Source organism: Ilyobacter polytropus DSM 2926 (assembly GCF_000165505.1).
GTDB lineage: Bacteria > Fusobacteriota > Fusobacteriia > Fusobacteriales > Fusobacteriaceae > Ilyobacter > Ilyobacter polytropus.
On record NC_014633.1, the window covers coordinates 804,925 to 862,595 of the forward strand.

Genomic DNA, 57,671 nt, shown 5'->3' on the forward strand with positions numbered 1-57,671 from the left:
GCATTGTTTCCTATTGAAACCTTGTCCCTGATTACTGATCCTGGTTCAATTCTCGCATTGATATCCTTTAGATCTAACATTGGTATTGCTGAGTTTCTTCTATCATTTTCAAGGTAATAGTCCTCTATTTTGTCTTTGTTCTCGTCTAGGATTTTCTTTACTTCATCCCAGTCTCCCATTATTATTCTTGTATTCCCTTCGCAGAATACCTTACAAGAATAAAAGTTTATACCTTCCATCTCACCTTTAAGATATGCCTTTACAGGTGTTGATTTTTTAGAATCCTTGATAAATTTGATTATTTCTTGTGCTGTGTTTAAACTCACTATTTATTCCTCCTTATTTTATGTCTAAAACTTCTTTCATTGTATAAAATCCTGGTGCTTTACCTGCCAAGAATTTTGCCGCCTTAACAGAACCTTGAGAGAAAATTCTTTTAGAAAGAGCCTCATGTTTCAGCTCAATAATTTCATCTTGCCCTGCAAAAATAATGCTGTGCTCTCCGACTATACTTCCACCTCTGATAGCGTGAATTCCAACTTCCTTTTTAGTTCTTTTACCCACAATTCCTTCTCTGCCATAAACAGCTTCTTTTTCACCGTTTAATGACTCATTTATTGAATCATAAAACAATTTTGCTGTTCCAGATGGTGAGTCCACCTTTTGATTGTGATGTTTTTCGATAATCTCAATGTCAAAGGCATCGGCCAAAATTGGAGTGATCTGTTTTAATACTTCTGATATAACATTAACTCCCAAGGACATATTTCTCGAGAAAAGTATCGCTGTCTTTTCACTGGCCTGCTTGATCTTAGTTAGCTGTTCAGCAGTAAATCCAGTTGAACAAATTACCGCCCCGATTTGATTTTCAATTGCATATTCCAAAATCTCATCAAGATTGGCAGGATTTGAAAAATCAATTATTACATCGACTTTTTCCTTTATATCATTTAAAGATTTATAAAGAATATCCTCTGTCACAGGTGACATTGCCTGAGCACCATCTCTTTTTTCGATAACTCCGGCTATTTGAAGACCTGCAGAAGCCACATCTTCACAGACAAATTTACCCATCATACCGTATCCGAAAACTGCTATATTCATAATCACCTACCCCTTTAGTAAATTAATTTTTTCCATCTCTTTTGTTAATTTTGCAGTGGCATCTTCACTCATCTCATATAGAGGAAGTCTTAGTCCTCCTACCTCATGTCCTGTTAAATTCATGGCTTTTTTTATTGGAATAGGGTTTGTCTCAATAAATAAAGAATCTATAAACGGCTTTAAATAAAGCTGAAGTTCTCTTGATTTTTCAACTTCTCCATTTAAAAACAGATCTACCATGTCATGAGTTTCTTTTGGTAAGATATTTGCCACAACAGATATTACACCCTTACCACCTATAGAAAGTATCGGAACTATTATATCATCATTTCCTGAGTACATTGCAAAATTATCATTACAAAGTCTTGCAACCTCAACAGCATAAGAGATATTTCCACTTGCCTCTTTTATTCCCACTATTTTATCATTTTTACTAAGGTGTTCCACTACATCTACAGGAATATTCATTCCTGTTCTTCCTGGAACATTATAAAGAATAATCGGAATATTTACTGATTCAGCTATCTTTTCAAAATGTTTGATAAGGCCCTCTTTATTAGTTTTATTATAATAAGGAGTCACCTGAAGAAGTCCGTCTACACTTAGCTTCTCCGACTCTACGCTAAGCTCTATACCGTGTCTCGTATCGTTACTTCCTGTCCCTGCAATTACAGGTATTCTACCATTTACCGTATCCACTGCACATTTTATTACAGCAAGGTGCTCATCGTCAGAAAGTGTCGAAGCCTCTCCTGTAGTTCCTGTTATTATTATAGAATCTGTTTTATTCTCAATGTGAAACTCTATTAATTCCGCAAGTTTTTCAAAGTTAACTTCACCAGTTTTTTTAAACGGGGTAATTATAGCTACTCCTGATCCTGTAAACATTATATTTCCTCCTTCATTGAGTTTAGATTAGACCCTTTTTAATTAAGAGTTCTGCAATCTGGACTGTATTTGTTGCAGCCCCTTTTCTGATATTGTCAGCCACACACCATATATTTACACTGTTTTCCCTGCTGAAGTCCCTTCTTATTCTTCCTACAAAGACTTCATCCTTTCCAGTAGCATGTATTGGCATAGGATAGACATTCTTTGATGTGTCATCCTCCACTATTATACCATCAAATCCCGTTAGTGCCTCAAATATTTCTGTCATCTCAAAGGATTTTTCAAGTTCAATATTTATAGATATACTGTGGCTGTTTTCCACAGGTACCCTGACACATGTAGCAGTTATTGCCATGTCTGGAGTTCCTAGTATTTTTCTTGTCTCATCTATCATCTTACGTTCTTCTTTTGTATATCCGTCCTCTAGAAACACATCTATATGAGGAAGGCAGTTGTTTGCTATAGGGTGAGGATAATTTTTAGGTTCTTTTCCCTCTAGACCTCTTTTTAAGTCCTCTATACCGTCAACTCCAGACCCTGAAACTGCCTGGTATGTAGAGTAAACTACTCTTTTTATTCCAAATTTTTCAGCCAAAGCCTTTAGTGGAAGCACCGACTGTATTGTAGAGCAGTTGGGATTTGCTATGATTCCATTGTGTTTTTCTACATCTTCAGGGTTTACCTCTGGTACCACAAGTGGTATCTCAGGATACATTCTAAAAGCACTGCTGTTGTCTACCACTATTACTCCCTTATCTCTTGCAACTGGTGAAAATCTTTCACTTGTTGCCCCACCTGCTGAGAATAATGCAATATCAATATCTCTGTCAAAAACTTCATCAGTTAGTTCTTCTACTGTGTAACTTTTTCCCTTGTATTCCATCTTTTTTCCTGCAGATCTTTTAGATGCAAAAAGATATAGGTTTTCAATTGGAAAATCTCTTTCTGCAAGGACTTCTAAGAATTTTCTTCCTACCATTCCAGTTGCACCGGCAACTGCTATATTATATTTTTTCATATTTATCATATCTCCCAGTCAATTAATATTTTTAACACCTTTTGGAAAATCAAAATTTATTATTTGAAATAATGTCCTTCTGCTATCTTCTGACTTTCCCCTGTCATAAATACTCCATCATCAGTTAGTTCTATAAAAAGTTTTCCCCCAGGAACTGCTACTTCTACATTTTTGTCTAGCCGTCCTGTTAGATTTCCTATTACAACCACTGCACAGGCTCCTGTACCACAGGCAAATGTGTAACCAGCTCCTCTTTCCCAGGTTTTTACGTCTACTCTGTCCTTTGAGATTGCCTTGGCAAAATTAACATTGGTTTTATTCGGGAATATTGGATTTATTTCTAGATTTCTTCCATACTTATATATATCCAATGTTTCTAGATCATCTACAAAAGTTACACTGTGAGTAGTTCCCATAAAAAGAGCCGAAATGCTAAACTCCCTGTCATAAGACTCTATTTTTCTTTCAATATAATCTTTTTCTGAGACACTCATAGGTATACTGTCAGTCTCAAAAATAGGCATACCCATATTTACCCTGGCCAGATATCTGCCGTCTTTTTCCTCTGTTTTTATCAGCATGTTTCCTGCCAGAGTTTCTACAGCAATGAGATCTTTTTCTACGAGTTTATTATTTCTCACAAAGTGTGAAAAGCAACGAACTCCATTACCGCACATAGGAGCCTCACTACCATCGGCATTGTAAAATATCATTCTTATGTCTGCTTTTTCTGATTTTGCGGCAACCATCATTCCGTCTGCCCCTATACCGAAGTTTCTGTGGCAGACTTTCATAGCCAGCTCAGAATAATCTAGTCCCGCTACTTCTTCTTCCCTGAATATTATAAAATCATTTCCAATACCATGATACTTTTCAAATTTTAACATTGCCCCTCCTAGATATTAAATGCTTCTGAGATGGCCTCTACAGCGGCTGCCTTTCTGTCTTTATCCATTGTAAAAGAGATACTTATCTCAGATGTTGTCACCTGATAGAATTTTATATTCTTCTCTCCGAATATTTCAAAAAGTTTTCCTGCTACTCCAGAATGACTTATCATCCCCACTCCCACTACAGAAACCTTTATAAGATCCTGGTTCTTACTTATCTTCAGAGCCGGATTCTGAGTTGCAATGATCTCTACAGCTTTATCTAGAAGATCTTCCTCAGTGGCCGGGCAGGTAAAGCTTATGTCTACCATATCCTCTACAGACTGACTCTGACTAATCATATCCACATTTACATCCTGTTTTCCAAGGGCAGAAAATATATTTGCTATCTTCTGAGGTTTATTATATAAATTTTGTAAATTTACCATCAAAACATTTTCATTTATGCTAAGTCCTGTTATAAGTTTCTCTTCCATTATCTGCTCCTTTTCTAATATATAAGTTCCGTTCTTTTCTCCAAGACTTCTTCCCACGTATATTGGGACGCCAAATTTTTTCCCGAGCTCTACGGCCCTTACTTCCATGACCCCTGCTCCTAGATTTGACATCTCCATCATCTCTTCATAGGAGATCTTATCTATTTTCTTGGCTCCTTTGTGTACCCTAGGGTCACATGTGTATATACCATCTACATCAGTATATATCTCACACTGACAGCCTAAAGCTCCTGCTAAGGCCACTGCACTTGTATCAGATCCTCCACGTCCTAGGGTTGTTATATCCCCGGCCTCATTCATTCCCTGGAATCCTGCCACAATGACTATTTTCCCATCTGCAAGATGTTTTTCCATTCTTTCATTATTTATGCTTTTAATCTTACTTTTTGTATGAGTTCCTGTTGTCTGTATCCCTGCTTGGCTTCCTGTAAGAGATACAGCTTCATGACCCATATTCTTTAGAGCCATAGACAGCAAGGCGATTGTCTGCTGTTCTCCTGTGGACATGAGCATATCTAGCTCACGCCTGTCAGGTCTGTTTGTGATCTCATTGGCCTTTTTTATCAGCTCATCTGTCATTTTACCCATTGCTGATACTACTACTACTACCTCATTTCCCTCTTTCCTTACCTTTATGAGGTGCTCTGCTATGGCCTTTATCTTTTCGATTGTCCCTACTGATGTTCCCCCGTATTTTTGTACTATTCTCAATTTTTATTCCCCCCTAATAAAGCTTGAGATCGTTTCTTATAAGATCCTCATAGCTCTCCCTTTTTACAGCTACCTTACTTTCTCCGTCTTTTACAAAAACCACAGCAGGTTTTCTTATTCTGTTGTAGTTACTTGCCATGCTATAATTATAGGCCCCTGTGGTACTGATTGCAAGTATATCTCCCTCTTTTGCTTCCTGAAGATATACATCTCTTAGAAGAAGGTCTCCTGATTCACAGCATTTCCCAGCTACTGTTACCAGATCCTCTGTTTTTTCATTTATTCTGTTGGCAATGACACCCTCATACTCAGCCTGATAAAGAGCAGGTCTTATGTTGTCTGTCATTCCCCCATCTACAAAGACATATTTTTTACCGCTGTAAGTTACCTTGGTTCCACCTACTGTATAGAGAGTGGTTCCTGCATTTGCCACTATACTTCTTCCCGGTTCTATTATTACCTTATCTAAATCTATCTCATATTCGTCTAGTTTTGATTCTAGGTCTTTTATCATCTCTTTGCAGAATTTTTCAAAGTCCACTGCGTCATCTCCGTCAAAATAATACACTCCGAAACCTCCCCCGAGGTTTAATACTGTTGTATCAAGACCGGCCTCATCCTTCATCTGCTTTATGAATTTTAACATAGTGTCCATAGCTGCAAAGAAAGGCTTCTCGTCAAATATCTGAGACCCTATATGACAGTGAAATCCTTTTAGTTCCACATGCTCAGCCGCAATAAATTTTTTGATTATATCCTTTATATTTTCATCAAATATAGATTCTCCAAACTTTGAAGAATAAGTAGAAGTCTGTATATATTCATGAGTGTGAGCCTCTATACCTGGGTTCACTCTCAAAAGAACGTTTATTTTCTTTCCCTTTTCTCTGCATACTCTTTCTAACTTATCGAGCTCATCTCTGTTGTCTACGATTATCTCTCCGATACCGTAGTCTAGGCACATCTCAAGCTCTTCCCAAGTCTTGTTGTTTCCATGCATGTGTACTTTTTCCATAGGAAAACCTGCACTTTTTACTGTAAAAAGCTCTCCCCCTGAAACAACATCCATGCTAAGTCCGTGCCTGTCTACGATCTGACACATCCCAGTAGTGAGAAAAGCCTTAGATGCGTAGACAACCTCAGTCTGAAACCTGTCTGATTTAAAAGCCGCCTTGAATGTCTCCATATTTTTGCTGATAAGAGCCTCGTCCATCACATACAAAGGTGACCCGTGCTTTTCCACAAGCTCTTTAGAGCTTATCCCGCCTATATAAAGCTGGTTGTCTTTGATCTCCATAGAACCAAAAAGTCTCATACATTTCCCCCTTAAAAAATCTCCATTTTTATATTAAAATTTTATAAACAAAAAAAGTTGGCAGGGCACAATCCTACCAACTAAATAATAATAAAAAATTATAGTTACGGTAAGATAGCACTCCATTGTCTTGGTATAGACAACGACAGTACAACGGATATTTTCCGATGCCCCAACCCACTCTCCCGGCACAGAGAATGAATTTCGGCAGATCTCCCTTTTAGAAAACTTCACTGAGCTGGCCGGCCCTCTATTTTCCTACTAATGATCATCTGCAACCTCTATCTTTATTCTAATTTAATTCTCAGTTTCTTTTTTAAACAAACTACTTTATAGACCTCCAATAAAACATCATTATAATCAAGTAATGATCAATCTATAAGTTGATTTGTTTTATTTTACAACACTTATACTTTTTTTAAAAATTCACAGGATATATTATAGAGATATACAAAACAAATGAAATATCTTTAGGTACTGTAATCACTGGGATATAGTTACACGCAGTTATGTTCGAAAAAATAACTTTTTCATAAAAAACTATAGTTTTTTTCCCTTACTATCTTTCCTTTTTCTGGAAAATCTGTTAATATTTAAGAATTATAAGAGTCTTTCATTTTTTTAAAAAAATTACATAAAAATTTCTATTGAAATTTAAGAGGTGATAGGCCAAATAAACAGAATTTAAAATTATATACGTCCGTTTTTTATTGAAATAAGGGGGAAACCATGGATTTAAAAGATTTGGGAAACCAGATAAAGACCTATAGACGAGAGCTTCACCAGATACCTGAGCTTGGGTTAGAGGAGTATAAAACCTGTGCTTATATAGGGGAAAAATTAAAAGAGTTTGGGCTGCATCCTTTCACCATCGCCAAAACTGGTGTCTATGTCTACATCGATGCCGGTTCAGATGAAACATACGCCTTCAGGGCAGATATGGATGCCCTAGAAGCAGAAGAGGAGAACGATGTAGAGTATTCATCAAAACATCCTGGTAAAATGCATGCCTGCGGTCATGACGGTCATATGGCCATGCTTTTAGGACTGGCCAAAGTCTTGTCAAAAACTGAAAATATCAAGAAAAACATTCTTTTGATCTTCCAGCCTGCTGAAGAGGGGCCCGGAGGAGCCAAGATAATAACTGAAAGTGGAATATTTGAAAAATATAACGTAAAGGGAATATTTGGTATCCACCTCTTCCCTACATTAGACGAAGGAATCATCGCTTCTAAGGCAGGTCCTTTTATGGCTCAGTCTGGGGAAATAGATGTAATAATTAAAGGAGAAGGCGGTCACGGTGGTATGCCTCATAACGCCATCGACTCAATCCTTGTGGCTTCTAAATTTTTATCATCTTGTCAGTCAATTATCTCAAGGAGTATATCTCCTCTTGAGACTGCCGTTATCTCCTTTGGTAAGATAAGGGGGGGAAGTGCTAGAAATATCGTGGCTGAAAAAACACATATAGAGGGTACAGTGAGAACCTTTTCAAAGGAGACCTTTGGAATAATCAAGAAAAGAATCCTTCAGATTTCAAAGGGATTAGAGGAATCTTTTGACGTGGAGATTGATGTCAATCTAGAACCTTACTATCCGCCGGTAATAAACGACAAGGCTCTCTACAAAAAGGTAGCAGAAAAGGTTCACATAGAAGAAACCGATCCTGTTATGCTTGCAGAGGACTTCTCCTACTATCAGGAAAAAATACCAGGGGTATTTTATTTCCTAGGAAGTAGAAACAGAGAGCTTGGATTTGACTATCCTCTCCACAGCTGCAGCTTCAACTTTGATGAAAAGATTCTTTTAAAGGGTATTGAGCATTATATAAATATACTCACAGCTTTAGAGGCTATATAATTATTTATGAGAGACTGTTCTTCATGACAGTCTCTTTTTTTATTAATTTAAGTTACTACTCTGAAGGAATTCTTATAAATTACTGACTTTACAAGAATATTAAAGTCAAAATTATTTTGTCACGAATGAAAACCGATAAAAGGCAGAAAAATTAACACGAATAAGAAGAAAACCTTTTGACCACAGAGGGCACAGAGAAAAAGAGAAAGTTTCACAGAGTTAAGACGAAAACTAGATACGAGTTCTTTTGCGAGAGGTTTTCGATCTTTTTTCTTCTGCCATTGACAAAATCAGCGTTAAGAATAACCGCAGTGAAATCCTTAGAAAAAATCGACTGTCTGAGCGTAGCGAGTTTCGAGTTTTTCTTGGATTTTCAAGGTTATTTAGCTGATTTTTCACAGGCTTGAACTTTTGGTTACTTTTCTTTCAAGAGAAAAGTAACGACTTCTTGTAAATTCAATATTTTAATTTAAAATAAAGGTCTAAGGTTAATCAATCTATTTGAAAATTTTAAAGGAGCTTCTCAACTCTTGCAGAAAATTATTATATAGGATGTAGTATAAGTAATCTGGAAAAAGTCACAGTTTAAATAAAAAGAGACTGTAACTTATTGTGAGGTGATCTTTTATGAAAAATACAGCCCTTGTCTTAGAAGGCGGAGGGATGAGAGGAATATTCACCAGTGGGGTTTTGGATGCTTTCATAGAAAAAGGAATTGATATTCCCTATATTATAGGGGTTTCCATGGGAGCATACAACGGTGTTTCATATATTACCGGACAAAAAGAAAGAACCTTTAAGATGTTCATGGACTATATCTACGACCCAAGACTCCTTGACTATAAGAGAATTTTCAAGGGTGATTCCCTTTTAAACTCTGACTTCCTTATAAACTTCATGGGAAAAAACAAGTACCCAGTGGATTATGACAAATTTTTTGAAAGTACAAAAAAATTTATCTGTGTCAGCACAAATTGCAACACTGGTAAACCTGCATATTTTGAAAAGAATGGATATCCTCAAAAATACTTTAACCGAATATTAAAGTCATCATGCTCTTATCCCTTCCTCACAGACACTGTGAAAATAGGAGGTGAAGAGTATCTAGACGGAGGTATAGCCGATGCAATTCCTATAAAAAAAGCCTTAGACGACGGCAACAAAAAACTTATTGTCATACTCTGTCACCCAAAAGGATACGAAGATGAACCCAGCTGGTATCTCAACATATCCAAGCTCTGGTACCATTCCCATCCAAAGGTGGCCGAGGCCCTGAAAAAAAGATATATAGCCTATAACGGCACCCTTTACTTTCTCGATCTTTTGGAAAAAGAAAATATAGCTTTTGTTATAAGGCCGGAAAGCATGCCCTTATCTGTAATTGAGCAGGACAAGGTAAAATTGAGACTTTTTTATAAAGCAGGTTATAATAAGGGTATAGAGGAATGTGAAAGATTAGAAAAATTTTTAAAAACCCCCTCATTGATCTGAAATCAAAAGGGGGTTTTTATTATTTGTCTCTGTAAAAATCTGATATCTCTTTTACAGCTGTTATTGCCTCTGTTATTTCTTTTGACGTGTTGAAATATCCAAAAGAAAACCTCACGGCCCCAGTTTCATATGTTCCTATAGATTTGTGTGCAAGGGGGGCACAGTGCATTCCAGGCCTCACAGCTATGTCATATTCTTCGTCTAATATGGCACTTAATTCTGCCGGATCTATATCCCCTATATTGAGAGCAACCACAGGTGTCCTTTTTCCTGTTTCCGGTCCGTATACCCTGACTCCCTCTATACCTTTCACTCCTTTTATAAAGACCTCAGTGATCTCATCCTCATGTTTTCTTATATTTTCCATCCCTGTTTTCAGTATAAAGTCCACTCCTGCTCCGAGGGCTGCAATTCCAGGAGCATTTAATGTCCCGCATTCCAAAAGGTCAGGCATCTCTTGAGGCTGTCTCTTGAGTTTCGAATGACTCCCAGAGCCCCCTTCCATAAGTGGCTTTATCTCTACGCCTTTTCTAAGGTATATACCCCCTGTTCCCTGAGGTCCAAAAAGTGACTTATGCCCTGTGAAACACAGAATATCTATATTCATCTTATTTACATCTATTTCTAAGATCCCAGCACTCTGGGAGGCATCCACTATAAGGAGAATTCCGTGTTTTTTTGCTATTTCTCCTATTTTTTCTATGGGAATTATGGTTCCTGTCAAGTTTGAAGCATGGGTTATAACTATGGCCTTTGTATTTTCCTGGATGGATTTTTCTATATCATCAAGGGATATTAGTCCCTGGTAATCTGCCTCTACTATTGTTAGATCTATTTTTTTCTGTTCTTCCATTGAGAATAGAGGTCTTAGTACAGAATTGTGCTCTAAGGAAGTGGTTATCACGTGATCACCCTTTTCAAGGACTCCCTTTATTGCAAAATTCAGACTCATAGTTGCGTTTTGTGTAAAGGCTATTCTAAGTGGATCATCTATATTAAAGAGTTTTGCCAGCTTTACCCTTGTTTCATAGACTGCCCTAAAGGCCTCTATAGCCATCCTGTGGCTTCCCCTTCCTGGATTCCCGCCTTTATTTCTCATAGTTTCTATTAAGACACTGTACACCTCATCAGGTTTGGGGTAACTAGTGGCTGCATTATCAAAATAAGACATTTTTTTCACCTCATTATTTTTTGTTTTGGTGATATAATAAATATATCATACAAAGTTTAAAGGAACTTTTCAGAAAAAGTAGAATATTTTTTATGTTTCTACTTTAATTAAATTAACTATTTTTATGGATTCGTCTATTTTCGTCAAGGAAAAGTAACTATAATTAATCAATTAACTTATTATAACATCAAAACATATAAAAATTTGGAGGTTTTTTTCATGAAAATTATAATTATAGGAGGAGTGGCTGCAGGTATGAGTGCCGCTTCCAAAGCCAAAAGAACACTTAAAGATGCTGAAATTACCGTATATGAAAAAACTGACGTTATTTCATGGGGTGCCTGCGGACTTCCCTATTATATAGGGGGATTTTTCCAAAGCACCAACAATATGATGGCTAGATCCATAGAAAAATTCAGAGAATCAGGAATTGATGTGCAAATAAAACACGAGGTCTTATCAGTAGACCACATCAATAAAAAAATTAAAATTAAAAAGCTGGTAAATGGTGAAATTTTTGAAGATTCTTATGATAAGCTTATGATCGCTACAGGGGCCAGTGCTATAATACCACCTATCAAAAATGTAAAACTTGAAAATGTATTCACACTGAAAGAGTTTCAGGACGGGGTGGACCTAAAGGATGCTGTCTCTAGGGAGGAAAATAAGAATATTGTGATAATAGGTGCTGGTTATATAGGTATAGAGGCTATAGAGGCTATGCACCATCTCGGCAAAAATGTCAGAGTTATTCAGCTGGATAACAGGGTGCTTCCTGAGAGTTTTGATAAAGAGATCACCGATATTATGGAGAATGAGATTCTTTCTTATCAAAATATCAGCCTTCACCTTGGTGAAACTGTAAAAGAGTTAAAGGGAGAAAAACAAGTAAAAGCTGTCATAACCGATAAAGGAATCTATGAGGCAGACATAATAATCATCGCAACTGGTATAAGACCGAATACAGCTTTTATAAAAGAAACCGGGATAGAAATGCTAAAAAACGGTGCCATTATCATCGACAAACAGGGAAGATCAAGCATTGAAGATATCTATTCTGCCGGAGACTGTGCCACAGTACCCCACAGGGTAAAAAATGAAAATGTCTACATCCCCCTTGCAACTACTGCAAATAAAATCGGAAGAGTGGTAGGAGAAAATCTTGCTGGAAAAAACAGTAGTTTCTTTGGAACTCTAGGATCTGCAGCTGTAAAAGTCCTGAACTTAGAGGCAGGAAGAACTGGAATATCCGAAACTGATGCCAAGAATATGAATATAAACTACGGTGTTGTATTTATAAAGGATAAAAATCAGACTAATTATTATCCAGGACAGGAAAATATATATATTAAGTTGATATATGAAAAAGATTCTAAAGTAATCCTGGGAGGACAGATAGTTGGAAAAAAAGGAGCGGTCCTTCGTATAGATGTCATTGCTGCCGCTATACATAATAAAATGACCACAGAGGATCTAGGTATGCTTGATCTATGCTATGCACCACCTTTCGCAAGAACCTGGGATGCCCTTAATATTGCAGGGAATGCAGCCAAGTAAGAATAAATTTTATAGTTTAAGACACCCTTTAAGGGTGTCTTTTTTTTATAGAAAAAGCTCACTTAGATCAAAATCTAAGTGAGCTTTTAGGGAGGGTTCAGAACGGGGGAGTTCTGATTATGAAAATACTTATTGTTTATAAATCAAGTATACCTTATCTCTTTTGTAAAGAATAGGACAAGTGGCATAAATCTCAATTATTTTTCTTGTTTTTCAATAAAATTAGAAATAAAAAAAGACCCACTGAATGTATTCTTCAGAGAGTCTTAAATTATAAAATTTGATTTTCCAAACACAAGAGATGTCCACTTCCCTTCCCAGTACTTTCTATTTCTTAAATTTTAAGAATTAGAAATTAAAAACTATGTCTTCGTAGGAATCTTCCTTTTCATATAATTTATCCCAATCAACATTGGTTTTTAAAACTTCATATTTATTCTTTTCAACATAAGACATATACTCACAAAACTTTTCATAATCCATGTTCTTTTTCATAAATTTTCCTCCCTTTTCACAATCAGAGCGTTATACTAAAAGTTAAAAACTATATCCTCGTATGAATCTTCACTTTCATAAAGTTTATCCCAGTCTATATTGTTTTCCATAACTTTGTACTTCTCTTTCTCTAGAAGAGACAGATATTCATGAATTCTTTTCAAGTCGTCATTATTTTTCATGGCGGCTACCTCCTTAAAATTTTTTTATTTCTTCTTATGTAAAGAGTATAGCACGCCAATTTAAATTTACAAAATATATATTATTTTAAAAAACTATATATAAAATAAATGGTTTGACCGTAAACATCTAATTTATTGACTTCTCAGCTATTACAATTGCCGATGCGGCTTCAATAAATACGTCCATTACCGCTGCAATACATGGATATTTCAGCTCTTTATTGGGAGAAAAAGTAACCTGAACACGGTTTGGATATGATTGTGCAGTCAGAGCTGTCACCTTGGTAGATTTTATTCCCATGCCAAATTGAATAGCCTCTATTTCTAAAACAGTTGAAAAAAGGAGTTTGGAAAGATCTGCCTTTATGAGGTTCATATCCACTTCTGCAGGAAGAGAACATTCTACAGTTCCTCCAAAAGAATCTTTGGTCATTATCATTTTTTGAATTCCTATTTTTATATACTCACTGTTCTTTTCATTGGTGCTTATACCGCCTATATCAATGGTTTTTCCTTCTATACTCCCCTTAACTAACTTCTTTGCAAGTACTCCGGCTAAAATTACTGCAGAGAATATATCACCCTTTTTGTATTCAAACTTGATATCCTCACCTGTGGTTTTTTCATCTATTATCCCTGAAACCACATCTATCTCTTCCTCAGGGTCTAGTGTGACTCCTTCCATCTCTCTTCTGGCTAGGTCTTTGCCAAAGTCCACGGCAGTGATATCTATCCCACCAGGAACTCCAGAAACGACTAGATCTACCCCATCGAAATTTTCCGTTATGTTTATTCTGAATCTCTCTCCAAACAACATCTTTGCCCTCCTGTAATTTTAAATAGTTTTTTCAAGGCATTATACAACAAAACCAAAGCTTTTGAAAGGATAATGAAGCCCACAAATTTAAAGCTCTAAGAACTTTTACTAAAAAATAAAACAGAAGCCAGAACCTTATCTTCTGACTTCTGTTTCTAAAGTATTTTAACTAGATGTATTCTATTATATTACATTTATCTTTTTCGTAGTGAAAGGACGGATTTACATACTTTTTTATAAACATTTCTGATTTTTTTGTAAATCTACCTCTAAATAGAACATAACATTTTTTTTCTAAAGAAAAAAATATGTGCATTATAAAAGCATCAAAACCAACGTAATATTTTACATTGCTAAGTTGGGATATAAAAAATATATCCTCTACACTTGTTCTCCCTCTAAGATCGATGTCTATATAATCATATGCCTTTCTATCATTTTTTTTATCACTCATACTCCCCGTATGAATTATCTTCAAATTCTTTTCCAAGCTCAGATTTTTTACATAATTTTCAAGTTTGATATAATGTTTTTTTTTAATTCTAAACTTTCCAGAATCCAAATAATTATTAAATAAAACATATTGGTGATCTTTTAATATATTAAACCTGTTCCTAATTTCATTTTCAGACACCAAATTAATTAATCTAGGAATATATGTTGTTGTTTTTAGTTTTATCCCTAATAAATCAGATGTTTTACTTACTAAATCCAGTGACAATGGCTTATCAATCCCAGGCCATGAAGTATCAATATATAAAATATTATTTTTTATTTTTTTTAGCTTTGATATAAATTCAATCCTTGTAATTATTAAATCAAACTCTTCCAAATCTGACTCTTTTCCCAAATTATAGCTGAGCTTTTCAAAGTAAAATTTCATATTATTTATAGGAAATATTTTTACTTCAAATCCATTTTCAGTTAGAAAATGTCCTAATGGTTCAAAAAAAATATGATCTCCAAAATGCATAAATTCATAAAACGGAAAGTATATCAAAATCTTTTTTATCTCTTTATCATTTATTTTTTTATAATAAAAATTATCAAAAATCTTGTATCTTTTTAATTTCTTTTTATCATAAATATTATATATTTTTTTTATTAATGATTTTACTTTCATTTTTTCCCCTAATTAATCATTTTTTAATTCATTTTAATAACTTCCTATGAAATAATTCGTTTCAAGAGATGCATGTTTAGGCCACTCAAGGAATTCTCCTTTATATTGATGTTTTTTTCTTATCACATAAAATGAACTAACCGCTAAGTTTGGAAAAATATTAGCAAGTAATCTAGCAATAGATTTAGGAAACGGATAGAATTGTGCCCCATATATTTTTTCAACAGTACAGAATTCATTTCCAATATTTTTATAAAAAGATTTCACATCTCTTTTTGAAAAAACTCTTATATGTGCAGAAGTAGACTTATTACATGTTGGATGAAAACCAAATAACATTAGTATCCGATTGTGTAATGATAAAACATTTGGTACTCCAAGAAACAAGAAACCATCCCGCTTTAAGCATCTAAATATTTCATGATTTATCCAAAAGATTTCTTTTGTATGCTCAAATACTTGATTAGCAATGACTATATCAATTGAATCATCTTCAAATGGTAATTTATCTTTCTCAATATCCAATGCTATTGGTTCAACTCCTAGTGATTGTAACTTGGTATTATTCCAAAGCCCAAAGTCAATCCCATAAAGTTTGGCACTATTGTGATATTTTTTAACAATAGAAAGGTCTGCTCCGCCTCCACATCCAATATCGATACACTTATCAACGTTAATATATTGCATAAATTTATCAAGGTGATGTCTCCCATATGTTTCAGTATGGTCAACCATGGTCAATCGACTTGTTGAACCTGTAATAACTTTTTTATAAATCACGCATCTTAACCTCCCATATTTTTGACAGCATTTCATTGTGCATAAATAGTACTTTACTCACATAAAAATTTCATTTTTATACAATATATTAGTGTTTACCTAAATCATTTATTATTATTTGAGCTATTTTTTCATATGAAAATTTTCTTAGTATAAACTCCCTCATCTCATATAGATCTCTTGATTCCCGTTTTAATTTGATAAGCACTTCAGCTAAATTTTTAGAATCTTCTGTTTTAAAATACCTTACAGGTAAATCTGAATAAACTTCCTTAAAAACTTCAATATCTGATACAATGGCTTCTGTCCCTAAAAACAAGGCTTCCAATGGCGGAATTCCAAACCCCTCATAGAGAGAAGGTTGTACTAAAGCAAAAGCATTTGAAATCATCTCTCTTAATTTTTCATCATTAACATACCCTGTAAATATGACATCACCTCTACTAAATTTTTTAATATAATTTAATATGACATCATCTTTGGTTCTAAAATTTTCTAAACTTCCAACTATAATTAACTTTTTATTGTATCCATTTTTTTTGGCTATTTCAAAAGCATCTAATAAAATTTTTAAGCCTTTATTTTTTTTGAAGTTTCCAACAAAAATTATGTAATCTTCGTTATAATTCTTATCATAGATTTGATGCTTATGTTCTATAATATGATTTGATATACCATTTCCAGTCACATTTTTTTTCTTTTCTATACCAAAATATTTTTCTATACGACTTTTAGAAAAATTTGACACTGTAAAAATTACTTCAGATATTTTAACAGCTCTTTTCAAAAATAATTTTCTGATTTTAAAACCTATATAACTATTTATTATCTCAGGCATATCTAAAAAAACTACGTCATGAATTGTTGAAAATATAGGGATTTTTATACCCCAGGGAATATTGTAGTTAGGAGTATAGAATTTATCACACTCATTTATTTTTTTAACTGGAAATCCGATAGCTTCTTTAACAGAAAAAATCGGTATTTTGCAGTGGAGTATCTCTATATTTTCATATTCTAAATGACCAATTTTATACATGTCACCTATTAATAAAAATTCATATTTTTCTTTTAAAATATAAGGCAGTATTTCTCTTAAATAAGTTCCTATCCCCGATTGACTATACATCCTACAATCTATTGCTATCTTCATTTAATTAAACTCCTGAATGTTAAATATTCTTAAAATTTCAATAGTTTTTACTAACATTATTTTAATTAAACCCCAAAATAAACTTAATTGTATCTTTAAATAAATGAGAATAATTATACTTAACATTATATTTTTTAGAAATTTTAAAGCCTTCTTTATGAAAATTAAAATAATTATTACTCGATATCCCATCAATCCCATAAAAAGAGACTTTTTTTTCAATAAATTTAATCTTTAAATTTGTTTTATTTCTTAAAACATTTAAAAAATAATCGTAATCCATTCTTATTTTATAAGTTAAATCATATTTTATTTTTTTATATATGCCTTTTGAAATAAATGTTGCCTGGTGAGCAGGCATACCTTTCATCATTGATGTCTTTACATTTTTAGGCATCTGCTTATTTTTACCTATTATTTTAACTTTCCCTGTAACAATATCAAAGTCCTCTTTGCAATTCTGAAATAAATCTTTTAATATATTTTTCTCATAAAAATAATCTCCAGAATTTAAAAAAATAACATAGTCTCCGTTGGCTAATTTAGCACCTTTATTAAAAGCATCTGATATCCCTTTATCATCTTCACTTATCCAATTATAAGTGATATTTTGTTCTTTAAATTTATTTTCATATAATTTTATTGTATCTACTGTATTATCTATTGAGTTTCCATCAATCAAAATATACTCGATATTGCTATAAGTCTGATTAAGCACTGACTCTATTGTATCTCTTATTGTTTTTTCACTATTGTAACAAACGGTTATAACACTAATTAATAGCTTATTTCCCATTTCTATTCTCCTTTTTATAAGCCCTTAAAAACTTGATTTCTTCTTATATTTTCTTTCTTTCCAATCCCCATTTAATCCCTTCTATTAAATCTTTTACATCCTTATATTTAGCCAAATATCCATTTTCTTTATGACTTATCATATCTGGTAACCCTCCTACATTAAAAGATATCGTTGGGATTCCACAATGTATACTTTCATTCACTGTATTTGGGAAATTATCTTCTAATGATGGAGCGACAAATATACGAGCGGAATTATAAATCAAAGCTAAAGTACTTTCATCATAAACTCTACCTAAAAATTTTGTTTTAAATGGTAATTTTTCAATATCATTTCCATGACTTGCTCCAAAAACTAATAGTTCAACTTTTTCTTTTAATTTTGGATTTTCTTTATCTAATAAAATTAAGGCTTCATTTAAATACTTCCATCCTTTTCTCAGATCTCCTGTTGAATTAATAGCGCCAAAACAAATATATTGTTTTTCATTATCTAAATTTAAAACTTTTTTACAAAATTCTTTATCTAAAGATTTAAAAATGTTTGTATCTAATACATTAGCTTGAACTATTATTTTTTTATTTTTCAATAAACTACTATTTTTAGCACATTCTCCTAACCAATTACTACAAGTTATAATCTCTATATCTAACTCTTTAAATATTTTTTCCTTTTTCTTCCATATTTTTCTAGTTATATCTTTTTCTTTATTTGTTTTTAAAATTGAGCAATTTCCACATTTTTTTTCATAATTTTTACAATCATTTGCATAGTGACAACCACCTGTAAAAGCCCACATATCATGTAAAGTCCATCTTGTTTTTTTCCCTAATTTCCCAAGTTTTGCTATACTTTCTAAAGAAAGATATCCACCATTTATCCAATGTAAAAGAATTATATCAGCTTCTTTAATATATGGATGTTGTGATATATCAATCCCATACTTTCCACTTGAAAACATTATTGGATTTTCTCTATTTTTATATTTATTAAATATTAATTTCTCTCGGATTATTCTTATTTTAGAAAAAATATGTTTTTCAAAATCTCCATCAATTGCAGGTTTAATATTTAATTCATCACTACTTTTAGTTAAAACAAGCATTTTTGAGTCTATTCCTTGTTTTAACATCGACAGGTGTAATCTATGAGCAGCAATAGCTGCTCCTCCATTCATATCTGATGTATTTATATGCACTATTTTCATTTTGCTCCTTTTATTTTTCTATACAAATAACGTATTATATTATAAATTTCTATTCTTTTTAATATATTTAAAATTAAAGATTTTGTGTTATTTTTTATTTTTATTTTGTAATATCTTAATTTTTGTTTTTTATTTAATAAAAGTATTTTAATTTTTTTATTTTCTACCAATGATTTCATTATTTCACAATCTATTTGGTCTTTTTTTCCATTTCTATTTTTTTTCATCGAATATAATTGATTAAACGAAATAAATTTTAATCCATTATATTCAAAAAAATATTTTCCATCATATATAATATCTTGTTTGTTTATTTTATGATACTTTAATTCACTATCATGATTTTCAAAATTTGAATCACTAAATTTTATTTTTTTATGTTCAGATAGTAAATAATCAATATCCTTATTTTCTCTCAGACCGTATAACGAAAGCGTCATGCTTCCATCTAAAACTATATCTTCTGAATTAATTTGATTTTCATTCAAAAAAATTTTAAATTTATCTAGTTCTTTATATTGATTTAAATATTTATACGGATAAGCATTATTTAAGAAATGTAATCCATTTCCATTCAAAATTAATTTAGAAATTCTTATAGCTTCTTCTTTGGTATCTGTAATATGTATTGAGCTATATTCGAGGTCATACAAATCACGAACTTCTTGTTTTATCTTTCTAACATCTTCTAAGTTATTCGCTTGAAAAATAATGACTTTAAAATCTTCAAAATTAGGAAAACATTCTATTAATTTTTGCTCTATCCCTTTAAAATTATTTTTTTCTGTTCCACTCCAGTCCATATGTTTATATAATTCTGTTAATAAATTAAATGCTCCATTCGGATTTAAATTTATTTTTTTTTCATATACTATTTTTGAAAATTTTGATAATGCTTCTTGTTTTCTTTCTTTTCCTGAAGGCCATAAAAATGCTATATATGTGTTTAAATTAGAATATTCTATAAATGTTTTCATCGCAATCTCTAAAGCTTCATTAGATACCCCTCTTTCTTTAAACATTTTATAGTCACATTTCATTTCTTCTATTTCAGTCTCTATAGTAAAAACTTTTTTTTTTAAGTATATAGCACTTGCAACTCTATGAGCTCCATTTATAATGGTGCTATTATTTGATAATGGTATTATAGAATCTGTTTTATCAAATCCTTTTTTTTTTATATTATTATATGTCTGATCAAAAGTCTTTATAAATTTATCAAAATCATTTTTTTCATTTTCATATTCAATAAATTTTCCAAAAGTTTGAGTTTTAATATCTTCTTTATATATTTTTTCACCTTCTTTTTTATTTTTATCTTTATTTTTTAGATAAAACAATTTAAATCCTAAATCTATTCTATTCCATGTTAATAATTCTTGTGCTTCTATTTCATTAGTTTTATATTCTTTTTCCATCATTTTTTTATAAATAAATGGTTCTATTTTATTTTTAATATTAGACTTTATTTCCACCATAATTTGCTTTTCACCTTTCTTAAAACTTTTTTTATAAAAGTAATATTATTTTTTTCGTATATTATTTTTTCTATCCTTCTCTCTAATTTAATTTCTTTATTTAATTTTACAAATTTATAATTTAATTCACTTTCTTTATCAAACTCTTTATTTATCCCACAATGAACTCCAGAACCGTCCATTCCAATATTTCTTACCATTGTTTTTACAGGAAATAGCGTCATTTTACCTTGCTCTAATTGTGAATAAAGTTTTTTTATAGCCCAAGAATCCACTTTATTTTTTAGTTGTGCTTTTAATATTGATGTTCTAGAATTTCCAATTAACTTTTCATACTTCTTAATTTTTGCTTTGTTCTCTAATATTTCACGATAAAAATTTTGTTCCCAAACTATACTAAACCATCGATCTTTCCATATTGCCCATCCCCACGATGTACTAATATGTGCTAAATATACTTCATTTTTATATTCTTTTGGAACGCTTATATTTGAATAACCAGAAATCACGAATATATCATCTTGATTTTTATAAATTTTTAATGCATTATTCATATATTCTAAAAAATAGGGACTTGTGATCAAATCATCTTCTAAAACAATTACTTTTTCATACTTATTTACTATTTCACTTACACCTGCAACTACTGAATTTGCTAAACCTTTATTTTTCGATGCTTTTTTTATTACAATATTTTTAAAGCCATTTATTGTTTTTATATATTCTCTAACTTCCTTTACTGCTTCCATTGATTTTTCATTTTTAGGAGCATCTGAAAATATAAACAATTCACTTTCTTCTGCTAATCTATTTTTTTTTAATGCTTCTATTGTTTGCTTTGTATGATCTACTCGGTTATAAACAAATAATACTATAGGTGCTAGTAATTTATTGTTTTTCATTTTTATACCCCACATAAATTTTAATTATTTTTCTTATAAAGATAATCATGATTTGTTAACTTTTCTATTAAAAAATATTCTTCTCCCAAATACCTTTCTATTTCATCTTTATATTTTTTCTGTTGAACTTCTATTAATATATAATTAATTTTTATTTTATCAAAATTTACACCTTTTAACACTTCTAATTCAAAACCTTCTACATCTAAGGAAAAGAAATCAATTTCTTTTATTTTATTTTCATCTAAAAGTTTCTGTAAAGTTATTGTAGGTACTTTTGTAGTATAGCTTTCTTTTATGTTTTGACATTCAAGTCCTTTTTTAATATGTTCTTTTTTATTTAATCTTGTTTTAGAAACTACAGACATTAAGTTTGCAAACTCCATTTCTATATAATCGTTATCAAAATCTTTTCCTACTAATGCATAATTATACACAGATGATTTCTTTCTTTCTTTTTTACACTTTTCATATAGCTCTGGAATCCCTTCAACTAATATCCCATTCCAATTTTTAATTTTTTCTAAAAAATACGTATTACTTTGCGTTTTTCCGTCGTTTCCTCCAACTTCAATAAAAGTACCTTCACTAAAATCTAAATATTTTTTTAATTTATTATCTAAATCATTTAACCCCATTTTGTGAAATCTTGTTTCTATCTTCATTTTTTCTAAAAAAAAACATAATATTTTCTTTATTTTGTTTTTCATTTTACTCTCCTCTTTATTGTTAATAATCAACTTTATTTTTTTCATAAAAATAGCCTTAGTTCTCATTTTAATATGCTCTTTATCCTTAACAAATATATAAAATAAATAAGCTGATATGCTCATTGAAATTACAGTAGTCCAAGCCGCTCCTACAATTCCAAATTTTCTGATAAAATATAAATTTAAAATAAAATTTACAATTCCACCTGTTAATGTTGAATATAGTTGTAAATCATTTCTATTTTCTAACAATAAATATTTAGAAGTCGAAACTCCTAATGCAACAAAAACTCCTGCCCAGCTATATATTCTAAATACATCTCCTGCTGAACTGTATTCCATTCCATATGCTAATTCTATAAACCATTTTCCTAGTATAGTTGCTCCTATCGCAAACAATGTACAAATAAACACATTTATATTTCCTAATTTTACAAATTCATTAACATATTCATCTTTAGATTTATTTTTTTTCCCATCAAGTATTCTAGGGAAATATGCTGTTGCTATTGTTACTGGTATAAAATAAACTAATTCTGATAATTTAACTCCTACTGAATATATTCCAACTTCTTTTACACTTAACATTTTCCCTACCATTAATTGATCCACCTTCATATAAATAAATATAGATACACTTGCAACTAATAATGGTGATGATTCTTTAATTAATTTCTTTAAATATTTAAAATCTACTTGAAACTTAAAGGTATTTTTTTTCTTATATCTTAATAAAAGTATTATTGAATAAATAACCTTTTCTCCTAAAAATAATATTGCATACCAATATAAGCTCCCCTTCATAATTACAAAATTGACCTTTAAAATAACTCCTATAAAATAAGCAATTTGAGAGGCTATTACCTCATTTTTATTTAATCCTTTAGCTTGAAAAAATAATTTAAACACTATAAATGCATTTAATAATTGATTAACAGAAAAAATTAAAAATAAATCTAATAATTCTTGATTTCCATTAGTAAAACTACTAAACATATAATACCAAATGGGCAACGTTAGTATATAAATTACTACTCTAAAAAACATTACTGATGATAATATTTTATTTATATCTTTATCTTCAGACATTCCTATTTCTTTTAAAATTATTGCATTCATTCCAAATATACTTAAAACTTCAAAAAAACCTAAAAATGCTAAAACATAACTTATTTTACCAAGATTTTCACTACCTAAATATCTTGCAATCATTATCGAAATCCCAAATCCAACAAGTATTTTTATTATTTTATCCACTAACATTATAATTGTATTTTTTTTTATTGAGATTTTTTTCATTATTTATTATTCTCCAAATACCATCTATATACTCTTTCTATTCCATCTTTTAACTCTACTCTATGAGTATATCCAGTATATTTTAATCTCGTTACATCGAGTAGCTTTCTTGGTGTCCCGTCTGGTTTAGACAGGTCATTTACTATCACTCCTTCATATCCTACTACCTCTTTTATAATTTGAGCTAGTTCTCCAATCTCTATATCTTCACCTGTACCCATATTTACATGCATATCTTCTGAATAGTTTAGCATTAAATGAGTAAGGCCATCAGCAAGGTCATCCACGTACATAAACTCTCTTTTAGGTTTACCAGTTCCCCACATTAATACCTCTTTATGGTCGTTTATCTTTGCGTCATGAAACTTCCTTATAAGAGCAGGCATTACGTGAGAAGATTCGAGGTCAAAATTATCATTTATACCGTATAAATTTGTTGGCATAGCTGATATGAAGTCGCAGCCATATTGCTGTCTGTAAAATTTGCATAGCTGTATCCCTGATATTTTTGCTGTTGCATATGCTTCATTGGTCGGTTCTAGATGCCCCCCCAGTAAGTGTTCCTCTTTTATAGGTTGCTCTGTATATTTTGGATAAATACAAGAACTTCCCAAGAAAAGAAGTTTTGTTACATTATATTTGTAGGCATTATGAATAATATTTGACTGAATCATGAGATTATCATAGATAAATTCTGCAGGATAAGTATTATTTGCATGTATTCCCCCAACTTTAGCTGCTGCAAGAAATACATATTCAGGTTTTTCATCTTTAAAGAATTTTTCCACCTCTGTTTGTCTTCTGAGGTCAAGTTCTTTTGAATTTTTATATATTATATTTGAATATCCTAGCTCTTCTAGTCTTCTAACTATTGCAGATCCCACCATACCACGGTGTCCTGCTACGTATATTTTTGAATTTTTTTCCAAGATTTCCACCTCTTTTTTTGTTTTGATACAAGACTATCACGAGATTGTGTAAAAGACATTTTTCTTTTAATCAGATTTTAGTCTGTAGCAATCTCTGTCTGAGATCCAAATAATCTATTCTTCTAAGACAATTTTCACTTATAGAGATTGCCCTACCTTGTTTTTTTAATTCATTAATTATATGGGTGTCTTCCAATACTCCATCTCTTTCCATTAGAACCATTGGGGTTTCTCCACAGATAGCTTCAGCTACTGTCCCCCAGCCCGCCTTAGAAATAATGAGTTCACTTGCTGCTATATAATTCTGGGTATCTCTTATATCTAATGGTAGTTGACAAATATTAGCGCCAGCACTCTCTACCTGGATTCCCGATGTACAAAATATCGTGCCGTTAAAATTTTCAACTCTTATTTTTTCTAAGCTGGCTGATTTCCCGCAGCTTAGAAAGATACTTTTTCCATGAATTTCCCTTATATCTTGTACTTTGGTATCATCAATTTTTCTTGAAATATAATCTATATATTTTTTTTTACATTTCATATGGCCTATATCTAGGTGTAATGGGTAAGCATGAAATTCATCGTATATCTGATCTATTTCATGATATTTTTCTACTATATCTTCAGCTAGGTTCAAGTTCTTATACTGCAAATACCAAGTGAAATTAGAACTGCCTATTATCTTTTTCTTAAGGGTTTTTCCAACAAGTACACCTATCGGTGATATATCCGTGTATATATCCACTATGTCTAATCCACCTAGATTTGAAACTTCACTTTTTATAGTCTCATCCCATGAAGATATAAACTCTTTAAGAATCTTTTCTAGTCTAATCTTGTCAATTGTCAGGCTTTTTTCTATGTTTATAAGGCCTATGTCAGTTACGATATCTGAGAATCTCAGTCTTTTTTTATAATCTTGCAAGTATAGTTTTGAAAACTCATTTTGTTTTTCTCCACAGGCAATATAGATGTTGTAATTAGTTTCCTCTAATATCTTTTCTATATGTGCAAGACATCTAGTGAGATGTCCAAACCCATGACTTGATATGTAAAATACTTTATATTTCATAATTAGACACCTTCTTTGTTTTCGACAAATGACTTTTTAGTCATATCTTAATTTGTAGCAGTCTGTGTCTGATTTCTTTAGTCAAAAGCCTTTTTTATTCTATCTTCTTTTTCAACGAGTGCCATATCAGACTTCATCATTATATTGACCAGTTCTTCAAATGAAGTTTTAGTAGGATTCCATCCAAGTACTGTCCTTGCTTTTGTAGGGTCTCCCAATAACTGTTCTACTTCTGCAGGTCTAAAATATTTAGGGTCTACTTCTACAAGCACTTTCCCTGTTCTTTTGCATATCCCTTTTTCATCCATACCTGTTCCCTGCCATTCTAATTCTATTCCAGCTTCTCTGAATGCGTATGTAGTAAATTTTCTTACTGTATGCATTTCTCCAGTTGCTATAACAAAATCTTCAGGTTTATCGTGCTGCAGCATAAGCCACATACATTCCACATAGTCTTTTGCGTAACCCCAGTCCCTTTTAGCATCTAGATTACCTAAATAAATTTTTTTTTGTTTCCCCTGGGCTATTCTGGCAGCAGCAAGAGTAATTTTTCTAGTTACAAAGGTCTCCCCACGTCTTTCTGATTCGTGATTAAATAATATTCCATTTACAGCAAACATATCATAGGATTCCCTATAATTTTTGGTGATCCAAAACCCGTACAATTTTGCCACACCATAAGGAGATCTAGGATAAAACGGTGTGGTTTCTTTTTGAGGTACCTCTTGTACCTTACCGTAAAGCTCTGATGTAGATGCCTGATAAATTCTTGTCTTCTTCTCCATCCCAAGAAGCCTTACTGCCTCGAGTATTCTGAGAGTCCCAATTCCGTCAGTATCCGCAGTATATTCAGGCATGTCAAATGATACCTTTACATGAGACTGTGCCGCTAGGTTGTATATCTCATCAGGCTGTATCTTTTGTATAAGCCTTATCAGGTTTGACGAATCTGTCATGTCCCCATAGTGAAGGTTTATCTTTCTAGGTAACTTCATATCTTCTATCAAATCATCCATATATAAATGTTCTATCCTACCTGTGTTAAAAGATGATGATCTTCTGATAATGCCATGTACTTCATATCCTTTTTCTAGTAAGAATTCTGCCAAAAAAGAACCATCCTGTCCCGTTATACCTGTAATAAGTGCCACTTTATTTGACATTGATGCCCTCCATTTATTATGTTAAAAATCCTATCTTCCCTTTCCAAATAAAACAATCTTTATCGTCTTAAAAAAAATCAATATATCTAATATGATTTTCTGGTGTTTAATATAATAAAGGTCATATTCTAGCTTCCTAAGAGAATCCTCTATACTCGACCCATAGGGGTACATCACCTGGGCCCACCCTGTGAGTCCAGGCCTCACAAGATGTCTCATATTATAATAAGGCAGTTCCCTTTCCAGCTGATCTATAAAAATTCTCCTTTCTGGTCTCGGACCGATGAAACTCATCTCTCCTTTCAATATATTCCAAAGCTGCGGGAGCTCGTCTATCCTGGCCTTCCTCATAAAATTTCCAAACTTAGTTATTCTCGGATCATTCTCACTGGACCACTGAGGTCCATTTTTTTCTGCATCAGCCCTCATAGACCTGAACTTAATGAGTTCAAACTCTTTTCCTCCAAGTCCAACCCTCTTCTGTCGGTAAAAAACAGGCCCCTCGCTCTCAAGCTTTATAATAACAGAAGACAAAATCATTATCGGAAGGGTCAAAATCCCAAAAATTATAGCTAACCCAATATCTGCAATAGTTTTTACCTTTTTTTCAAAACCATCACTTAATATTTCAAACCCACTGCTTAAGAGAAACCATTTATCAGATATATTTTTAACATCTATTTTTTTTTCTATCTCTTCTTGATATTGCCAGGTAAGCAGTACGCGAATTCCTCTCAATTTCATTTTTAGAAATTCATTCTGGTGAACATTTGATATCTCCTCTTTTACAACCACTGCCTCTATACCCTCATCTTCTAAACAAGAAAAAATATTCATCTCATTTAAATCTTTAATCCTTCTGACAAAATTGAAAAAATTGATTCTACTACCCAAAATACATTTTTCAAAATCTTCTTGAGAACCAACAAAAATAGCCTTTGTATCCTGTTTCACAAATTTAACTATAATCTCTCTCAATATATTACTAAAAAACCAAAGTATCAGGAATTTGAAAAACAAAATGTTGCTCTTAGAAAAAGACCATAATAGAATTGACAAAGCTATATTAATAACAGATGATGTTATCCAAGGGCTGTACTTACCCTTTTTATCATCAAAATTTAAAAAATCTGTCAGATAATAGTAAAAATATAACATGAAAAATATAGTATAAACATAGATTTTCATTGGAGTTCCATAATAAAAGTTCCCAAAATAAAATAAAAAGTAAAATAAAATTATGTAAACTGTACGAAAATACCCTAGATGTCTTGTTTTCATAAAAACTCCCTTTTATCACCGGTGAATAATACTAGATATGTCGACTTAACTTTTTTTGAATTTGAATAAAATTTCAATAATCTTCTAAAAAATTTTGTAATAATTTTAACTGATAAGCTACTCTGAAGAGTTTTAACACTTATATTTTTAATTAACTGTTAATCTTATTCATATCTACTGTCAATATAGTTTACTATAGAAATCATCGGTTGCATAATAAAAAACCTGTAAAAAAACTTTTTCAAGTCTTGGCCACAGGTTCTATTTTATCTTTTTATTCAGCTGACATTAAAATTTTTTTTCAGCTTTTCTATCATATAGATGGCCTTATCGGCATCTTTTTCAGCCATTATAAAAAGTTTCCCAAGAGGGCTCTTTAACGCACTGTGATCCATACATGGATTTGAGCACCCAGATACCAGAAGCCATATATCTGCATTCTCAGAGTCTTCCTGAGATATAAAGACATCCTTACTAAAGTAATCTTTTATCTTTTCAAAAGCCACATCAGAATCATACTCGATATGACTGCATCCTTTGCATTTCATAACCCCTATTTTCATGAGAACCACCCCCTATACCCTCTAAATTAATAAAGTTTAAATTACGTATAATATAATTACCGAAAACAATCTTCTTTCCTTTTAAATAAACTGGAAAATTATGTTTCTTTTATCCTTTATCTCACCTGTAAACTTTTATATAATCCAGGTAAGATACTGCACTTTCCTTTGTATTATCTGTGTCATTCATTATTATTATGCTAGCTAGAGCAGGAGGCTCTTTTCCGAAGGCCCTTATATAGTCTTTTACAATATCTACTTTTTCAGTCTTCCACATCCCCACATGGGCATCTCCCTTTTGAAGGAGTATCATCTGAGCCTGGTTGGTATATGCGTTGGCTATAATATCCTCTTCATGATTTTTATTTGCCCATATGTAATTGAGAGAACTGTCAGGAGGATAGTCGCCGTAAAGAAGTTTGGCAGTATTATATTTAATACGTTTCCCGAAGCTAGCTTTTTCAGAGTCATATTTAAAGGCAATATATATTCTGATAGAATAATCGTCGCCCTCCTTTGATTTTGCATCTCCGTTTTTTATTATGTTCTCCACCTTCCACTTCCACTCTATAATTGGATACTGATATACATCAAAGTCACCCTTATAAATAATGGCAGAAGCCGAGGTCTTACTTTCAGTTTTCAAGATATCTCCCTCTATTATAGTGTATACAGAATGTTCTTTTATTTTGGGGAATTCATAGGCCTCCCAGTTGTCTAGATTTTTAAACTCCTCATTTATCCTAACCTCTTCTACAGGTTCAGAAAAAGTCACTAAGACTGTCGTGGCAAAAATAAGAATGATTACGATAATACGTTTTATGTTCACTTAAACCTCCCTAAAGAATAATTTTTCGATTTAAAATGGTTAAATATATTTGACCTGAATTAACTTAAATTTCTATTTAGAATAAATTACTGACTTTATCGGAACCTGTTACTTTTCTCTTGAAAGAAAAGTAACCAAAAGTTCAAGAATTTTCAAATGTCTAGGAAGTAGATATTTCTTTTATCGCCTTTGTGAGCTACAGTCCTCGGTTCCCTGCGGAACTTATTCTGTAGGACGGCTGAGTGCAGGTTCTTTTCTGTATAAGCCCTGTGACTTGAAAATTCAAAAAATATAAAAGCATATGGTCTCGCTTAAGAAGCAGGCGCAAAGGTATACCAAAGTTTACGCACACAAAAGGTTTTTTTTAGTTTTTGGCAATTGATAAAATAAGCGTTAAGAATGACTGAGAGAAATCTCTAGAAAAAATCAACTGTCTGAGCGCAGCGAGTTTTGATTTTTACTTAGATTTCCGAAGGAATTTAGCTTATTTTTCACAGGCCTTGATTTTTGGTTACTTTTCATCAAGGAAAAGTAACGGAACTTTGGAGAAATTCAATAATTTAATTTAAAATAAAGTTAATCCTTAATTTACCTCGGTTCTATTATTATAGTCACAGGAAGTTGGAGAAGCTCCCATATTTCGTCCATCTCTTCATTTGTGACCCCTATACACCCCTCAGTCCACTCTTCTTTAGACAGACTGCCCTTTTTCTGCCCGTGTATGGTGATATCTCCCCCTGGATCCCACCCCTTTTGTGCTGCAGCGGCCTTGTCCTTTTCATTGGGGTAGGATATATGGATACTCTTATAATAAATACTCTGACTGTTTTTATAGTCGAGAGTATAAATCCCCTCGGGAGTTTTATTGTCTCCAGATTTTCCCTTGTGCCCTATAGGATCTATCCCCAAAGATATATCATAGATTTTTATCACCTGGTTTCCTGACATAAGAAACATCTTTTTCGAAGATTTATCTACTTTTACAAGATCTATTTTTTTATCTGCATAAACTGCAGAACAGATAATAAAAAATATAAGTAAAAACTTATTAGTTAATTTAGTTGATATTCTCTTCATATTCATTTTTATCACTCTATTATTAATAAAACAATATAGGGAGCCAAATTAAACAAAAAAATACCCAGTTTGTAAAAGGCCATTCCCTTATAATGAATAGCGTGAAACTCCTCTAAAGAAATTTTAAACCATCTGCTGTGAAATTGATAGATCCAGTTGCTTCCCCCAATAAACATGAGCATCCAAAAGAAAAGAGCTATACTATTTATGATTGTACACCAAAGAAAAAAATCCTGAAAAAATTTTATATTCATAAATCCTCCTTTTTTTAACTTTTTGATAACTTTACTCGTCAAAAAATTGCTAGATCAGTTTAAAATAATAAACTGTTTTTGGATATTATTAAAAACCTTTACTTGACTTGTAATTGTATATCGACTATAAATGAATTATTGAACTTTTTTAAAAAAATTATAGTTTGAAAAATTTAAAAAAATATAAGAATTATAATACCAACTTATATTATAATTCTTGAATAAGTTATCAACTCCTTTTTTAATGTGTAAAATATAAGAAAAAATCTGAAACCAAAATTTTATTGAACTAAATATACTGGGAGGAATATCCGTTATGAGTTGGAACATGATAATTCTACCTGTGGTCGCATCTGCATTCTTGGCAGTTGGTGGTTACAGCGCCGTCTCTTCTCTAAAAAAGCAAAATTTAATAAAAGAATTGGCAAAAAATAATAAGCTGATTTTTAAAAATAAAGAGACCAAAATTTTGGAGAAAAAACTTAATAAAAAACTCGCCATCGAAGGAAAGGGAAAAATGAGGTCTTTTATCAAGGTGAGGGATCTTATTAAGGACGATGAGGTCTCAGTTTTCAGATATATTGAGCTTTTGGATCTAGGAAAAGAAGATCCCGATGAAAAACCCCAGCAGGCCCGTGTCGGAGCTTCCTTTGAGGTCCCTTTAGATGTTGATCTTTTTTTTACCACAGACGAAGAAAAAGAATTTTTCAGTTTATATCCAGCAGGGAAGCTTCTTTCTAAAGACGGATATTTCCAGAAAATAAAACCCATATTAGAGGAAAACCCCCATGAAAACCCCGTGACAGTAAGCTTCAGAAGAGGAAGGGCTTTGCTCTATGTCAACACAAACACAAAATCCAAAGAGAATATAAAAGACCTTCAGTATTTGGTAGATATAAGCAGAAAAATAAAAGAGGCAGTTTGAGTTAATCTTAAACTGCCTCTTTTTTCTTTACATAAATTATAACAAAATAAAAAATATCTATAATAATCTCAACTTTTCCAAAAACATGGAAAAAATCAAAATCTTCTCCTTTAAAAATTAAAAAAGCCATACAACTTATAAAAACATTAAGAGGAAATTTTCAAAATAGCTTATAAAATACTTGTAGAAAGTATTATATAAAGATAGATAGCTCAGGTTAATTTATTAAATGCTGATTTTCTAAGAGAAAAGTAGCAGAAGAATATTTATAAACAGGAGGATACATATGAAAAAAATAAGATGTTTTATAATGATGATTTTTTTTATTACAATAACTGCAACCTCTATAGGAGCCTCTCTTAAATCTATATCATACAAGATAGATGATAAAGTTTATGAAGGATACTACTCTATAAGCAAGTCCCCTGAAGCTCCACTAGTCCTTCTGGTTCACGACTGGGATGGACTCACAGACTATGAAATCAAACGTTCGGAGATGCTAGCAGATTTAGGATACTCTGTTTTCACAGTGGACCTCTTTGGAAAAGGGATACGTCCTACCGAGATAAAAGACAGACGTCAACATACAGGAGAACTCTACGCTGACCGACAGAAAATGCGTTCACTTATGCTAGGAGCTCTTGAAGTGGCCAGATTAAAGGGTGGAAATATCCATAATGCTGTGGCTATGGGATATTGCTTTGGAGGTGCTGCAGTGCTTGAGTTTGCCAGATCTGGTATAAATCTAAAAGGTTTTGCCACTTTTCACGGTGGACTAACTACTCCTGAGAATCAGGATTATTCCAGAACCAAGGGAAAAATCTTAATTCTCCACGGTACTGCCGATGCAAATATCACAATGGATGACTTTGCAAAACTTGCAGTAGAGCTAGAAAATAACGGTGTTTCTCATGAAATGATAACTTACAGTCAAGCTCCCCACGCCTTTACTGTCTTTGGGTCTAAAAGCTACAGAAAAGATGCCGATGAAAAATCATGGAAAAGATTCACTGAATTTTTAGAGGAAACTCTCAAAAGATAAACTAAAATAAAACACCAGACTTTTCTGGTGTTTTATTTTACACAATTGCCAGCCAAATTAAATCCAATAATAAAATATCTATTTTTTAATGATCCCTTTCAATCCACCTGAAACAAGTATATAAACGTCCTTTAAAACACTTAAAAGAGAAAGATCTCCTGAAAAAACTATATATTTTGAGCGCCACTGTGGAGAAAATTTATCCTTATAATTTCTTAGGCCCTTAAAGTTATAAAATTGTCCACCGAGATTAAAGACAAAATTTCCAAAACGATTCCAGAATACAGAGAGTTCTCTTCCCTCTATTCCAGACAAAGGAGCCATACCAAGGTTAAACCATTTATAATTATTTTCCTTACCCCAAAGCATGAGATTTATAAATAAAAATTCCATAACAGAATCAGGGGAATCTGGTCTGTATCTCATTAAATCTATAGAAAGTTCATTTTTACCTGAAGTTTCCCAAAGGTTGCAAAAGGCAGTTATTTTTCCATTTTTTTCGATAACTCCTATTCTAAAGTTTTTTATATACCCTTCCTCAAAACTTCCAAGAGAGAATCTTTTTTCAGAACCTTTTTTCAAGTCAAGCCACCCATCGGAAATCTCCTTAAGTTCATCTATTACACTCTCTATCTCCAATGGCTCAATTATTCTAAAGGAACACCCCTCTTTCTGTAGTTTGTTATAAGTGTATCTAAGCCCCTTCCGAGAACCTCCAGTAAGGGAAAACTCATATAAATCCACGACTGCTTCTTCACCTATTTTCAATACGTTTAATCCTATATCCAAATAATAGTTTAAGTATTCTGTGCCAACCTCATAAAAGACAACTCTCTTACCATTTTTCATTGCTATTTCATAAAAAAGCCATATGAGCTCAGAAATACCTTCGCTGTTCCCTACAGGGTCTCCCATAGCGATCATGCTCTTACCACTGACTCCGTACATTATAAAAGAATCTCTATCTTTATCAAACACTATGGATTTATCTCCTATAAGAACTAAGTTGGAATATGTTTTTATAGATGTTGTAAGTATTTTTCTAGCATCTTCCATTCCCTTACCCTTGTTTTCCATTGTATAGTCAGTTACAGGTTTCAGAAGCTTAGCAATTGTATAGAGAATTGTTGCTAAGGCTATTCCAAGAGTCGAACGTAAAAATCTAGGAGCATTTTTTTTAAACTCAAACTGCCACCAAAGTTCCTTGGAATATTCTACGTGTTTATAAGAAAAAAATCCTATCCAAAGAGCTGATGCAGTGGCTAAAAATATTAACAACATTCCGTTTACACTCAAATAACTCGTAAGAGCTGAAGCTTTTCTGTAAAAATGTTTTTTCGAAGGAATCAGTAAAAGAAGTATAACAAAAAGTATAAAAGCTTCTTCATAATCCCATCCTTTAAGAAGGGAAGACAAAATACCTATTACCAAGAGAAGTATCGATATAAAATAAGCACTGTTTAACCTTCGCTTTATACCTGTGGCTAGCATCAAAAGTAAAAACCCTGTTATACTTCCGATAAAATGAGAAACCTCTAAAGTGGCAACTGGAAAAAATCTTTCCAGCCATTCTATCCTCCATAATTCCGAGGGAGTAGATCCAGATAACAGCATTATAAATCCTCCTGCAAACATCCCAGTAGCCAATACTAGAGGAACAAATGGAGCTATGAAACTATCAAAAAAATCTGCAAGTCGTGAAAAAGCTTCCCTCTTAACAGAAATTTCATAAGCCCCCAAGAGAGCAACGGCAAAAAATAAAGGGAGAAGATAATATATCATTCTATAAAGAATCAAACCACTCAATATTTCATGGACAGAAATAAACTGAGATAAAAATGAGATCATGATAAATTCAAAGGCCCCTATACCCCCAGGCAGATTGCTTATAACACCGATTAGCTGCGCAGTTATAAATATAGACATAAATGTAAAAAAATTTATTTTAGCTGCATTTACTAAAAGTACATATAGTACACATCCAGCAATACTCCATTCGACTAATGATAAAGATATCTGAATAAAGGTGATAGATAATGTTGGAAACTCAAAATGCCAATTTATATGCTTTCTTCCAATTGAAAAAACTACATAGCAAATAGACAGTAATATAAAAATAATCCCTATGCTTTTGTTGTCCTTTATGAAAAAATTGAATTTTGAAGGTATTGTCACAGGCCAGAATGTAAAAATAAAACCTCCTGCAGCGATGAGTCCTATCCAAGAGGTTGAATAACAAAAGGTAATGATTTTTATTATTTTATTATATGGTACACCCCAAAGAGAAAAAAATCTGAATCTTATGGCAGAAGAACTAAGGGCCGAAATTCCTAGATTATTTCCAAAAGCCCGACTGACAAAAGATACAAAAATTATTTTATAATATTCAAATTTTAATCCTGTGTATCTAAAGGCAAGAGAGTCTAAAAAAATTAAAAGAATATAGCTTAAAATAGACAAAGAAACAGATATCAAAATCATTTCCCTATTTATTTCTGAAACAGCATTTTTAATATCGGTGTAACTATAATTTGCAAGCTCTTTTTCGATTAAAATTATCGTAGCTATAAACAATATTATGCTTAATAAAAATCTAAATATTTTAGATCTTTTCCTCATAAAATCCTCCCTAAGATGTTATTACTTGTTTATTATTTTTCTATAACTTTTATCTCAAATCATAAAAAGTTATCTCATTTTTAGACCCTAGCCTCATTGGTGGACCCCATGTTCCTGTTCCTGGAGACACATATATATAGTTATTGTCTACTTTATACAAACCTTTTATATATTTGGTTGTAAGTCTCACCAAAAGGTTGAATGGAACTATCTGACCGTAATGAGTATGCCCACTCACAGTTAATTTTATCCTTTTATCACCATGGTCAAGAGGGATATGGTTCATAAGAATAACAGGTTTGTCATGGGAAAATTCTAAGTCTGATAATACTTCTATAGCCCTATTCTTATCACGTCTATATTTCAACCCTACAATCTGAACCCCATGAAAAATATCCACCTCATCTCTCAGTACCTTCACTCTGGAATTTTCAATAATTTCTGAAATTTTATCAGCATCAATATAGTATTCGTGATTTCCAGTTACAAAGTATGATTTTGCATTTAGTTCCTTCAGTGGCTCAAATTTTCTGTTATAGGTGTATCCTGTGAGACCATATCGCCGGTTATCAAGACTATATCAGGGTTCATAAGGTTTATCTTCTCTGTTATTGCAGGAAGTCCCTTGGAAGATTCTGACGAAAGGTGGAGGTCACTTATCTGGACAATCTTTATCTCCTTCCCAAAGTCATCTATTTTTACAGTTTCTACAGATATATTTCTTGCATTGTGAAGAGAATAAATAATCAGTATAAAGGCCATTCCAAAAGCTGCTAATTCCATATTTTTAAGAGGAATTTTAAAAATTATGCTTAATATTCTAAAGGATATAAGAGATACAAAAGAAAGAAAAAAGACACCCATCAAAATTCCAGATGCCCTATATAACCACTGGGTTAAAAGATTGTTATTTTTACCTATCAAAATAGTTGCTGGTATGATCATAATAGATGTAAAAAAAGCGAGTATAAAAAGAAAACTTTTGTTTTTGACATGGAAAAATAAAGCTATCTTTAAAATCACATAAAAATACATGAAAAAATTAACTGTTAATAAAGAGATCAATCCAAATATAAACTTTGGCATTTTGTCACCTCACTTTTTTATATAAATCACTGATTCGAATATTTACAAAGAACTATGTAACCTACTTATACAAGCTTAAATCCTCCATCCTCCAAAGAAAAGCATATTAAAAAACAGGTATGAATTAAGTTTTCTGTCAAAAAATTGGTTTACAATATCATTCAAGGGTGCTATAATACACAAAACTTATTAATAATATCTTAGGAGGAAAAGAAATGCTGAGAAAGACTTTTATAGCTTTCCATCACCATCATCACTGCTGACAAGGTTTGTAATCTTTTATGATACAGACCTGTTTCGTGCAACAAAAAACTAGGTTCTGTATCTGGGATGATGATGAAACATTTCTTGAAACTAAGAATTTTTTTAAGAGTACCCGGATGCCATAGTGTATCCGGGTATTTTTTTTAGGGGGGGAATATGAAAAACTACAGAAAAGAAGAAGAATTCGTAATGGACCTTGAAAAGGTCTTTGAATCATATGGATATGATAAAATAAGGCTTAATGCCTTTGAAAGGTACGAGACATATTTTGAAAACAAGGATATTATCCGAGAAGGGAATTTATTAAAAATAATCAATCCCAAGGGTGATCTCTATGTATTAAGACCTGATATGACGCTGCCGGTGGTAAAGTATTTCTCTGATACTCAGGCAAACAGAGGAAAATTTTACTATAATGACAGCGTATTCCGTACAGATAAAAAAGGTCTTGGCTTTGGTGAAAGAAAACAGGTGGGGATAGAATATCTAGGAGGAGAAAACATCCTTTCAGATGTAGAGGTTTTAGACCTTGCTGTACAGACCTTAGAAAAACTTGATGAAAACTATCTCTTGTGTATCTCACACACTGAGTTCATCAAAGAGATGGTCAACTCCATATCAGAAGACCAAGAAATAAGAAACCAGATATTAGATTATTTATATAGAAGGAGCAGCGATCTGGAAAGCTACCTGAATAAATTAGGCGTTGACCAGAAGAAAATATCTCAGGTAACCAAGCTAAATCTTTTCTTCGGAAATTTTGAAAAGGAAAAAGATACTCTCTATGAGATGGCAGTAACTGAGAAACAAAAGAAAATATTAGAGGACCTTGAAATGATTTTAAAGGCACTCAACAAAAAATATCCTCAAGACAGGATAAAGGTTGATTTTTCAATAAGTGTAGCTCTTGATTATTACAACGGACTGATCTTCAAAGGTTATATATCTGAAATCAGAAAGCCTATATTAAGTGGCGGAAGATACGATACCCTTGTGAAAAGATTTGGAAAAGACGCCTCTGCCTTAGGATTTTGTGTGGAGATAGACAATTATTTTGATTCTATAAAAAGAGAAGGTACAAAGATCGATTATCTGTTTCTTTACTCAGATATCGAAAGCGGATTCGAAGCCATGGAAAAGGCCAGAGAGATGAGAAAACACGGTAAAACAGTAAGAGTGCTGTCAGAAGATAAGAGTGAGTCTCCTGAAGAGCTAAAAGAAAAATATTCAATTATTCAGTATTTCTAGGGGGGAATTTATGTATATCAATATAGCTCTGCCTAAGGGCAGATTGGGAAAAAAGTCATATGAACTTTTAAAAAAAATAGGTTATTCATGTAAAGAACTAGAAGAGGAAAACAGGAAACTTGTATTCACAAGTGAGGAAAACAAGGTAAGATATTTCTGGGTAAAACCAAGTGATGTGCCTGTATACGTTGAAAAAGGTATAGCAGACATAGGTGTTGCCGGGGTAGATGTTCTCCTAGAAAGTGAAGCAGATGTTTATGACATGCTCGATCTAGGTTTTGGAAAATGTTATTTTGCCATAGCGGCTCCAAAGGGATGGAAGAGTACTAACAGAACTCTAAAAATAGCCACAAAATATATCAACTATTCAAGAAAACATTTTGAAAAAATAGAAAGAAAAGTTGAGCTTATAAAATTAAACGGGTCAGTAGAACTAGCTCCGATTGTAGGACTTTCTGACGCAATTGTAGATATCGTAGAAACCGGTGCCACATTAAAAGAAAATAATCTAGAGATAGTAGAAAAATTAGAAGATATAAGTGCAAGGGTAATAGTAAATAAGGTAAATTATAAATTTAAAAATGAAACTATAGAAAAAGTACTAGGGGATATGAAGGGGGAGCTTTAATGAAAATACTCAGAAGTTCAGAGTATGATGCCATAAAGGCTGAAATACTCTCAAGGGGTGATCTCGACTACAAAGATATCAATGTCACTGTAGAAAAGATCGTCAAAAATGTAAAGGAAAACGGAGACAAAGCGGTACTTGGGTATACTGCAAAGTTTGACGGGGCAGAATTAGAAAATATGGAAGTCACAAAAGAAGAGATAGACATAGCATGGGAAAGAACTCCTGAATCTCTTAAAAACGCCCTCACAGAAGCTGGAAACAGCATAAGGACATTCCATGAAAAACAAAAGAGAAATTCATTTATGGATAACTCATTAAAGGGAAAAATCACCGGTCAGCTTATAAACCCTATAGAGAAGGTGGGAATCTATGTCCCTGGAGGAAAGTCTCCATATCCTTCAACTGTACTTATGAATGCCATCCCGGCAAAGGTGGCAGGAGTAAAAGAACTCACAATGATAACTCCCCCTGGAAAGTCGGGAGAGATAATGGATAATATCCTTGTGGCTGCAAAAATAGCTGGAGTTGACAGGATCTTCAAAATAGGGGGAGCCCAGGGAGTTGCTGCTCTAGCTTATGGAACTGAAACAGTACCAAAGGTATACAAGATCACAGGTCCGGGAAATATCTACGTTGCCCTTGCTAAAAAACAGGTCTATGGAATGGTAGATATCGACATGATAGCAGGACCTAGTGAGATACTAATAATAGCAGACGATACAGCTAATCCAAGATATATCGCTGCTGATCTACTCTCTCAAGCAGAACACGACGAGCTTGCTTCATCTATACTTGTGACTCCTAGTGAAAAACTGGCAGAGGCAGTATCTAAAGAGGTGGACGTACAGTTAGCTAAACTTGCTAAAAAAGAGATAGCAGAAAAATCTTTAGAAAATTATGGAAGAATCATAATAACAAAGGATCTAGATGAGGCTATCGATATGGCAAACGACATCGCCACAGAACATTTAGAACTAATGGTTGCTGAGCCTTTTTTATACATAAATTCCATTAAAAATGCAGGGGCTATATTTGTGGGTGAAAACAGTCCTGAACCTTTAGGAGACTACTATGCAGGTCCAAATCACACCCTTCCTACAAACGGTACTTCAAAATTTTCATCTCCTTTATCGGTGGATGATTTCATAAAAAAGACCTCGGTAATTTACTATTCTAAGGAAGCCTTGAGAGGGGTAAAAGATACTGTACTTGAAATATCAGACAGTGAGGGACTCACAGCTCACAGCAATTCTATCAGAATAAGATTTGAGGAGGAGTAATCATGAAGTTTTGGAGTAATATTACCAAGAGTCTGACTCCCTATGTACCTGGAGAACAGCTCAATGAAACTGATATAGTAAAATTAAATACAAACGAAAATCCATTTCCGCCCTCTCCTAAGGTTTTAGAGAGTATACAAGATGCCATCGGATCTCAGCTGAAAAAATATCCCGATCCTGAAAGCACTAAATTAAAAGATGCCATCGGAGATTTCTATAAGATAGAGTCTGAAAATGTCTTTGTGGGAAATGGATCTGATGAGGTTTTAGCCCATGTATTCATGGCCTTTTTCAAAGATAAAAAACTTTATTTTCCAAATATCACATACAGCTTTTATCCTGTATACTGCGGTCTTTATGAGATAGACTATCAGCCTATCTCTTTAAACTATAAATTCCAAATGGAAACAGAAGACTACTTAGGACTAGACGGAAACATTATATTCCCAAATCCAAATGCTCCTACAGGTATAGAGGTTGAATTATCTACTATAGAAGAGATACTTATAAAGAATCCAGACAACCTTGTAGTTGTAGATGAAGCCTATGTTGATTTCGGCGGAAAGTCGGCAGTAGAACTTATAGGCAAATACAAAAATCTTCTTATTGTCCAGACTTTTTCAAAATCAAGATCTCTTGCCGGTATGAGAGTAGGATTTGCCATAGGAGATACAGAACTTATAGAGGGCCTTGTTAGGGTAAAAGATTCCTTTAACTCTTATCCCCTAGACAGACTTGCTCAGGCTGCAGGAGAAGCAGCTATAAAGGACAGAGAATATTTTGAATATACATGCAGTGAGATAATAAAAAACAGAGAATGGACAGTGGCAGAACTTGAAAAGAGAGGTATAGAGGTACTTCCATCTACAGCAAACTTTATATTTGCAAAGGTAGAAAATGCTGAAAATATATATGCGGAACTAAAATCTAGAAAGGTTCTTGTAAGATACTTTAAAAAACCTCTTATAAATAGCTATCTCAGAATTTCCATAGGAACAAAGGAAGAGATGGAAAAGCTGATAAAAAACATAGATCAGATTATGGGGGTGTAAGTGTGAGAACAGGTCAGGTAATGAGAAACACAAAAGAAACCAATATAGAGCTCGAGTTAAATCTTGACGGAACTGGAAAATACGACATCTCAACAGGTGTGGGTTTTTTTGATCATATGATGGAGCTTTTTACAAGACACGGTTTATTTGATATAAAGCTAAAAGTAAAGGGAGACACCTATATCGACTGCCATCACTCGGTAGAAGATGCAGGAATCGCACTAGGTAAGGCTTTTAAAGATGCTCTCGGGGATATGAAGGGAATAAAAAGATATGGAAGTTTTTATCTTCCTATGGATGAAACCCTGACTCTAAGTGCAGTGGACATAAGTGGAAGGTCCTATCTTTATATGGATCCTATCCCTGATAAAAGAGTGGGAGATATGGAGAGTGAGATGGTAAAGGAATTTTTTTGGGGTTTTGTAAGAAATGCCGGGATAACACTTCATATAAAGCTTATTCACGGGGAGAATACTCATCATATAATAGAGAGTATATTTAAAGGTGTAGCCCGAGCTTTGGATCAGGCTGTGACTATAGATAGCAGAACTATAGGGGAGATCCCTTCTACAAAAGGAGTGATATAATATGATCGCAATTATAGATTACGGTGTGGGAAATATTCACTCTGTTATGAGTGCCTTAAATAAACTTAATATCGAAAATATTTTGACTGCCGATCCTGAGATAATAAAAAAAGCCGATGGAATACTTCTTCCTGGGGTGGGTGCATTTAGAGATGCCATAAAAAGTCTCGAAGATACGGGTCTGGTTCCCCTCATAAAAGATTGTGTGGCTGAGGGTAAGCCATTGCTCGGAATCTGTCTGGGTATGCAGCTGCTATATGAAAAAAGTTTTGAAGACGGAGAATATGAAGGTCTTGGGCTACTAAAAGGAGAAGTTATATCTTTTAAATCCCGTATATCTGAGGATTTGAAAATACCCCATATGGGATGGAATAGATTAAATGTAAAAAAAGATTCTCAACTTTTTAAGTATCTAGGAGAGGATGAATTTGTATATTATGTACACAGCTATTATGCTAGCGGGAAAAGTGAAGACTTACTGGCGTCTAGCGAGTATGGTATAGAGGTTCCAGGGGTAGTGGGACACGGAAATATAATGGGGATGCAGTTCCACCCTGAAAAAAGTAGCAGTACAGGATTAAAACTATTAAAAGCATTTGGGGAGATGGTGAAATGATAATTTTTCCGGCAATAGATCTAAAAGACGGAAAGGCAGTGAGACTGAGCAAGGGGGACTTCAACAGAGTTGACGTTTTTTCAGACAAACCATGGGAAGTTGCAAAGGGTTTTGAAGAAAAAGGTGCAGAGTGGATACACCTTGTAGACTTAGATGGTGCAAAAGATGGGGAAAATAAAAATCTTGATGTAATAAAAAAAATAAGAGAAGTGGTAAATGTAAAACTTCAGCTAGGAGGAGGAATAAGAACCCTTGAAACTGCTGAAATGCTTTTAAACATGGGAATAGACAGAATAATTTTGGGAACAGCAGCAATTGAAAATCCAGATTTGCTGAAAGTCCTTGTTGAAAAATATAAAGAGAAGATAGCTGTATCTGTAGATGAAAAAAATGGAAAGGCCGCTACAAAAGGATGGCTTGAAGAAAGCAGCATCGATGCATTTGATCTTTGTAAATCCCTAAAAGAAATAGGGGTAAAAACAATAATCTATACAGATATATCAAAAGACGGGATGATGGCCGGACCAAACTTTGATGCCTATGTGAAAATAAATAAACTTGGGGTAGATGTAATAGCCTCTGGAGGAGTAAGTGCTCCTGAAGATATAGCGGTCTTGAGAAAAGCCGATATTTACGGAGCTATAGTTGGAAAAGCTATATATTTAGGTAAGATAAAACTTGAAGAAGTGCTTTAGGAGGTAATTATGATAACCAAGAGAATTATCCCGTGTTTAGATGTAAGAAATGGTCAGGTGGTTAAGGGGGTCAACTTTGAAGGAGTCAGAGATATTGATAATCCTGTAAACCTTGCCGAAATGTACAACGAGATGGGAGCCGACGAACTGGTTTTTTATGATATAACTGCCACCAATGAAGGAAGAGAGCTTTTCAGTGATATCGTAGAGCAGGTGGCAAATGAAGTATTTATACCGCTTACAGTGGGAGGGGGTATAAATACTTTGCAGGACTTTGACAGGGTTTTAAAAGCCGGGGCGGACAAAGTAAGTGTGAACTCAGGAGCTATAAAAAATCCTGAGCTTATAAGAGAAGCTGCACTAAAGTACGGTAATCAATGTGTAGTCCTATCTGTAGATATAAAAAGAGTAAATGGAATCTTCAAAGTTTTTTTAAACGGTGGAAGAAAGGAAACTGATCTAGAAGCCATAGAATGGATAAAATATGGATGCAGTCTCGGAGCTGGAGAAGTAGTGGTAAACAGTATAGACACCGACGGGGTAAAAGGCGGATTCGACTTAGAACTTCTAAAGGCTGTGGGAGATGTTGTAGACGTCCCTGTAATTGCCTCAGGAGGAGCTGGAAAAATGGAGGATTTCAAGATACTTTTTGAAAAACTTCCAAAAATAGATGCAGGTCTTGCAGCCTCTATTTTCCACTTTGGAGAGGTAAAAATACCTGATCTCAAGAAATACTTGAAAGAACAGGGAATCGAAATCAGAATATAAATTTGGGGGAATAAAAATGGATAATATCAAATTTGATGAAAAAGGACTGATACCTGCAATAATACAAGACAGTACAAGCGGACAGGTATTGATGCTGGCATATATGAACGAAGAAAGCTATAAAAAAACCATCGAAACAAAACAGACATGGTTTTATTCTAGAAGCAGAAAAGAACTCTGGAATAAAGGAGCTACCTCTGGTAATACCCAGACAGTAAAGGAACTTTCCTACGACTGCGACGGAGATACTCTTCTTATAAAAGTCGACCAAAAAGGCCCTGCATGTCACACTGGGGAAAAGTCATGTTTTTTCAACAGGGTAACTGAAGAAAAAAATATGAGCCTTGGAGAGATTCTAGGAGCTCTTGATGATATACTGAAAGACAGAAAGGCCAACCCTGTAGAGGGTTCTTACACTACTTACCTCTATACAGAGGGAGTGGACAAGATCCTTAAAAAGGTAGGAGAAGAAAGCGCTGAAGTAATTATCGCCGCTAAAAATCCTGACAGATCTGAACTTGTTTATGAAGCAAGTGACCTTATCTATCACCTGCTGGTACTTTTGAACGAACGTGGGGTAGAATTAGACGAAATAACAACACAGCTTACAGGAAGAATGAAATAAAATTTCAAATAAACTGCCAGATTTATTCTGGTGGTTTTTTATTTTTTGTGAAACTAACTACCTAAAAGTACAAATTAAAAAATAGTTTTTCAAATTTTAAATATATCTGATAGATTTCAGAAGAGGTTTTGAAACAAAGAATAATATTTTTATAAGAGGAATTTTCCCAGAGAAAGCTAAAAACTATTATAAGAACTTAATATTAAAGGAGGTTGTCATGGCTACTATTACTCATTTTCAAATTCCTGCTGAGGACATACAACGAGCAAAAAAATTTTATCAAGAGTTGTTTGGATGGAAAATTGAAAAGGTTCCAGGTGATCTTCAATATTATTTCATAGAAACCACTGATGCTGATGGAACTATAGGAGTCGGCGGTGGAATAATGAAAAGAGAAACTCCTGAAGAACAGATAACTAATTTTATAGGGGTTTCTTCTATCAATGAATGTTGCCCTAAAATAGTCGCTCTCGGTGGAAAAATCCTTCAGCCTAAGTCACCTGTTGTTAACTGGGGCTATTTTGCAATTTTCTGTGATACAGAAAATAATATATTCGGCTTATGGGAAGACGATAAAGATGCAACAATGTAGGATATAAGTCAGAGAATAGCCCATGAAATAGAAGAAAATAACTAGATGAACAGGGGGGAAGTTATGAAAAACTATGAGGCCATATTAAACGTGGAAGAAATAGCCCCTATACTCAAAAAAATATCCATTTTTACTGGGATATCCAATTCCAAATTGTGTAAACTCGTCCCTAGTCTTAAAAAGGTAGAATATGAGGACTCTGAACTTATATTTTCTCAAGGAAGCCCACCTTCACACATATATATAATAATGAGAGGACGGGTAAAGCTGATAGAGTACGTCAACTACACACCATACCAGCTTTTTGAGTTAGGAGAGGGCAACTGTATAGGGGAAGCCTCTATAATAGGTATACAAACCCATGAGGTAACAGCCGTTTCAAAGGGAAATACAGAATTTATAGTCCTTCCTAAAAAAGTATTTTTAGAAATTTTCGAAACAGATAAAGAGCTTTTTTGTCTGCTAGTACTTAATATTGCAAAAGAGGTGTCAAAAAGACTTGCAAAAACAGATAATCTTTTACTTCAATATATAGATAAAAACAAACACCCCTATTAGAAAGGAGAAAGACTTTATGAAAATATTCATAGATGACGCCAGAATAAAGGAACTCATAAAATATATTCTAAAAAATAATTTTGATTTGAATAATTCCGACGATATAAAAAATATCGAAAAAGAGATTATGAAAAGATTTGATGAAAAAGATGTGATCGCTTTTCTGTACAGTTATATAAATGATCTTTTAAAGGATATCATAAAGGGAAATAATTAACCCTTTAAACTGATTTTACTTCTAATACTTTATATATTGATTTTAAAGTTAATGATAAATTATAAAAACATAAATTCAGAGTAAAAGACTTACTTTCTCTAATTATTGGATTCTGACTATTTAAAAACTTTTAACGAAAATAATCAAAGGCCATAGAAATTCTGGATAATAATAATTTAAAATATATTTTTATTCAAATACTAAAAAAGAGTCCCCTATACTAATAGTAAAGGAGACTCTTTTTTTTAAGCCTTCGAGGCCTCTTTATTTAATTTTATCCTGCTGATCATAAAGATCGCAACAAACAGAGACACTCCTGTCAAATCTGAATATAAACCTGGTTTTATGAGAAGCAAAGCTGCTGTAAGTAGCAGAATCCTTTCTAAAAAATTCAGGTCTTTATTGAGATACCCCTCTACTGCGGCGCCTAATGCCATTACCCCTATAGATGCAGTTATCACTACCAATATAGTCTTTACAAGAGTAGTATCCACTAACAGTAGTGATGGAGAATAGACAAAAACATATGGTACTATAAATCCTGCCAGAGCAAGTTTTACCGCCTCAAATCCAGTTTTTGAAGGACTTCCACCTGCTATACCTGCCCCTGCAAAGGCTGCCAATGCAACAGGCGGAGTGAGATTGGCCAGCATCCCAAAATAGAATACAAACATATGGGATACAAGGTGCGGAACTCCCATTTTATAAAGTGCCGGAGCAGCCATTGTAGCTGTTATTATATAAGCCGGTATTGATGGTAGACCCATTCCTAGAACTATACAGGCTACCATTGTCAGTACCAAAGTCAAAAACAATTTCCCTTTTCCCAAAAACAGGATGGCCCCTGCAAGTTTCAGACCAAATCCTGTCTGCGTCGCTACACCTATTATAAGTCCAACTACTGCACAGGACATAGCAACTCCAAGAGCAGTACGTGCTCCACTTTCTAGAGAATCGATTATGTCTCCAAAACTCATTCTAGTCTCTTTCTTAAGTGCGCTGGCAACTATAGTAAGAAGTATAGACCAAAATGCAGCATAAATAGGTGTCTTACCACTCAAAAGAAAATAAAGCAGACCAAATAGCGGAAGCAAGAGGTGTCCTTTTTCCTTTAAAACTACCCCAGCCTTAGGAAGCTGATCCTTTGGCAGGCCATTAAGTCCTCTTTTACATGCTCTCAGGTGTATTATTACTATTACCCCTAGATAATATAAAAGTGCTGGAATTACAGCTGATTTTGCTATGGTTATATACTTAACTCCCAGATACTCTGCCATGATAAAAGCAGTTGCTCCCATAACAGGAGGTAATATCTGTCCACCGCAAGAAGCTGCAGCCTCTACTCCCCCTGAAAATTCTTTATCATAACCTATTTTTTTCATAAGTGGTATGGTGAAGGCCCCGGTAGTTACAACGTTGGCTATAGCACTACCATTTATTGACCCTAAGAATCCACTCGAGATTACTGCGACTTTTGCAGGTCCCCCTTTTCCAGAACCAGCAAGGGCCATGGAAAGATCATTGAAAAACTGTCCCATTCCTGATTTTTGAAGAAAGGCACCAAATAAAACAAAAAGGAAAATATAAGTAGAGGAAACCCCTATAGCTATACCATATATCCCCTCTGTAGAAAGATACATGTAATCTGCAATATCCCTTATGCCGTATCCTCTATGTGCAATAAGACCAGGAAGTCTCGGTCCCAAAAATGCATATAAAAGAAAAATTGTGGCGAGAATTGTTATCTCTTTTCCGGTTATTCTTCTGGCCGCTTCAAGTACCAAAAGTATTGCCATAATACCAAAGGCGATGTCAATGTCATTTGGCATCCCTGCCCTCATTACCAATGCATTGTAATTAATAACAATATAGGCTCCGAGACTCAGGGAAAGAGCCGAAAAGCTCCAGTCCAATATTGTCGGCTTATTTTTAGGAGATTTTTTTGTAAATGGATAAAGAATAAAAATCAAAGACATTATAACTGATGTATGTACCGCTCTGTGCATTAGAGTAACCAGTGGACCTCTCCATGCTGTGTACAGATGAAAGATTGATAAAGCCACTGCCATTATAAATACAATTTTACCAGGTGTGGTTTCTCTTCCAAATTTTCTAAATCTAGCCTCTGTATCAAATTTTTCAAGTAGCTCCTCATCGGCAACTTCAGGTTCTACATCACACGTTGACTCGGAACAATTAATTATTTCTTCATCATCTAGAAGTTTTTTATCCTGCATATAAAATTCACACCTCCAAAATTAGTCATTTATATATATATATGCGTTGTTAAAGGGCATTATACAATGCCCTTTAACTAGAAATTTTATTTATGCTCGTTAAAATATTTTTCTGCCCCAGGATGAAGTGGTATAGGCATCCCTTTTCTAACTGCTTCAAGCTGTATGCTGTTTGCTGCTGAGTGTGTTTCTTTTAATGCATCTAAATTTTCAAATATAGTCTTTGTTATGTTGTATACTAAGTCATCACTTAGATCTGCTCTTGTTACAAGAAGAGTCTGTACTGCTGCTGTCTCTACATCCTCTTCATTGTCATAAGTTCCTGCTGGGATAACTTCTGATGCATAGAAAGGATATTCTTCTGCAAGCTTTTCAACAGTCGCCTTTCTTATAGGTATAATCTTTACATCTTGAGTTGTTGATAAATCCATTATAGTAGAATTTGGAAGACCTGAAGTAAGGAATGCTGCATCTACAGCTCCGTTTTTCATCTGCTCTACTGCCTCTGCATATGACAGATAATCCGCCTTGATATCATCATAAGTGATTCCGTAAGCTTTTAGGATTTGACGTGCATTAACCTCTGTTCCACTTCCTGGAGCACCGACTCCAACTCTTTTTCCTTTTAAGTCTGAAACTTCTTTAATTCCAGTCTTTTCTACTGTTATTAGTTGAACAAAATTTGGATACAAAGCAGCTATACCTCTTAGGTTTTCTACCTTACCCTTTTCTTTAAATACTTCTGTTCCTGTATATGCATAGCTAACTACATCATTCATAGCAAAGGCAAGCTCAACTTTTTCAGTTCCCAATAAAGTTGCATTTACCGCAGAAGCTCCTGTAGATTGTACTGAAGAGTTAACTCCTTCTATCTTCTGATTAAGCTGATTTGATATAGCTCCTCCAAGAGCAAAATAAGCCCCTGAACTTCCACCTGTTGCAATAGTTACAAAGGCAGGTCCGGCTGATTTTTCTCCTCCAGCCTCTTCTTTTTTTCCTGAACAACCTGTAAATAACCCTAGCACAACTAAAACTAGTACTGCTAAAATACTACCTTTCTTTTTCATTAAATATCCCCCCATTTGTATTTTATTAAAATTGTATTAAAACACTAAAATAACAAAAAACTACAAATATATTGTACTAAGTCAAACATTAAATTCCTTTTATATTAAAACATTTTATCTTATTTCACCTAAAAAATTCCCGTTTTTATACACAAGTCTTATTTTAACGTTTTGGATAGTTTTATAATTTAAAAACACAAAATAAATTCAATCAATGCTTTTTAAGTTTTAAATTCATTCAGTGTATAATAACATTTTTTAATCTACTTGTAAAATAAAATATCACCGCAAATCCCAATCAAAGTGAGGAAAATAAGTCGCAGTTAAAAAATTTTATAAATAAAAAAATCCCCTATACCGCAAAGTATAGGGGAAGAGAGTTTTTATGCCTCGGAAACTGCCTTAGCTAAACTAATTTTACTCAATACAAATAGTGTTCCAAATATTATTACTCCTGCAATATCAGTATATATTCCAGGTATAATCAACATGAGTGAAGCTGCAAACATTGCCATTCTCTCGCCCATATTCAGATTTTTATTGAGATATCCCTCTACTGATGCTCCCATAGCCAAAACTCCCAGAGCGGCTGTAGCAACTACCAGTATAGTCTTGGTAATTGTTGTGTCAATAAGAAGTAGTGAAGGTGAGTAAACAAAAACATATGGTACTATAAATCCTGCAAGAGCAAGTTTCACTGCCTCAAATCCTGTTTTTGAAGGACTTCCCCCTGCTATACCTGCCCCTGCAAAGGCTGCCAATGCAACAGGTGGAGTGAGGTTAGCTAGCATACCAAAGTAAAATACAAACATATGAGATACAAGATGTGGTACTCCCATTTTAGCAAGTGCCGGAGCAGCCATTGTAGCTGTAATTATGTAAGCCGGTATTGATGGTAGACCCATTCCTAGAACTATACAAGCTACCATTGTGAGCATCAAAGTTAATAGTAATTTTCCTTTCCCTAAGAATAAAATTGCCCCTGCTAATTTTAGTCCAAAACCTGTCTGAGTAGCTACACCTATTATAAGTCCAACTACTGCACAAGACATGGCAACTCCAAGTGCTGTACGAGATCCATCTTCAAGGCAGTCTATTATATCCTTGAAACTCATTCTAGTCTCTTTTCTAAGAGAGCTGGCAATTATGGTAAATATAATAGACCAAAAAGCTGCATAAATTGGTGTTTTACCACTTATTAAGAAATAAAGGAGTCCAAATAACGGCAATAATAGATGTCCTTTCTCTTTCATCACCAGGCTGGTTTTAGGAAGCTGATCTTTTGGCATACCATTTAGCCCTTTTTTACAGGCTCTTAAATGAATTATTACTATTACTCCCATGTAGTATAAAAGTGCAGGAATTATTGCTGCAGTTGCTATCTTGATATATTTCACTCCGAGATACTCTGCCATTATAAATGCAGTTGCACCCATAACAGGAGGTAGTATCTGTCCACCGCAAGAAGCTGCCGCCTCTACTGCACCGGCAAATTCCTTGTCATATCCTATTTTTTTCATAAGTGGTATTGTAAATGCCCCTGTTGTAACAACATTTGCAATGGCACTACCATTTATTGACCCTAAAAATCCGCTTGAAATTACTGCAACCTTTGCAGGTCCTCCCTTTCCTGATCCTGCGAGAGCCATGGAAAGGTCGTTAAAAAATTGTCCCATCCCTGACTTTTGTAAAAACGATCCAAAGAGTACAAAAAGAAATATATAAGTAGAAGAAACCCCTATAGCAATTCCGTATATTCCCTCTGTTGAAAGGTACATATAATCAGCTATATCTCTTATTCCATATCCTCTGTGTGCTATTAGATTGGGAAGTTTTGATCCAAAAAATGCATAAAGTAAGAATATACTAGCAAGAATAGCGATCTCTTTTCCTGTTATTCTTCTTCCAGCTTCAAGCACTAATATTATAGCCATAATTCCAAAGGCTATATCAAGGTTATTTGGCATACCTGCTCTCATAACCAAACTATTATAATTTAAAACAATATATCCTGCGAGACTCAGGGACAATCCGGAAAAAACCCAATCCAGTATAGAGGGCTTTTCTCTTGAGGATTTTTTACTGGCCGGATAAAGAAGATAAACTAAGGACATTATTACAGAAACGTGTACAGATCTGTGTACAAGAGTAACTAATGGGCCACTCCAAGCGGTATAGAGGTGGAAAATAGACAAAGCTACCGCCACTAAAAATACAATCTTACCAGAAGTGGTCTCTCTACCAAATTTTCTAAATCTAGCCTCTGTATCAAATTTTTCAAGTAAATTTTCATCAGCTATTTCAGGCTTGATATCACAAGAATAATCCGTACAGTCAATTATTTTTTCTTCCTTTACTTCATCGTTTTTCATTTTAAATTTTACACCTCCAAATTTCTATAAAACAAACAAATATATTTAAGGGTCATTTTACAATGCCCCTTAAATAAGCTTCCTATTTATGCTCGTTAAAATATTTTTCTGCCCCAGGATGAAGTGGTATAGGCATCCCTTTTCTAACTGCTTCAAGCTGTATGCTGTTTGCTGCTGAGTGTGTTTCTTTTAATGCATCTAAATTTTCAAATATAGTCTTTGTTATGTTGTATACTAAGTCATCACTTAGATCTGCTCTTGTTACAAGAAGAGTCTGTACTGCTGCCGTCTCTACATCTTCTTCATTGTCATAAGTTCCTGCTGGGATAACTTCTGATGCATAGAAAGGATATTCTTCTGCAAGTTTTTCAACTGATTCCTTTCTTATAGGTATAATCTTTACATCTTGAGTTGTTGATAAGTCCATTATAGTAGAATTTGGAAGACCTGAAGTAAGGAATGCTGCATCTACAGCTCCGTTTTTCATCTGCTCTATTGCCTCTGCATATGACAGATAATCCGCTTTGATATCGTCATAAGTGATTCCATGAGCCTTCAATATTTGACGTGCATTAACCTCTGTTCCACTTCCTGGAGCACCGACTCCAACTCTTTTTCCTTTTAAGTCTGAAACTTCTTTAATTCCAGTCTTTTCTACTGTTATTAGTTGAACAAAGTTTGGATACAAAGCAGCTATACCTCTTAAGGTTTCTACCTTCCCCTTTTCTTTAAATACTTCTGTTCCTGTATATGCATAACTAACTACGTCATTCATAGCAAAGGCAAGTTCAACTTTTTCAGTTCCCAATAAAGTTGCATTTACTGCAGAAGCTCCTGTAGATTGTACAGATGAGTTGATTCCTTCAACTTTCTGATTAAGCTGATTTGATATAGCTCCTCCAAGAGCAAAATAAGCCCCTGAACTTCCACCAGTTGCAATAGTTACAAAAACATTTTCAGCTTTTTTACCTTGTGCACCATCCTCTTTCTCACCGCTACATCCAGTCATTACCATTAACATAAAAAGAACAAATCCAACTAATACAGAACTTTTATTTCTCATTAAAAACCCTCCCAATCTAATTTTTCTAACTAATAGGATTTTAGTATATTATTTCCGAAATAAGAATATCTTTTATTTATCATACATTCTTAGAAATTAAAATACATTATCGCAAAATAAAATACAGGACTAAGTCCTGTATTAAATTCCAAAAAAATTCTTGAATTTTTTTAAATAATTTCTGCTAACTTGTATATCACAATCTTTCAAGCCTTTTACTTCTATTTTATATGTATAATTAAACCAGGGTATAATTTCATCTATATAATCTATATTTATTATCGTACTCTTATGTATTCTCATAAACTTATCTTCTCTTAATCTAGTCTCCAATTCCTTTAAAGAATGACTGCATTCATAAGCAGAATTTAAAGTATGTACCAAAATTACATTTTTTTCTGATTTAATAAAGATTATCTTATTTACATCTATTAACACTAACTTATTATTCTTTTGAATACACAATTTTTCAAGAGAAGTATTACTTTCACTTTCAGTATTCTTATCTTTTTCTCCATTATTAAGATTCTTATTTATTATTTTATCTCTGACCCTATCAATGGTAAGCTTTATTCTGTCTTCTGAAAAAGGCTTTAGTATATAATCTGCCGCGTTCACTTCAAACCCCTGCACAGCATAATGATCATATGCAGTTGCAAAAACAATCAACGGATGATTTTTATTTTCAGATATTTTTCTAGCAATCAACATCCCACTATTGTTTTGCAGGTTTATATCCATAAATACACAGTCTGGTTTTAGTTCCTCTATCTTTTCTAGAGCTTCGTCACCGTCTCCACTCTCACCACATATTTCGACATCATTATATTTTTCTAAAAAATATCTGATCTCATTTCTGATATATTTTTCGTCATCTACGATAAAAATTCTAATCATTTTACCTCCTCCTAAATTGTAGCTTAAACAAGTATCTAAGAACCCTGCCTGATTTCAGATGTTCTTACATATTAAGGATATTTTTATTATATCAACTGTATTTACTAGAAATATTTTCAAAAACAAATCATTTATACAATATATTATACTTTATTAATAAGAACTTTTGTTAATCTTTATAGATTTTTTATAAAGTTTTTCAATATACAACTCTTTTCTAGATCTAAAAAAAGCAGTTTCATTGTAACTTTAAACTTATTTTACACTTTATTTGAAAATAATGCACTAAATTAAAAATTAATGCAACAAAACAGTAAACTATGTTCTAATAAATTTTTATATATTACAATTATAATATAAATATTGTTTAAGACTAAATAAATTGAATTAATTTCAAAACTTTATTATCTCAATTTACAAATCTACCTGTCTTTAAACTTTATTACCATTTATATGTAAATCAATAAATCTAATCATAAAAATTACTTTAGCAAGGAGGCCAGTGTGGAAGAAAAAGTACTTGTTGTAAAAAAAGGGTTGTGTAAGGGCTGTGAAATCTGTGTTGAATTCTGTCCAAAGGACGTCTTAGACATGAAAGATGGAAAAGTCAATGTTAAAAATATCAGTGCATGCATACAGTGTAATATGTGTGGTAAACTATGTCCTGATTATGCTATCGGTATTAGGAGGAATGGATAATGAGCAAAATTAAGTTTATGCAAGGAAACGAAGCGTGTGTTGAAGGTGCAATCGCTGCTGGAATGAAATTTTTTGCAGGATATCCTATCACACCGTCAACTGAAGTTATGGAAAAATCTGCTGAAATGCTTCCTAAAGTTGAAGGAAAATTTATTCAGATGGAAGATGAGATTGCCGGTATAGCTGCTGCAATCGGTGGATCAATTGCAGGATCAAAGTCTATGACTGCAACAAGCGGACCTGGATTCTCACTTAAAATGGAAAACCTAGGATATGCAGTAATCGCCGAGATTCCTTTAGTTGTAGTAAACGTTCAGAGAAACGGGCCAAGTACAGGTCTTCCTACATCACCATCTCAAGGAGATATGATGCAGGCTAAATGGGGAACTCACGGTGACCATCCTGTAATTGCTCTTTCACCATCTACAGTGCAAGAGTGCTATTCTCTTACTGCTAGAGCCTTCAACCTTGCTGAAAAATATAGAATGCCTGTTCTTTTCATGCTAGATGAGGTTGTTGGACATATGAGAGAAAAAGTGGTTTTAGACACGACTCTTATTGAGGAAATAGTAGACAGAGCGAAGCCTGCAAAAGACGATGCTTCTTATCTTCCTTACGGAGTTTCAGGAGACGAACTTGTTCCTAAAATGTCTTCATTTGGGGAGGGACACAGATACCATATCACAGGTCTTGTGCATGACGAGACAGGTTTCCCTACAAACAGTACAAAAGTAGCAGATAAGTTAATGACAAGATTAATGGATAAAGTTGAAAAAAATAAAGATGACATTATTCAGTATGAAGAGTACATGATGGAAGATGCTGAATATGTTATATTCTCTTATGGAAGTACAGCCAGATCTTCAAAGCAGGCGGTTATGGACCTTAGAGAAAAAGGTATAAAAGCAGGACTATTCAGAGCCATTACAATCTGGCCTTTCCCTGAGGATAGAATCAGAGAATTAGCTCAAAAATCAAAAGGAATTCTTGTGGCTGAGATGAACCTTGGACAGATGGTACTTGAGGTTGAGCGTATTGCCAACGGAAGCTGTCCTGTAAAATTAATGGGTAAAGGTAACGGAGAGTTCATAAGCCCTGCTGAAATAGTTGAAAAATTTGGGGAGGTAATGTAATAATGGATACTTGTAAAAATAAAAGCTATTATAGAGAAGATAAATTACCTCACATCTGGTGTCCTGGATGTGCTCACGGTATAGTAATGCACGCACTGGTTAACGCCATAGAAAATATAGGTCTAAATAAAGACGACGTATGTGTAGTATCTGGAATAGGATGTTCATCTAGAGCTCCTGGATATTTAGACTTCAACACTTTACATACTACTCACGGAAGATCTCTTGCATTTGCTACAGGGATAAAGATGGCAAAACCTGGTATGAAAGTAATCGCACTAGGAGGAGACGGTGACTTCACTGCAATCGGAGGTAACCACTTAATCCATGCTGCAAGAAGAAACATCGACATCGCAGCAATTATTTTTAACAACAACATCTACGGAATGACAGGAGGTCAATTCTCTCCTACTACTCCTGTTGGTGATTATGCTACTACGACTCCAACTGGAAATATCGATCCGAACTTTGATATAGTAAAGCTTGTAGACGGTGCCGGAGCTAGTTATGTTGCAAGAGGTACTGCATATCACTTTGATGCTCTTGTAAAATTATTTGAAAATGCCATCAACCACAAAGGATTCTCTCTTGTAGAGGCAGTAAGTACTTGTCCTACAAGTTACGGAAGAAAAAACAAAGGATTCAAGGGAAATCCTGCAGCTATGCTTAAGTATATGAGAGACAACACTGTTCCTGTGGCTGCTGTTGCAAAACTTCCAAAGGAAAAAGTAGAAGGAAAGCTTGTTATCGGAGAATTCAAAAATGAGCAGAGACCTGAGTACACAGAAGAATATCAAAAAATCATAGATAAAGTAAGAGGGGTGTAAGAAATGGCAAAGGAAATCAGATTAAGCGGTTCAGGTGGACAGGGTCTTATTTTGGCAGGTATCATCCTTGCAGAAGCTGCCTTACATCAGGGTAAAGTAGCTGTTCAGTCACAATCTTACGGTCCTGAGGCAAGAGGAGGAGCCAGTAAGTCAGAGGTAATCATAAGTGATACTGAGATTCTTTACCCGAAGGTAAATCATTCTGATATATTTCTTTCACTGACTCAGAAATCTTTTGATACATATTCAAGTGGAAACAAAGAAAATTGTATCATAGTAATCGATTCAAGTGTTAAGACTCCAGAAGGTTTAAATGTAGTAAAACTTCCTATTCTTGAAACAGCTAAGGAAAAAGTAGGAAACTCAATAGTTGCAAACATTGTATCTCTAGGTGCCATACAGGCAGCTACAAATATTGTAGACAGAGATGTTCTAGAAGAGACTATCCTTGGAAGAGTTCCTGCCCATGTAAAAGAATTAAATAAAAAGGCATTCCAGTCTGGTATTGATTTAGTTAAATTATAAATCTTATATTACTTTGAATCCAAAGAAAAAAGGACTTTAAAAAGTCCTTTTTTCTATCTTATTAATTACTCTTCTGCCACTGGAATACTTAAAGATACTGTAGTACCTTTATCTTTTTCACTAAATACCTGGAGACCATATTCTTCTCCAAAAATACCCTTTAATCTCATATCTACATTTTTAAACCCAACCGAGTCCCCTGTGTTTAAATCTCCATATAATAAGTCATCTAATTTATTTTTATCGATTCCCACGCCATCATCAGAAATTTCTAAATTTACAACATTAGAATTTTTATGCCCAAACACTTTAACTATCCCGCCATTTTTTTTAGGAAGTATACCATGTTTAATTGCATTTTCTACAATCGGTTGGAGCGTCAAAGGTGGCAGAAAACAATTTAAATTTTCAGGCACATCATAAATCACTTTAAGCTTTTCTTCAAATCTAGCCATTTCTATATATACATATGATTTTACGTGATTAATTTCAGTCTGAAGATCAACCATATCTTTTCTTAAATTAAGGGATCTTCTGTAAAAGTCACTCAAATGTATTATTAAATTTCTGGATTTTTCGACATCAATTCTACACAGAGATCCTATCACTGTGAGAGAATTAAATAAAAAATGAGGATTTATCTGTGCCTGAAGAATTTTTAATTCTGATTGCTCCAATAATTTCGAATCATTTTCAAGCTTGGTTAGAGTCAATTGAGTTGAAAATAATTTGGCTAATCCATTTCCAATTTCTAAATCTACAGAACTCATAGACCTAGATAACTTTTTATATAATTCAAGAATTCCAATAACTTTTCCATTTTCTTTTAGAGGCAACATAAGAAGAGTATATGGTGTTTTTTTCTCGTTTTTTATATCTATGTATACATCAACAACAAGAGGTTTACCACTCTCAGTTACATAAGCGATATTAGTAAGTTCTTCTTTGATCTCATCTTTTATTCCAAAACCAGTATGAGCTACTAAAACTCCAGACTCCATTATCCTAACTATATCAAATTCAGTCATTTCGTATATGACTTCAGATACCTTTTTTACATTGTCAGAACATAAACCATTTTTTAAAAACGGTAAAGCTTTATCAACTGTTTTAAGAGTGAGATTTGATTGATAGGCTATCATTTTTTCCTGTTCTTTAAATATATTTTCAATTATCATAAACAAAAGTGCCAGTCCAACTGAATTAATGATTATCATAGGCAGCCAGACATTACTGACAAATTCCAGAGCTTTTTCAAAGGGTTTAGAAATCAAAAGAACAGAGACTTTTCTCATTAGTTCTGCTATTGTTCCAGTCAGTGCTGCATAGACCCATTTATTGTTTCTGTTACGTATAAAAACACCCATCACACCTGCCATAAGACCTTCAAATATAGTAGATACAGCACAGGCAAGACCTGTAAACTCC

General features: G+C 33.4%; 57 protein-coding genes and 1 riboswitch (2 of these 58 only partly in view). Of the genes, 21 read left to right on the forward strand and 36 right to left on the reverse strand.

The window, feature by feature from the left end:
* The 7 genes in view from dapD to lysA are tightly spaced (at most 59 nt apart) and all read right to left on the reverse strand, a layout consistent with a single transcriptional unit that may run on beyond the window.
* Positions 1-326, reverse strand: partial view of a 2,3,4,5-tetrahydropyridine-2,6-dicarboxylate N-acetyltransferase gene (dapD, locus tag ILYOP_RS13605; protein ID WP_013389078.1) — the beginning only. 421 nt of this gene lie to the left of the window's left edge; only the first 326 of its 747 coding nucleotides appear in the window; the start codon lies at positions 324-326; its stop codon lies off the left edge, out of view.
* A 13-nt stretch (positions 327-339) separates the two neighbouring features.
* Complete coding sequence (gene dapB, locus ILYOP_RS13610; RefSeq protein WP_013389079.1) at positions 340-1,104, reverse strand: 4-hydroxy-tetrahydrodipicolinate reductase; 765 nt, start codon at positions 1,102-1,104, stop codon at positions 340-342.
* A gap of 6 nt (positions 1,105-1,110) precedes the next feature.
* On the reverse strand, positions 1,111-1,992 hold the full coding sequence (dapA, locus tag ILYOP_RS13615; protein ID WP_013389080.1) for a 4-hydroxy-tetrahydrodipicolinate synthase: 882 nt from the start codon (positions 1,990-1,992) through the stop codon (positions 1,111-1,113).
* Between the two features lie 22 nt (positions 1,993-2,014).
* Positions 2,015-3,013: an aspartate-semialdehyde dehydrogenase gene (locus ILYOP_RS13620; protein WP_013389081.1), complete on the reverse strand. Its 999-nt coding sequence runs from the start codon at positions 3,011-3,013 to the stop codon at positions 2,015-2,017.
* Positions 3,014-3,072: 59 nt separating this feature from the next.
* The gene (dapF, locus tag ILYOP_RS13625) at positions 3,073-3,900 is read right to left on the reverse strand and encodes a diaminopimelate epimerase (RefSeq protein WP_013389082.1); all 828 of its coding nucleotides are present in this window, start codon (positions 3,898-3,900) and stop codon (positions 3,073-3,075) included.
* Between the two features lie 8 nt (positions 3,901-3,908).
* Positions 3,909-5,111: an aspartate kinase gene (locus ILYOP_RS13630; protein ID WP_013389083.1), complete on the reverse strand. Its 1,203-nt coding sequence runs from the start codon at positions 5,109-5,111 to the stop codon at positions 3,909-3,911.
* Positions 5,112-5,124: 13 nt separating this feature from the next.
* Positions 5,125-6,426 carry a diaminopimelate decarboxylase gene (gene lysA / locus ILYOP_RS13635; RefSeq protein WP_013389084.1) on the reverse strand — a complete coding sequence of 434 codons (1,302 nt, stop codon included), beginning with the start codon at positions 6,424-6,426 and terminating at the stop codon, positions 5,125-5,127.
* A 107-nt stretch (positions 6,427-6,533) separates the two neighbouring features.
* Positions 6,534-6,718, reverse strand: a riboswitch (Lysine riboswitch).
* Between the two features lie 437 nt (positions 6,719-7,155).
* Here lysA and ILYOP_RS13640 point away from each other — a divergent pair.
* Together ILYOP_RS13640 and ILYOP_RS13645 are read left to right on the forward strand one after the other, a co-directional pair.
* On the forward strand, positions 7,156-8,286 hold the full coding sequence (locus ILYOP_RS13640) for a M20 metallopeptidase family protein (RefSeq protein ID WP_013389085.1): 1,131 nt from the start codon (positions 7,156-7,158) through the stop codon (positions 8,284-8,286).
* A gap of 627 nt (positions 8,287-8,913) precedes the next feature.
* Entirely contained in the window at positions 8,914-9,777 is an 864-nt protein-coding gene (locus ILYOP_RS13645) for a patatin-like phospholipase family protein (RefSeq protein WP_013389086.1), read from the forward strand.
* A gap of 19 nt (positions 9,778-9,796) precedes the next feature.
* On the opposite strand, the gene ILYOP_RS13650 is transcribed toward ILYOP_RS13645, so the two are convergent.
* A complete protein-coding gene (locus ILYOP_RS13650; protein WP_013389087.1) occupies positions 9,797-10,948 on the reverse strand; it encodes an aminotransferase class V-fold PLP-dependent enzyme in 1,152 nt (383 codons plus the stop codon).
* 219 nt (positions 10,949-11,167) lie between these two features.
* Between ILYOP_RS13650 and ILYOP_RS13655 the strand changes: the two genes are divergently transcribed.
* Entirely contained in the window at positions 11,168-12,505 is a 1,338-nt protein-coding gene (locus tag ILYOP_RS13655; RefSeq protein ID WP_013389088.1) for a CoA-disulfide reductase, read from the forward strand.
* 348 nt (positions 12,506-12,853) lie between these two features.
* Here the strand turns inward: ILYOP_RS13655 and ILYOP_RS15570 are convergent, their stop codons facing one another.
* The 19 genes from ILYOP_RS15570 to ILYOP_RS13740 form a co-directional block, all read right to left on the reverse strand.
* The gene (locus tag ILYOP_RS15570) at positions 12,854-13,000 is read right to left on the reverse strand and encodes a hypothetical protein (protein WP_013389089.1); all 147 of its coding nucleotides are present in this window, start codon (positions 12,998-13,000) and stop codon (positions 12,854-12,856) included.
* Positions 13,001-13,035: 35 nt separating this feature from the next.
* Positions 13,036-13,182, reverse strand: coding sequence for a hypothetical protein (locus ILYOP_RS15575; RefSeq protein WP_013389090.1), 147 nt, complete (start codon positions 13,180-13,182; stop codon positions 13,036-13,038).
* Positions 13,183-13,309: 127 nt separating this feature from the next.
* A complete protein-coding gene (locus ILYOP_RS13660) occupies positions 13,310-13,999 on the reverse strand; it encodes a chorismate synthase (RefSeq protein ID WP_013389091.1) in 690 nt (229 codons plus the stop codon).
* 169 nt (positions 14,000-14,168) lie between these two features.
* A complete protein-coding gene (locus ILYOP_RS13665; RefSeq protein WP_013389092.1) occupies positions 14,169-15,122 on the reverse strand; it encodes a hypothetical protein in 954 nt (317 codons plus the stop codon).
* 33 nt (positions 15,123-15,155) lie between these two features.
* The gene (locus tag ILYOP_RS13670; protein WP_013389093.1) at positions 15,156-15,902 is read right to left on the reverse strand and encodes a class I SAM-dependent methyltransferase; all 747 of its coding nucleotides are present in this window, start codon (positions 15,900-15,902) and stop codon (positions 15,156-15,158) included.
* Positions 15,903-15,990: 88 nt separating this feature from the next.
* Positions 15,991-17,055, reverse strand: a complete 1,065-nt coding sequence (locus ILYOP_RS13675) for a glycosyltransferase family 4 protein (RefSeq protein ID WP_013389094.1) — start codon at positions 17,053-17,055, stop codon at positions 15,991-15,993.
* A gap of 61 nt (positions 17,056-17,116) precedes the next feature.
* Positions 17,117-17,851, reverse strand: coding sequence for a glycosyltransferase family 2 protein (locus ILYOP_RS13680; RefSeq protein WP_013389095.1), 735 nt, complete (start codon positions 17,849-17,851; stop codon positions 17,117-17,119).
* 43 nt (positions 17,852-17,894) lie between these two features.
* On the reverse strand, positions 17,895-19,061 hold the full coding sequence (locus ILYOP_RS13685; RefSeq protein ID WP_013389096.1) for a glycosyltransferase: 1,167 nt from the start codon (positions 19,059-19,061) through the stop codon (positions 17,895-17,897).
* Entirely contained in the window at positions 19,058-20,539 is a 1,482-nt protein-coding gene (locus ILYOP_RS13690; RefSeq protein WP_013389097.1) for a hypothetical protein, read from the reverse strand. Before ILYOP_RS13690 ends, ILYOP_RS13685 begins: the two co-directional genes overlap by 4 nt.
* Positions 20,527-21,441, reverse strand: coding sequence for a glycosyltransferase (locus ILYOP_RS13695; protein ID WP_041921303.1), 915 nt, complete (start codon positions 21,439-21,441; stop codon positions 20,527-20,529). Before ILYOP_RS13695 ends, ILYOP_RS13690 begins: the two co-directional genes overlap by 13 nt.
* A gap of 20 nt (positions 21,442-21,461) precedes the next feature.
* Positions 21,462-23,450 (reverse strand): FkbM family methyltransferase, encoded by a 1,989-nt coding sequence (locus ILYOP_RS13700; protein WP_013389099.1) that lies wholly within the window; start codon positions 23,448-23,450, stop codon positions 21,462-21,464.
* Positions 23,450-24,379, reverse strand: a complete 930-nt coding sequence (gene fcl / locus ILYOP_RS13705) for a GDP-L-fucose synthase (protein ID WP_013389100.1) — start codon at positions 24,377-24,379, stop codon at positions 23,450-23,452. Before fcl ends, ILYOP_RS13700 begins: the two co-directional genes overlap by 1 nt.
* Before the next feature lie 70 nt (positions 24,380-24,449).
* Positions 24,450-25,451 (reverse strand): glycosyltransferase, encoded by a 1,002-nt coding sequence (locus ILYOP_RS15365; protein WP_013389101.1) that lies wholly within the window; start codon positions 25,449-25,451, stop codon positions 24,450-24,452.
* A gap of 77 nt (positions 25,452-25,528) precedes the next feature.
* On the reverse strand, positions 25,529-26,614 hold the full coding sequence (gmd, locus tag ILYOP_RS13715) for a GDP-mannose 4,6-dehydratase (protein ID WP_013389102.1): 1,086 nt from the start codon (positions 26,612-26,614) through the stop codon (positions 25,529-25,531).
* A gap of 30 nt (positions 26,615-26,644) precedes the next feature.
* Complete coding sequence (locus ILYOP_RS13720; protein ID WP_013389103.1) at positions 26,645-27,895, reverse strand: exopolysaccharide biosynthesis polyprenyl glycosylphosphotransferase; 1,251 nt, start codon at positions 27,893-27,895, stop codon at positions 26,645-26,647.
* Between the two features lie 278 nt (positions 27,896-28,173).
* Entirely contained in the window at positions 28,174-28,458 is a 285-nt protein-coding gene (locus tag ILYOP_RS13725; protein WP_013389104.1) for a hypothetical protein, read from the reverse strand.
* A 121-nt stretch (positions 28,459-28,579) separates the two neighbouring features.
* Positions 28,580-29,287 carry a DUF3047 domain-containing protein gene (locus tag ILYOP_RS13730; protein ID WP_013389105.1) on the reverse strand — a complete coding sequence of 236 codons (708 nt, stop codon included), beginning with the start codon at positions 29,285-29,287 and terminating at the stop codon, positions 28,580-28,582.
* A gap of 588 nt (positions 29,288-29,875) precedes the next feature.
* Positions 29,876-30,370 carry a L,D-transpeptidase family protein gene (locus ILYOP_RS13735; protein ID WP_013389106.1) on the reverse strand — a complete coding sequence of 165 codons (495 nt, stop codon included), beginning with the start codon at positions 30,368-30,370 and terminating at the stop codon, positions 29,876-29,878.
* A 5-nt stretch (positions 30,371-30,375) separates the two neighbouring features.
* Entirely contained in the window at positions 30,376-30,618 is a 243-nt protein-coding gene (locus tag ILYOP_RS13740) for a DUF6868 family protein (RefSeq protein ID WP_013389107.1), read from the reverse strand.
* Between the two features lie 316 nt (positions 30,619-30,934).
* Between ILYOP_RS13740 and ILYOP_RS13745 the strand changes: the two genes are divergently transcribed.
* A complete protein-coding gene (locus tag ILYOP_RS13745; protein WP_013389108.1) occupies positions 30,935-31,543 on the forward strand; it encodes a hypothetical protein in 609 nt (202 codons plus the stop codon).
* A gap of 286 nt (positions 31,544-31,829) precedes the next feature.
* Positions 31,830-32,585: a dienelactone hydrolase family protein gene (locus tag ILYOP_RS13750; RefSeq protein ID WP_013389109.1), complete on the forward strand. Its 756-nt coding sequence runs from the start codon at positions 31,830-31,832 to the stop codon at positions 32,583-32,585.
* Positions 32,586-32,663: 78 nt separating this feature from the next.
* Here the strand turns inward: ILYOP_RS13750 and mprF are convergent, their stop codons facing one another.
* The 3 genes from mprF to ILYOP_RS13765 are packed head-to-tail and all read right to left on the reverse strand — an operon-like array spanning position 32,664 to position 36,290.
* The gene (gene mprF / locus ILYOP_RS13755; protein ID WP_013389110.1) at positions 32,664-35,204 is read right to left on the reverse strand and encodes a bifunctional lysylphosphatidylglycerol flippase/synthetase MprF; all 2,541 of its coding nucleotides are present in this window, start codon (positions 35,202-35,204) and stop codon (positions 32,664-32,666) included.
* A 49-nt stretch (positions 35,205-35,253) separates the two neighbouring features.
* Positions 35,254-35,721 carry a metallophosphoesterase gene (locus tag ILYOP_RS13760; protein ID WP_148223732.1) on the reverse strand — a complete coding sequence of 156 codons (468 nt, stop codon included), beginning with the start codon at positions 35,719-35,721 and terminating at the stop codon, positions 35,254-35,256.
* Positions 35,718-36,290, reverse strand: a complete 573-nt coding sequence (locus tag ILYOP_RS13765) for a hypothetical protein (protein WP_041921305.1) — start codon at positions 36,288-36,290, stop codon at positions 35,718-35,720. Before ILYOP_RS13765 ends, ILYOP_RS13760 begins: the two co-directional genes overlap by 4 nt.
* Positions 36,291-36,710: 420 nt before the next feature.
* Here ILYOP_RS13765 and ILYOP_RS13770 point away from each other — a divergent pair, with 420 nt between their 5' ends.
* From ILYOP_RS13770 to ILYOP_RS13825, 12 genes are all read left to right on the forward strand, one after another.
* Positions 36,711-37,802, forward strand: a complete 1,092-nt coding sequence (locus ILYOP_RS13770; protein ID WP_013389111.1) for an ATP phosphoribosyltransferase regulatory subunit — start codon at positions 36,711-36,713, stop codon at positions 37,800-37,802.
* Between the two features lie 10 nt (positions 37,803-37,812).
* Positions 37,813-38,430: an ATP phosphoribosyltransferase gene (gene hisG / locus ILYOP_RS13775; RefSeq protein WP_013389112.1), complete on the forward strand. Its 618-nt coding sequence runs from the start codon at positions 37,813-37,815 to the stop codon at positions 38,428-38,430.
* A complete protein-coding gene (hisD, locus tag ILYOP_RS13780; RefSeq protein ID WP_013389113.1) occupies positions 38,430-39,713 on the forward strand; it encodes a histidinol dehydrogenase in 1,284 nt (427 codons plus the stop codon). Before hisG ends, hisD begins: the two co-directional genes overlap by 1 nt.
* Positions 39,713-40,765 (forward strand): histidinol-phosphate transaminase, encoded by a 1,053-nt coding sequence (hisC, locus tag ILYOP_RS13785; protein WP_041921306.1) that lies wholly within the window; start codon positions 39,713-39,715, stop codon positions 40,763-40,765. Before hisD ends, hisC begins: the two co-directional genes overlap by 1 nt.
* Positions 40,766-40,767: 2 nt before the next feature.
* Positions 40,768-41,352: an imidazoleglycerol-phosphate dehydratase HisB gene (gene hisB, locus ILYOP_RS13790; protein ID WP_013389115.1), complete on the forward strand. Its 585-nt coding sequence runs from the start codon at positions 40,768-40,770 to the stop codon at positions 41,350-41,352.
* Between the two features lies 1 nt (position 41,353).
* On the forward strand, positions 41,354-41,968 hold the full coding sequence (hisH, locus tag ILYOP_RS13795) for an imidazole glycerol phosphate synthase subunit HisH (RefSeq protein ID WP_013389116.1): 615 nt from the start codon (positions 41,354-41,356) through the stop codon (positions 41,966-41,968).
* A complete protein-coding gene (hisA, locus tag ILYOP_RS13800) occupies positions 41,965-42,663 on the forward strand; it encodes a 1-(5-phosphoribosyl)-5-[(5-phosphoribosylamino)methylideneamino]imidazole-4-carboxamide isomerase (RefSeq protein ID WP_013389117.1) in 699 nt (232 codons plus the stop codon). Before hisH ends, hisA begins: the two co-directional genes overlap by 4 nt.
* 9 nt (positions 42,664-42,672) lie before the next feature.
* Complete coding sequence (gene hisF / locus ILYOP_RS13805) at positions 42,673-43,431, forward strand: imidazole glycerol phosphate synthase subunit HisF (protein ID WP_013389118.1); 759 nt, start codon at positions 42,673-42,675, stop codon at positions 43,429-43,431.
* A 16-nt stretch (positions 43,432-43,447) separates the two neighbouring features.
* Entirely contained in the window at positions 43,448-44,056 is a 609-nt protein-coding gene (gene hisIE / locus ILYOP_RS13810; RefSeq protein ID WP_013389119.1) for a bifunctional phosphoribosyl-AMP cyclohydrolase/phosphoribosyl-ATP diphosphatase HisIE, read from the forward strand.
* Positions 44,057-44,273: 217 nt separating this feature from the next.
* Complete coding sequence (locus tag ILYOP_RS13815) at positions 44,274-44,648, forward strand: VOC family protein (protein ID WP_013389120.1); 375 nt, start codon at positions 44,274-44,276, stop codon at positions 44,646-44,648.
* Positions 44,649-44,711: 63 nt separating this feature from the next.
* Positions 44,712-45,206, forward strand: coding sequence for a cyclic nucleotide-binding domain-containing protein (locus ILYOP_RS13820; protein WP_013389121.1), 495 nt, complete (start codon positions 44,712-44,714; stop codon positions 45,204-45,206).
* Between the two features lie 16 nt (positions 45,207-45,222).
* On the forward strand, positions 45,223-45,423 hold the full coding sequence (locus ILYOP_RS13825) for a hypothetical protein (RefSeq protein ID WP_013389122.1): 201 nt from the start codon (positions 45,223-45,225) through the stop codon (positions 45,421-45,423).
* A gap of 245 nt (positions 45,424-45,668) precedes the next feature.
* Here ILYOP_RS13825 and ILYOP_RS13830 read toward each other — a convergent pair whose 3' ends face one another.
* From ILYOP_RS13830 to ILYOP_RS13850, 5 genes are all read right to left on the reverse strand, one after another.
* Positions 45,669-47,660 carry a TRAP transporter permease gene (locus ILYOP_RS13830; RefSeq protein WP_013389123.1) on the reverse strand — a complete coding sequence of 664 codons (1,992 nt, stop codon included), beginning with the start codon at positions 47,658-47,660 and terminating at the stop codon, positions 45,669-45,671.
* An 86-nt stretch (positions 47,661-47,746) separates the two neighbouring features.
* Complete coding sequence (locus ILYOP_RS13835; protein WP_013389124.1) at positions 47,747-48,727, reverse strand: TAXI family TRAP transporter solute-binding subunit; 981 nt, start codon at positions 48,725-48,727, stop codon at positions 47,747-47,749.
* Between the two features lie 383 nt (positions 48,728-49,110).
* Positions 49,111-51,099 carry a TRAP transporter permease gene (locus ILYOP_RS13840; protein WP_013389125.1) on the reverse strand — a complete coding sequence of 663 codons (1,989 nt, stop codon included), beginning with the start codon at positions 51,097-51,099 and terminating at the stop codon, positions 49,111-49,113.
* Between the two features lie 82 nt (positions 51,100-51,181).
* Positions 51,182-52,162, reverse strand: a complete 981-nt coding sequence (locus ILYOP_RS13845; protein WP_013389126.1) for a TAXI family TRAP transporter solute-binding subunit — start codon at positions 52,160-52,162, stop codon at positions 51,182-51,184.
* 141 nt (positions 52,163-52,303) lie between these two features.
* Entirely contained in the window at positions 52,304-53,059 is a 756-nt protein-coding gene (locus tag ILYOP_RS13850; protein WP_013389127.1) for a LytR/AlgR family response regulator transcription factor, read from the reverse strand.
* A 504-nt stretch (positions 53,060-53,563) separates the two neighbouring features.
* On the opposite strand from ILYOP_RS13850, the gene ILYOP_RS13855 reads away from it, so the two are divergent.
* The 4 genes from ILYOP_RS13855 to ILYOP_RS13870 are packed head-to-tail and all read left to right on the forward strand — an operon-like array spanning position 53,564 to position 56,243.
* Positions 53,564-53,758, forward strand: a complete 195-nt coding sequence (locus ILYOP_RS13855) for a 4Fe-4S dicluster domain-containing protein (RefSeq protein WP_013387546.1) — start codon at positions 53,564-53,566, stop codon at positions 53,756-53,758.
* Entirely contained in the window at positions 53,758-54,891 is a 1,134-nt protein-coding gene (locus ILYOP_RS13860; RefSeq protein WP_013386546.1) for a 2-oxoacid:acceptor oxidoreductase subunit alpha, read from the forward strand. Before ILYOP_RS13855 ends, ILYOP_RS13860 begins: the two co-directional genes overlap by 1 nt.
* A gap of 2 nt (positions 54,892-54,893) precedes the next feature.
* Complete coding sequence (locus ILYOP_RS13865) at positions 54,894-55,718, forward strand: 2-oxoacid:ferredoxin oxidoreductase subunit beta (RefSeq protein WP_013386547.1); 825 nt, start codon at positions 54,894-54,896, stop codon at positions 55,716-55,718.
* Between the two features lie 3 nt (positions 55,719-55,721).
* A complete protein-coding gene (locus ILYOP_RS13870; RefSeq protein WP_013389128.1) occupies positions 55,722-56,243 on the forward strand; it encodes a 2-oxoacid:acceptor oxidoreductase family protein in 522 nt (173 codons plus the stop codon).
* A 65-nt stretch (positions 56,244-56,308) separates the two neighbouring features.
* Here ILYOP_RS13870 and ILYOP_RS13875 read toward each other — a convergent pair whose 3' ends face one another.
* Positions 56,309-57,671 carry the 3' portion of a LytS/YhcK type 5TM receptor domain-containing protein gene (locus tag ILYOP_RS13875; RefSeq protein WP_013389129.1) on the reverse strand. The gene runs 314 nt beyond the window's last position, so 1,363 of the gene's 1,677 nt are visible here — the last part of the coding sequence; the start codon falls outside the window, past its right edge — the gene reads right to left on this strand; the stop codon is at positions 56,309-56,311.

Bases quoted from the DNA above. Each gene is read 5' to 3' on its own strand.
- ILYOP_RS13655 (WP_013389088.1), top strand. From the start codon at position 11,168: ATGAAAATTATAATTATAGGAGGAGTGGCTGCAGGTATGAGTGCCGCT.
- ILYOP_RS13720 (WP_013389103.1), bottom strand. From the start codon at position 27,895: ATGAAAACAAGACATCTAGGGTATTTTCGTACAGTTTACATAATTTTA.
- ILYOP_RS13660 (WP_013389091.1), bottom strand. From the start codon at position 13,999: ATGTTGTTTGGAGAGAGATTCAGAATAAACATAACGGAAAATTTCGAT.
- ILYOP_RS13870 (WP_013389128.1), top strand. From the start codon at position 55,722: ATGGCAAAGGAAATCAGATTAAGCGGTTCAGGTGGACAGGGTCTTATT.
- gmd (WP_013389102.1), bottom strand. From the start codon at position 26,614: ATGTCAAATAAAGTGGCACTTATTACAGGTATAACGGGACAGGATGGT.
- ILYOP_RS15365 (WP_013389101.1), bottom strand. From the start codon at position 25,451: ATGAAATATAAAGTATTTTACATATCAAGTCATGGGTTTGGACATCTC.
- ILYOP_RS13745 (WP_013389108.1), top strand. From the start codon at position 30,935: ATGAGTTGGAACATGATAATTCTACCTGTGGTCGCATCTGCATTCTTG.
- ILYOP_RS13650 (WP_013389087.1), bottom strand. From the start codon at position 10,948: ATGTCTTATTTTGATAATGCAGCCACTAGTTACCCCAAACCTGATGAG.
- ILYOP_RS13740 (WP_013389107.1), bottom strand. From the start codon at position 30,618: ATGAATATAAAATTTTTTCAGGATTTTTTTCTTTGGTGTACAATCATA.
- ILYOP_RS13680 (WP_013389095.1), bottom strand. From the start codon at position 17,851: ATGGGAAATAAGCTATTAATTAGTGTTATAACCGTTTGTTACAATAGT.
- ILYOP_RS13865 (WP_013386547.1), top strand. From the start codon at position 54,894: ATGGATACTTGTAAAAATAAAAGCTATTATAGAGAAGATAAATTACCT.
- ILYOP_RS13675 (WP_013389094.1), bottom strand. From the start codon at position 17,055: ATGAAGATAGCAATAGATTGTAGGATGTATAGTCAATCGGGGATAGGA.
- ILYOP_RS13700 (WP_013389099.1), bottom strand. From the start codon at position 23,450: ATGAAAAAAATCTCAATAAAAAAAAATACAATTATAATGTTAGTGGAT.
- ILYOP_RS13840 (WP_013389125.1), bottom strand. From the start codon at position 51,099: ATGAAAAACGATGAAGTAAAGGAAGAAAAAATAATTGACTGTACGGAT.
- ILYOP_RS13750 (WP_013389109.1), top strand. From the start codon at position 31,830: ATGAAAAAAATAAGATGTTTTATAATGATGATTTTTTTTATTACAATA.
- mprF (WP_013389110.1), bottom strand. From the start codon at position 35,204: ATGAGGAAAAGATCTAAAATATTTAGATTTTTATTAAGCATAATATTG.
- ILYOP_RS13770 (WP_013389111.1), top strand. From the start codon at position 36,711: ATGAAAAACTACAGAAAAGAAGAAGAATTCGTAATGGACCTTGAAAAG.
- ILYOP_RS13640 (WP_013389085.1), top strand. From the start codon at position 7,156: ATGGATTTAAAAGATTTGGGAAACCAGATAAAGACCTATAGACGAGAG.
- dapA (WP_013389080.1), bottom strand. From the start codon at position 1,992: ATGTTTACAGGATCAGGAGTAGCTATAATTACCCCGTTTAAAAAAACT.
- ILYOP_RS13815 (WP_013389120.1), top strand. From the start codon at position 44,274: ATGGCTACTATTACTCATTTTCAAATTCCTGCTGAGGACATACAACGA.
- ILYOP_RS13645 (WP_013389086.1), top strand. From the start codon at position 8,914: ATGAAAAATACAGCCCTTGTCTTAGAAGGCGGAGGGATGAGAGGAATA.
- ILYOP_RS15570 (WP_013389089.1), bottom strand. From the start codon at position 13,000: ATGAAAAAGAACATGGATTATGAAAAGTTTTGTGAGTATATGTCTTAT.
- ILYOP_RS13690 (WP_013389097.1), bottom strand. From the start codon at position 20,539: ATGGTGGAAATAAAGTCTAATATTAAAAATAAAATAGAACCATTTATT.
- ILYOP_RS13860 (WP_013386546.1), top strand. From the start codon at position 53,758: ATGAGCAAAATTAAGTTTATGCAAGGAAACGAAGCGTGTGTTGAAGGT.
- ILYOP_RS13620 (WP_013389081.1), bottom strand. From the start codon at position 3,013: ATGAAAAAATATAATATAGCAGTTGCCGGTGCAACTGGAATGGTAGGA.
- hisIE (WP_013389119.1), top strand. From the start codon at position 43,448: ATGGATAATATCAAATTTGATGAAAAAGGACTGATACCTGCAATAATA.
- lysA (WP_013389084.1), bottom strand. From the start codon at position 6,426: ATGAGACTTTTTGGTTCTATGGAGATCAAAGACAACCAGCTTTATATA.
- hisF (WP_013389118.1), top strand. From the start codon at position 42,673: ATGATAACCAAGAGAATTATCCCGTGTTTAGATGTAAGAAATGGTCAG.
- ILYOP_RS13820 (WP_013389121.1), top strand. From the start codon at position 44,712: ATGAAAAACTATGAGGCCATATTAAACGTGGAAGAAATAGCCCCTATA.
- ILYOP_RS13665 (WP_013389092.1), bottom strand. From the start codon at position 15,122: ATGAAAGTAAAATCATTAATAAAAAAAATATATAATATTTATGATAAA.
- ILYOP_RS13835 (WP_013389124.1), bottom strand. From the start codon at position 48,727: ATGAAAAAGAAAGGTAGTATTTTAGCAGTACTAGTTTTAGTTGTGCTA.
- ILYOP_RS13830 (WP_013389123.1), bottom strand. From the start codon at position 47,660: ATGCAGGATAAAAAACTTCTAGATGATGAAGAAATAATTAATTGTTCC.
- dapF (WP_013389082.1), bottom strand. From the start codon at position 3,900: ATGTTAAAATTTGAAAAGTATCATGGTATTGGAAATGATTTTATAATA.
- ILYOP_RS13735 (WP_013389106.1), bottom strand. From the start codon at position 30,370: ATGAATATGAAGAGAATATCAACTAAATTAACTAATAAGTTTTTACTT.
- hisH (WP_013389116.1), top strand. From the start codon at position 41,354: ATGATCGCAATTATAGATTACGGTGTGGGAAATATTCACTCTGTTATG.
- ILYOP_RS13695 (WP_041921303.1), bottom strand. From the start codon at position 21,441: ATGAAAAACAATAAATTACTAGCACCTATAGTATTATTTGTTTATAAC.
- ILYOP_RS13685 (WP_013389096.1), bottom strand. From the start codon at position 19,061: ATGAAAATAGTGCATATAAATACATCAGATATGAATGGAGGAGCAGCT.
- ILYOP_RS13765 (WP_041921305.1), bottom strand. From the start codon at position 36,290: ATGCCAAAGTTTATATTTGGATTGATCTCTTTATTAACAGTTAATTTT.
- ILYOP_RS13850 (WP_013389127.1), bottom strand. From the start codon at position 53,059: ATGATTAGAATTTTTATCGTAGATGACGAAAAATATATCAGAAATGAG.
- hisD (WP_013389113.1), top strand. From the start codon at position 38,430: ATGAAAATACTCAGAAGTTCAGAGTATGATGCCATAAAGGCTGAAATA.
- dapB (WP_013389079.1), bottom strand. From the start codon at position 1,104: ATGAATATAGCAGTTTTCGGATACGGTATGATGGGTAAATTTGTCTGT.
- ILYOP_RS15575 (WP_013389090.1), bottom strand. From the start codon at position 13,182: ATGAAAAATAATGACGACTTGAAAAGAATTCATGAATATCTGTCTCTT.
- hisA (WP_013389117.1), top strand. From the start codon at position 41,965: ATGATAATTTTTCCGGCAATAGATCTAAAAGACGGAAAGGCAGTGAGA.
- ILYOP_RS13725 (WP_013389104.1), bottom strand. From the start codon at position 28,458: ATGAAAATAGGGGTTATGAAATGCAAAGGATGCAGTCATATCGAGTAT.
- ILYOP_RS13845 (WP_013389126.1), bottom strand. From the start codon at position 52,162: ATGAGAAATAAAAGTTCTGTATTAGTTGGATTTGTTCTTTTTATGTTA.
- ILYOP_RS13825 (WP_013389122.1), top strand. From the start codon at position 45,223: ATGAAAATATTCATAGATGACGCCAGAATAAAGGAACTCATAAAATAT.
- hisG (WP_013389112.1), top strand. From the start codon at position 37,813: ATGTATATCAATATAGCTCTGCCTAAGGGCAGATTGGGAAAAAAGTCA.